At 67.8% G+C, this 54,300-nt stretch carries 62 protein-coding genes, 1 tRNA gene and 1 riboswitch (1 of these 64 only partly in view); of the genes, 14 read left to right on the forward strand and 49 right to left on the reverse strand.

The features are described from left to right. Positions 1–470: 470 nt before the first annotated feature. From arsH to U1872_RS10215, 9 genes are all read right to left on the reverse strand, one after another. A complete protein-coding gene (gene arsH / locus U1872_RS10175) occupies positions 471–1,211 on the reverse strand; it encodes an arsenical resistance protein ArsH (protein ID WP_332792794.1) in 741 nt (246 codons plus the stop codon). Further along, positions 1,211–2,497 carry an arsenic transporter gene (locus U1872_RS10180; protein ID WP_332792795.1) on the reverse strand — a complete coding sequence of 429 codons (1,287 nt, stop codon included), beginning with the start codon at positions 2,495–2,497 and terminating at the stop codon, positions 1,211–1,213. The genes arsH and U1872_RS10180 overlap by 1 nt, the downstream gene beginning before the upstream one ends. Beyond that, positions 2,497–2,922, reverse strand: coding sequence for an arsenate reductase (glutaredoxin) (gene arsC / locus U1872_RS10185; RefSeq protein WP_332792796.1), 426 nt, complete (start codon positions 2,920–2,922; stop codon positions 2,497–2,499). The genes U1872_RS10180 and arsC overlap by 1 nt, the downstream gene beginning before the upstream one ends. Beyond that, positions 2,919–3,446: an arsenate reductase ArsC gene (locus U1872_RS10190; protein ID WP_443025368.1), complete on the reverse strand. Its 528-nt coding sequence runs from the start codon at positions 3,444–3,446 to the stop codon at positions 2,919–2,921. The genes arsC and U1872_RS10190 overlap by 4 nt, the downstream gene beginning before the upstream one ends. Before the next feature lie 8 nt (positions 3,447–3,454). Beyond that, entirely contained in the window at positions 3,455–3,808 is a 354-nt protein-coding gene (locus U1872_RS10195) for an ArsR/SmtB family transcription factor (protein ID WP_332792798.1), read from the reverse strand. Positions 3,809–3,863: 55 nt separating this feature from the next. After that, a complete protein-coding gene (locus U1872_RS10200; protein WP_332792799.1) occupies positions 3,864–4,229 on the reverse strand; it encodes a hypothetical protein in 366 nt (121 codons plus the stop codon). Positions 4,230–4,335: 106 nt separating this feature from the next. After that, positions 4,336–5,061 carry a sulfite exporter TauE/SafE family protein gene (locus tag U1872_RS10205; protein ID WP_332792800.1) on the reverse strand — a complete coding sequence of 242 codons (726 nt, stop codon included), beginning with the start codon at positions 5,059–5,061 and terminating at the stop codon, positions 4,336–4,338. After that, on the reverse strand, positions 5,061–5,315 hold the full coding sequence (locus U1872_RS10210) for a putative PII-like signaling protein (RefSeq protein ID WP_332792801.1): 255 nt from the start codon (positions 5,313–5,315) through the stop codon (positions 5,061–5,063). The genes U1872_RS10205 and U1872_RS10210 overlap by 1 nt, the downstream gene beginning before the upstream one ends. A gap of 150 nt (positions 5,316–5,465) precedes the next feature. Further along, complete coding sequence (locus tag U1872_RS10215) at positions 5,466–6,821, reverse strand: voltage-gated chloride channel family protein (RefSeq protein WP_332792802.1); 1,356 nt, start codon at positions 6,819–6,821, stop codon at positions 5,466–5,468. Between the two features lie 23 nt (positions 6,822–6,844). Next, positions 6,845–6,921, reverse strand: a riboswitch (Fluoride riboswitch). A gap of 531 nt (positions 6,922–7,452) precedes the next feature. Between U1872_RS10215 and U1872_RS10220 the strand changes: the two genes are divergently transcribed. Continuing rightward, entirely contained in the window at positions 7,453–8,472 is a 1,020-nt protein-coding gene (locus tag U1872_RS10220) for a D-cysteine desulfhydrase family protein (RefSeq protein ID WP_332792803.1), read from the forward strand. A 330-nt stretch (positions 8,473–8,802) separates the two neighbouring features. Here U1872_RS10220 and U1872_RS10225 read toward each other — a convergent pair whose 3' ends face one another. Then, complete coding sequence (locus U1872_RS10225) at positions 8,803–10,131, reverse strand: tyrosine-type recombinase/integrase (RefSeq protein ID WP_332792804.1); 1,329 nt, start codon at positions 10,129–10,131, stop codon at positions 8,803–8,805. A gap of 164 nt (positions 10,132–10,295) precedes the next feature. Beyond that, positions 10,296–10,388, reverse strand: a tRNA-Ser gene (locus U1872_RS10230). 172 nt (positions 10,389–10,560) lie between these two features. On the opposite strand from U1872_RS10230, the gene U1872_RS10235 reads away from it, so the two are divergent. From U1872_RS10235 to U1872_RS10250, 4 genes are all read left to right on the forward strand, one after another. Next, positions 10,561–11,373 (forward strand): DUF1134 domain-containing protein, encoded by an 813-nt coding sequence (locus U1872_RS10235; protein ID WP_443025369.1) that lies wholly within the window; start codon positions 10,561–10,563, stop codon positions 11,371–11,373. 168 nt (positions 11,374–11,541) lie between these two features. Next, positions 11,542–11,958, forward strand: coding sequence for a DoxX family protein (locus U1872_RS10240; protein WP_332792806.1), 417 nt, complete (start codon positions 11,542–11,544; stop codon positions 11,956–11,958). After that, complete coding sequence (locus U1872_RS10245) at positions 11,955–12,104, forward strand: hypothetical protein (RefSeq protein ID WP_332792807.1); 150 nt, start codon at positions 11,955–11,957, stop codon at positions 12,102–12,104. The genes U1872_RS10240 and U1872_RS10245 overlap by 4 nt, the downstream gene beginning before the upstream one ends. An 87-nt stretch (positions 12,105–12,191) precedes the next feature. Next, positions 12,192–12,479: a CsbD family protein gene (locus tag U1872_RS10250; protein WP_332792808.1), complete on the forward strand. Its 288-nt coding sequence runs from the start codon at positions 12,192–12,194 to the stop codon at positions 12,477–12,479. 62 nt (positions 12,480–12,541) lie between these two features. Here the strand turns inward: U1872_RS10250 and pyrC are convergent, their stop codons facing one another. Beyond that, the gene (pyrC, locus tag U1872_RS10255) at positions 12,542–13,579 is read right to left on the reverse strand and encodes a dihydroorotase (protein WP_332792809.1); all 1,038 of its coding nucleotides are present in this window, start codon (positions 13,577–13,579) and stop codon (positions 12,542–12,544) included. A 78-nt stretch (positions 13,580–13,657) separates the two neighbouring features. Here pyrC and ygfZ point away from each other — a divergent pair, with 78 nt between their 5' ends. Beyond that, positions 13,658–14,383 (forward strand): CAF17-like 4Fe-4S cluster assembly/insertion protein YgfZ, encoded by a 726-nt coding sequence (gene ygfZ, locus U1872_RS10260; protein WP_332792810.1) that lies wholly within the window; start codon positions 13,658–13,660, stop codon positions 14,381–14,383. A 9-nt stretch (positions 14,384–14,392) separates the two neighbouring features. On the opposite strand, the gene U1872_RS10265 is transcribed toward ygfZ, so the two are convergent. From U1872_RS10265 to U1872_RS10365, 21 genes are all read right to left on the reverse strand, one after another. Next, the gene (locus U1872_RS10265; RefSeq protein ID WP_332792811.1) at positions 14,393–15,694 is read right to left on the reverse strand and encodes a UDP-glucose dehydrogenase family protein; all 1,302 of its coding nucleotides are present in this window, start codon (positions 15,692–15,694) and stop codon (positions 14,393–14,395) included. Between the two features lie 222 nt (positions 15,695–15,916). Beyond that, the gene (locus U1872_RS10270) at positions 15,917–17,044 is read right to left on the reverse strand and encodes an OmpA family protein (RefSeq protein WP_332792812.1); all 1,128 of its coding nucleotides are present in this window, start codon (positions 17,042–17,044) and stop codon (positions 15,917–15,919) included. Between the two features lie 163 nt (positions 17,045–17,207). Then, positions 17,208–17,708, reverse strand: a complete 501-nt coding sequence (locus U1872_RS10275) for a DUF2793 domain-containing protein (RefSeq protein ID WP_332792813.1) — start codon at positions 17,706–17,708, stop codon at positions 17,208–17,210. A gap of 16 nt (positions 17,709–17,724) precedes the next feature. Further along, positions 17,725–19,914, reverse strand: coding sequence for a phage tail protein (locus U1872_RS10280; protein ID WP_332792814.1), 2,190 nt, complete (start codon positions 19,912–19,914; stop codon positions 17,725–17,727). 2 nt (positions 19,915–19,916) lie between these two features. After that, positions 19,917–20,318 (reverse strand): peptidoglycan endopeptidase, encoded by a 402-nt coding sequence (locus U1872_RS10285; protein ID WP_332792815.1) that lies wholly within the window; start codon positions 20,316–20,318, stop codon positions 19,917–19,919. Then, positions 20,315–21,127, reverse strand: a complete 813-nt coding sequence (locus U1872_RS10290; RefSeq protein ID WP_332792816.1) for a phage/gene transfer agent baseplate hub protein — start codon at positions 21,125–21,127, stop codon at positions 20,315–20,317. The genes U1872_RS10285 and U1872_RS10290 overlap by 4 nt, the downstream gene beginning before the upstream one ends. Positions 21,128–21,147: 20 nt before the next feature. Continuing rightward, positions 21,148–23,454: a phage distal tail protein, Rcc01695 family gene (locus U1872_RS10295; protein ID WP_332792817.1), complete on the reverse strand. Its 2,307-nt coding sequence runs from the start codon at positions 23,452–23,454 to the stop codon at positions 21,148–21,150. 255 nt (positions 23,455–23,709) lie between these two features. Next, complete coding sequence (locus U1872_RS10300) at positions 23,710–24,279, reverse strand: tail tape measure protein (protein WP_332792818.1); 570 nt, start codon at positions 24,277–24,279, stop codon at positions 23,710–23,712. Next, positions 24,272–24,496 carry a phage tail assembly chaperone gene (locus U1872_RS10305; RefSeq protein ID WP_443025383.1) on the reverse strand — a complete coding sequence of 75 codons (225 nt, stop codon included), beginning with the start codon at positions 24,494–24,496 and terminating at the stop codon, positions 24,272–24,274. The genes U1872_RS10300 and U1872_RS10305 overlap by 8 nt, the downstream gene beginning before the upstream one ends. Before the next feature lie 35 nt (positions 24,497–24,531). Then, complete coding sequence (locus U1872_RS10310) at positions 24,532–24,852, reverse strand: gene transfer agent family protein (protein WP_332792819.1); 321 nt, start codon at positions 24,850–24,852, stop codon at positions 24,532–24,534. After that, a complete protein-coding gene (locus tag U1872_RS10315; RefSeq protein WP_332792820.1) occupies positions 24,849–25,256 on the reverse strand; it encodes a phage major tail protein, TP901-1 family in 408 nt (135 codons plus the stop codon). The genes U1872_RS10310 and U1872_RS10315 overlap by 4 nt, the downstream gene beginning before the upstream one ends. 230 nt (positions 25,257–25,486) lie before the next feature. After that, positions 25,487–25,870, reverse strand: a complete 384-nt coding sequence (gp17, locus tag U1872_RS10320) for a tail completion protein gp17 (protein ID WP_332792821.1) — start codon at positions 25,868–25,870, stop codon at positions 25,487–25,489. Further along, positions 25,867–26,064 carry a hypothetical protein gene (locus tag U1872_RS10325; protein WP_332792822.1) on the reverse strand — a complete coding sequence of 66 codons (198 nt, stop codon included), beginning with the start codon at positions 26,062–26,064 and terminating at the stop codon, positions 25,867–25,869. The genes gp17 and U1872_RS10325 overlap by 4 nt, the downstream gene beginning before the upstream one ends. Continuing rightward, positions 26,058–26,618, reverse strand: coding sequence for a head-tail connector protein (locus U1872_RS10330; RefSeq protein WP_332792823.1), 561 nt, complete (start codon positions 26,616–26,618; stop codon positions 26,058–26,060). The genes U1872_RS10325 and U1872_RS10330 overlap by 7 nt, the downstream gene beginning before the upstream one ends. Positions 26,619–26,746: 128 nt before the next feature. Further along, complete coding sequence (locus tag U1872_RS10335) at positions 26,747–27,817, reverse strand: phage major capsid protein (RefSeq protein ID WP_332792824.1); 1,071 nt, start codon at positions 27,815–27,817, stop codon at positions 26,747–26,749. Positions 27,818–27,952: 135 nt separating this feature from the next. Next, positions 27,953–28,150, reverse strand: a complete 198-nt coding sequence (locus U1872_RS10340; RefSeq protein WP_332792825.1) for a cold-shock protein — start codon at positions 28,148–28,150, stop codon at positions 27,953–27,955. Next, positions 28,123–28,593: an HK97 family phage prohead protease gene (locus U1872_RS10345; RefSeq protein ID WP_332792826.1), complete on the reverse strand. Its 471-nt coding sequence runs from the start codon at positions 28,591–28,593 to the stop codon at positions 28,123–28,125. The genes U1872_RS10340 and U1872_RS10345 overlap by 28 nt, the downstream gene beginning before the upstream one ends. Beyond that, positions 28,590–28,895, reverse strand: a complete 306-nt coding sequence (locus U1872_RS10350) for a DUF6127 family protein (RefSeq protein WP_332792827.1) — start codon at positions 28,893–28,895, stop codon at positions 28,590–28,592. Before U1872_RS10350 ends, U1872_RS10345 begins: the two co-directional genes overlap by 4 nt. After that, a complete protein-coding gene (locus U1872_RS10355; RefSeq protein ID WP_332792828.1) occupies positions 28,892–30,004 on the reverse strand; it encodes a phage portal protein in 1,113 nt (370 codons plus the stop codon). The genes U1872_RS10350 and U1872_RS10355 overlap by 4 nt, the downstream gene beginning before the upstream one ends. A gap of 132 nt (positions 30,005–30,136) precedes the next feature. After that, complete coding sequence (locus U1872_RS10360; protein WP_332792829.1) at positions 30,137–30,814, reverse strand: spermidine synthase family protein; 678 nt, start codon at positions 30,812–30,814, stop codon at positions 30,137–30,139. Positions 30,815–30,827: 13 nt separating this feature from the next. Then, positions 30,828–31,223, reverse strand: a complete 396-nt coding sequence (locus U1872_RS10365) for a hypothetical protein (RefSeq protein ID WP_332792830.1) — start codon at positions 31,221–31,223, stop codon at positions 30,828–30,830. 155 nt (positions 31,224–31,378) lie between these two features. On the opposite strand from U1872_RS10365, the gene U1872_RS10370 reads away from it, so the two are divergent. The 3 genes from U1872_RS10370 to U1872_RS10380 all read left to right on the forward strand — a co-directional run bounded on the left by U1872_RS10370 (position 31,379) and on the right by U1872_RS10380 (position 34,200). After that, positions 31,379–31,636, forward strand: a complete 258-nt coding sequence (locus U1872_RS10370; RefSeq protein ID WP_332792831.1) for a SemiSWEET family transporter — start codon at positions 31,379–31,381, stop codon at positions 31,634–31,636. Positions 31,637–31,734: 98 nt separating this feature from the next. Further along, positions 31,735–32,301 (forward strand): hypothetical protein, encoded by a 567-nt coding sequence (locus U1872_RS10375; protein WP_332792832.1) that lies wholly within the window; start codon positions 31,735–31,737, stop codon positions 32,299–32,301. A 1,320-nt stretch (positions 32,302–33,621) separates the two neighbouring features. After that, entirely contained in the window at positions 33,622–34,200 is a 579-nt protein-coding gene (locus U1872_RS10380) for a hypothetical protein (RefSeq protein WP_332792833.1), read from the forward strand. Positions 34,201–34,240: 40 nt separating this feature from the next. Here U1872_RS10380 and U1872_RS10385 read toward each other — a convergent pair whose 3' ends face one another. The 4 genes from U1872_RS10385 to dapF form a co-directional block, all read right to left on the reverse strand. Next, positions 34,241–35,638 carry a DNA-packaging protein gene (locus U1872_RS10385; protein ID WP_332792834.1) on the reverse strand — a complete coding sequence of 466 codons (1,398 nt, stop codon included), beginning with the start codon at positions 35,636–35,638 and terminating at the stop codon, positions 34,241–34,243. Continuing rightward, positions 35,638–36,135, reverse strand: a complete 498-nt coding sequence (locus U1872_RS10390) for a hypothetical protein (protein WP_332792835.1) — start codon at positions 36,133–36,135, stop codon at positions 35,638–35,640. The genes U1872_RS10385 and U1872_RS10390 overlap by 1 nt, the downstream gene beginning before the upstream one ends. Before the next feature lie 145 nt (positions 36,136–36,280). After that, positions 36,281–36,838 carry a glycine zipper 2TM domain-containing protein gene (locus tag U1872_RS10395; RefSeq protein WP_332792836.1) on the reverse strand — a complete coding sequence of 186 codons (558 nt, stop codon included), beginning with the start codon at positions 36,836–36,838 and terminating at the stop codon, positions 36,281–36,283. 89 nt (positions 36,839–36,927) lie between these two features. Continuing rightward, positions 36,928–37,872, reverse strand: a complete 945-nt coding sequence (gene dapF / locus U1872_RS10400; protein ID WP_332792837.1) for a diaminopimelate epimerase — start codon at positions 37,870–37,872, stop codon at positions 36,928–36,930. Between the two features lie 233 nt (positions 37,873–38,105). Between dapF and U1872_RS10405 the strand changes: the two genes are divergently transcribed. Next, entirely contained in the window at positions 38,106–38,276 is a 171-nt protein-coding gene (locus U1872_RS10405; protein WP_332792838.1) for a hypothetical protein, read from the forward strand. Between the two features lie 62 nt (positions 38,277–38,338). Further along, positions 38,339–38,632, forward strand: coding sequence for a hypothetical protein (locus U1872_RS10410; protein WP_332792839.1), 294 nt, complete (start codon positions 38,339–38,341; stop codon positions 38,630–38,632). Between the two features lie 699 nt (positions 38,633–39,331). On the opposite strand, the gene U1872_RS10415 is transcribed toward U1872_RS10410, so the two are convergent. Beyond that, a complete protein-coding gene (locus U1872_RS10415) occupies positions 39,332–39,673 on the reverse strand; it encodes a hypothetical protein (protein WP_332792840.1) in 342 nt (113 codons plus the stop codon). Between the two features lie 193 nt (positions 39,674–39,866). Between U1872_RS10415 and U1872_RS10420 the strand changes: the two genes are divergently transcribed. Continuing rightward, on the forward strand, positions 39,867–40,190 hold the full coding sequence (locus tag U1872_RS10420) for a hypothetical protein (protein ID WP_332792841.1): 324 nt from the start codon (positions 39,867–39,869) through the stop codon (positions 40,188–40,190). Positions 40,191–40,409: 219 nt separating this feature from the next. On the opposite strand, the gene U1872_RS10425 is transcribed toward U1872_RS10420, so the two are convergent. Further along, positions 40,410–41,546: a DUF2855 family protein gene (locus U1872_RS10425; protein ID WP_332792842.1), complete on the reverse strand. Its 1,137-nt coding sequence runs from the start codon at positions 41,544–41,546 to the stop codon at positions 40,410–40,412. 139 nt (positions 41,547–41,685) lie between these two features. Here U1872_RS10425 and U1872_RS10430 point away from each other — a divergent pair, with 139 nt between their 5' ends. Then, the gene (locus U1872_RS10430) at positions 41,686–42,483 is read left to right on the forward strand and encodes an SDR family NAD(P)-dependent oxidoreductase (RefSeq protein ID WP_332792843.1); all 798 of its coding nucleotides are present in this window, start codon (positions 41,686–41,688) and stop codon (positions 42,481–42,483) included. 13 nt (positions 42,484–42,496) lie between these two features. Here the strand turns inward: U1872_RS10430 and U1872_RS10435 are convergent, their stop codons facing one another. From U1872_RS10435 to U1872_RS10465, 7 genes are all read right to left on the reverse strand, one after another. Then, positions 42,497–44,113, reverse strand: a complete 1,617-nt coding sequence (locus tag U1872_RS10435) for a putative glycosyltransferase family protein (protein ID WP_332792844.1) — start codon at positions 44,111–44,113, stop codon at positions 42,497–42,499. A 1-nt stretch (position 44,114) separates the two neighbouring features. After that, positions 44,115–45,686, reverse strand: a complete 1,572-nt coding sequence (locus U1872_RS10440) for a hypothetical protein (protein WP_332792845.1) — start codon at positions 45,684–45,686, stop codon at positions 44,115–44,117. Between the two features lie 10 nt (positions 45,687–45,696). Then, entirely contained in the window at positions 45,697–47,394 is a 1,698-nt protein-coding gene (locus tag U1872_RS10445) for a hypothetical protein (RefSeq protein ID WP_332792846.1), read from the reverse strand. A gap of 126 nt (positions 47,395–47,520) precedes the next feature. Then, a complete protein-coding gene (locus U1872_RS10450; RefSeq protein ID WP_332792847.1) occupies positions 47,521–48,741 on the reverse strand; it encodes an argininosuccinate synthase in 1,221 nt (406 codons plus the stop codon). Between the two features lie 35 nt (positions 48,742–48,776). Then, positions 48,777–50,033: a class I SAM-dependent methyltransferase gene (locus U1872_RS10455; protein WP_332792848.1), complete on the reverse strand. Its 1,257-nt coding sequence runs from the start codon at positions 50,031–50,033 to the stop codon at positions 48,777–48,779. 19 nt (positions 50,034–50,052) lie between these two features. Continuing rightward, a complete protein-coding gene (locus U1872_RS10460) occupies positions 50,053–50,814 on the reverse strand; it encodes a molybdopterin-dependent oxidoreductase (protein ID WP_332792849.1) in 762 nt (253 codons plus the stop codon). Further along, positions 50,811–51,581, reverse strand: a complete 771-nt coding sequence (locus tag U1872_RS10465) for a cytochrome b/b6 domain-containing protein (RefSeq protein WP_332792850.1) — start codon at positions 51,579–51,581, stop codon at positions 50,811–50,813. Before U1872_RS10465 ends, U1872_RS10460 begins: the two co-directional genes overlap by 4 nt. A 108-nt stretch (positions 51,582–51,689) precedes the next feature. On the opposite strand from U1872_RS10465, the gene U1872_RS10470 reads away from it, so the two are divergent. Further along, positions 51,690–52,319 carry a flavin reductase family protein gene (locus tag U1872_RS10470; protein ID WP_332792851.1) on the forward strand — a complete coding sequence of 210 codons (630 nt, stop codon included), beginning with the start codon at positions 51,690–51,692 and terminating at the stop codon, positions 52,317–52,319. Positions 52,320–52,359: 40 nt separating this feature from the next. On the opposite strand, the gene U1872_RS10475 is transcribed toward U1872_RS10470, so the two are convergent. The 3 genes in view from U1872_RS10475 to egtB are tightly spaced (at most 60 nt apart) and all read right to left on the reverse strand, a layout consistent with a single transcriptional unit that may run on beyond the window. Further along, a complete protein-coding gene (locus U1872_RS10475) occupies positions 52,360–53,229 on the reverse strand; it encodes a 3-hydroxybutyryl-CoA dehydrogenase (protein ID WP_332792852.1) in 870 nt (289 codons plus the stop codon). Positions 53,230–53,289: 60 nt separating this feature from the next. Next, positions 53,290–54,267, reverse strand: coding sequence for an L-histidine N(alpha)-methyltransferase (gene egtD / locus U1872_RS10480; RefSeq protein ID WP_332792853.1), 978 nt, complete (start codon positions 54,265–54,267; stop codon positions 53,290–53,292). A 1-nt stretch (position 54,268) separates the two neighbouring features. Further along, on the reverse strand, positions 54,269–54,300 hold the end of the coding sequence (gene egtB, locus U1872_RS10485) for an ergothioneine biosynthesis protein EgtB (protein WP_332793610.1). It continues 1,228 nt past the right edge of the window; the window shows 32 of its 1,260 coding nt (coding positions 1,229–1,260); its start codon lies beyond the right edge, outside the window; the stop codon is at positions 54,269–54,271.

Consider the following 54,300-nt stretch of genomic DNA (forward strand, 5'->3'; position numbering starts at 1 on the left):
GCTCTCACTCCTTCCCTCGATGCACGAGGTCAGGCTCGACCCCGATCCAGGCATCGTATGTGAAGGGGCTGCAATCTCATCGCTGTCGAAATGCAGCCGCCGCGATACACCATCTTTTGGGTCCTAGCGGCCCTAACGCGGTCGGTCGGCTCTCGACCAACGCCGGTCGTTCAGTTGCGCTTCGATTAACTTCGGCTTCCGACGCAAGCCGCCGATCAGGTTGATCGAAACTGTCGATCTGGAATGGCCCAGTCTCGCCGTTGCATGGATTGTCTCGCGATCGCGAACCGGCCATTAAAACCGTTCGCTGCATTCCCATTACTCCAAGTCCAATAGCCCATTTCGACATTTCTCAATCGGGAACGGATTTTGGGAAAACTCGAAAGGCGCGAACCTGCATCATGCCTCGCAACCAGAATTGCCGATTCGACCTTCGTTTGCGGGAAGAGCGCGAATTATGATCGCGACGGTTAAGACGTGGTGGCGATGCTCGACAGATCGGTCGCAGCGTTGATCGGCACGCCGGCCTCTTTGCGTTCGGAATAGCGATCGACAAGCTCGGCGGTGTGCGGGCGCAGTATCACCGTAAAGCGCACCAGCTCCTCCATCACGTCCACGATCCGGTCATAGTAGCTCGACGGCTTCATGCGGCCGGCGTCGTCAAACTCGGCGAACGCCTTGGCGACGCTCGATTGGTTGGGGATTGTTACCATCCGCATCCACCGACCGAGGACGCGCAGCGTATTGACGCTGTTGAACGACTGCGATCCGGCCGATACCTGCATGACGGCGAGCGTGCGGCCCTGGGTCGGGCGCATCCCGCCCATCGACAGCGGCAGATGATCGATTTGCAGCTTCATGATGCCGGCGATCTGGCCGTGACGTTCGGGGCTGCACCACACATGCCCTTCCGACCACATCGACAGCTCGCGTAGTTCGTGAACGGCCGGATCGTCGTCGCCCGTTACTTGATCGGGCAGCGGCAGGGTGGAGGGGTCAAAAATGCGCGTTTCACAGCCGAAGAACTGGAGCAGACGCGCGGCTTCCTCGACGCAGAGTCGGGAAAACGACCGCTCCCGCAAGCTACCGTAGAGCAGCAGGATACGCGGAGCAGGATCGCCAGCGCCGAGACCGAGGGCAGGGCGTTCGATTGCATACCGTCGATCGAGTGCCGGCAGGTGGTTGGGTTCAGAAAGATTGCGAACAGGCATCAGGAAATCCCGATCCGCAGCGCTAAGGCCGCAAGCGTGATGAGCAGGATGGGTATTGTCAGCGTGACACCGACCCGGAAGTAATAGCCCCAGCCGATGCGGATGCCCTTTTGCCCGAGAACGTGCAGCCACAGCAGCGTTGCGAGCGAGCCGATCGGCGTGATCTTTGGACCGAGGTCGCAGCCGATGACGTTGGCGTAGATCATCGCTTCCTTGATCGCTCCCGTGGCGTGGGTCGCGTCGATCGACAGCGCACCCACCAACACGGTCGGCATGTTGTTCATGACCGACGAGAGCAGCGCGGCGAGGATGCCGGTGCCGAACGCCGCGCCCCACACGCCGCCTTGCGCCGTGCGATTGAGCAGGCCGGCAAGGTGGTCCGTCAGGCCGGCGTTCCGTAGACCATAGACGACCAGGTACATGCCAAGCGAGAAGATCACGACTTGCCAGGGCGCACCGCGCAGCACCTTGCCGGTCTGGATCACATGGCCTCGTTCGGCGATCACCAGCAGCAGGATCGCCCCAGCAGCGGCAACGGCGCTGACGGGCACGCCGAGCGGCTCGAGCAGGAAGAAGCCAGCGAGCAGGAGCACCAAGACGATCCAGCCGGCGCGGAAGGTCGCCACATCGCGGATCGCCTCGTCCGGCGCGCGGAGTTGCGCCACGTCGTAGCGGCCGGGAATGTCGCGCCGGAAAAACAGCAGCAGAGCACCCAGCGTCGCGGCGATCGCCGCCAGATCGACCGGGACCATGACCAATGCGTAGCGGGCGAAACCGAGGTGGAAGAAATCGGCCGAGACGATGTTGACGAGGTTGGAGACGACCAGCGGCAAACTGCCCATGTCGGCGATGAACCCGGCTGCCATGACGAAGGCGAGCGTTGCCTTTTCCTTGTATCCCAGCGCTCGCAGCATCGCGATCACGATGGGCGTCAGGATCAGCGCCGCGCCGTCATTAGCGAATAGCGACGACACCGCCGCGCCGAGCAACACGACCAGCGAAAACAGGAGCCGGCCATTACCCTTGCCCCAGCGGGCGACGTGGAGCGCCGCCCATTCAAAGAACCCGGCTTCATCGAGCAGCAGGCTGATGACGATGATCGCTACGAACGCCGCGGTCGCATTCCAGACGATTCCCCAGACCACCGGCACGTCATGGAGCGAGACCACGCCGAGCAGCAGCGCCACAATGGCACCGCCCATCGCGCTCCACCCAATGCCGAGGCCATTGGGCTGCCAGATGACGAGCGCGATCGTGGCGACGAAGATCAGGACGGCGAGAAGCATCAGGCGACGCGCTGGCCCGAGGCGTCCACGACCTTCTCCCCGTCTTCCTTGGCAAACGCGCCCCGTTGCGGCTCAGGCAGCAGATCGAGGACGGCTTCGGACGGGCGACAGAGCTTCACGCCGAGCGGCGAAACTACCAGCGGTCGATTGATAAGGATCGGATGCGCCATCATGGCGTCGACCAGCGCGTCGTCGGACAGCGACGTCTCGCCCAGACCGAACTCCGCGAAGGGCGTGCCCTTTTCGCGGAGCAGATCGCGGGGCGTCATGCCGGCGCGGTCGATCAGCTCGACCAATAGCGTGCGCGAGGGCGGCGTTTTCAGATACTCAATGACGTGCGGCTCGATGCCGGCGTTGCGGATCATCGCCAAGGTGTTGCGCGAGGTGCCGCACTCGGGGTTGTGGTAAATGATGATGTCGGTCACGCTTGGTTTCCCGAGTTGGTGTTTGCGTCTTCAACAAGATCGTGGTGGATCGCTTGGAGGCGCTGGCGAACGGCCAGTGCGGGCACTTCCCGGTCGATGATCGGCAGCTCGACCAGCTTCGCAAAGCGCTTGGTCAGGGCGTCATGGGCCGCCTCGAACGCCGCATCGACAGCGGCATCGTCGCCGGTGACGGCAGCAGGATCAGGCAGCCCCCAATGCGCCTTGATCGGGTGGCCCGGCCAGATCGGGCAAACCTCGCCCGCCGCGTTGTCGCATACGGTGACGACGACATCGATGTTCGGCCCGCCCGTGCCGGCGAACTCATCCCAGCTCTTCGAGCGCAGGCCCGTGGTAGGATAGCCGTGCCGCTCCAAGAGTCGCAACGCTCCCGGATGCACTTGCCCCTTGGGGAACGATCCGGCCGAGAAGCCGCGAAAGCGGCCGTTCCCGAGCTTGTTGATGATCGTTTCACCGAGGATCGAGCGGGCGCTGTTGCCGGTGCAAAGCACCAGGACGTTGGTCACGGGAGCGCTCATGCCGAGACCGGCACGTCGCAGCGGCTACGAAGGACGACGTCGACCAGTGACGCGCAGATTTCAGGCGAACCGCCGCAGCAGTCCTTCATCAGGTATTCGAGCAATTCGGTCATGTTCTCATACCTTGCGGTGTAGATCACCGACCGGCCTTCACGACGGCTATCGATCAGGCCGGCGTGCGACAGGATGGTAAGGTTCGCAGACAGCGTGTTGGGCGGCACTTCCATCTGCCGGGCGATTTCACCAGCAGCGATTCCAGTTGGACCCGCCTGCACGAGCATCCGGAAGACCGTAAGGCGTCCTTCGTGAGCCAAGGCAGAAAGCCCGGCGACCGCGTTCTTTATTTCCATGTTTCGACTTTAGCGGAAACAAACGCAAGAGCAACGCCACACGATAGAGCGCGGATCAGCTCCGCTTTTCCTTGGCCTCGAAAGAGCCAACCGCGCCCTTACGGAGCGTGATGGCGCAAGCGTCTGCGCTAGCGTCCTTGAACGGGCAGGCGAGCGTGGGCGAGTTGATCGTGATCGTGGATGGACCGCGGGCGCTGCCCTTATACTCGCATTCGAGCTTTCGGAGCGCGGGGGCTGACAGGCTGGTCCGTCCGCTATCTAGGAAGCGGACATACTCACCGTCGCTCTTGGGGTAGACGTGACACTGCATGCTGGCACCCAGCTCGCCGGTGATGGTCATGACCGTAAGTGTCGGCGCAGGGTCAGCCGCGAAAACGGGGGCGGCGACCAGTGACGCGGCTAGCAGCAGATGCGGCTTCATAAATCCTCCATTGTCCGATTCTACGTTTCCACGATATAGGAAATAAACGAATGAACAATGGCTATTCAGGTTTGGCTGCGTTTTGCAGCAGCCGCACTTCTGCCTGTCATCCCATCGCGATCATCTCAATCGCGATCAGCGCGAGCAGGACCATAACGACCTTACGGAAGCGCTCGACAGGCAGTTGCATGATAAGCGAACGCCCCACCCAGGTGCCGGCGATCATCGCCAGCCCCATCGCAATCGCCAGCGGCCAAAATGCTGGCCCTAGGTCGATTGTCGCGCCGTATACGATCGTCTTGGCACCGTGCATTGCGATGGCGGCGACTGCCTCGCTCGCCACATAGGCAATCGGCGGAAGGCCAAGGCTCAGGAACACGGCCGCGCCGAGCGGCCCGGCACTTCCGACTAGGCCCGACAACAACCCTGTGACGCCGCCCCCGATCACCAGCACGCGGCGTGACGGTTTGAACGTGAACATGCCCGTCGCCTTCAAGATAACGAACAGCAGGATCGCGATGCCCACGATCCGGGTGACGAGCGCGGTAGGGAGCGAGGCAAACGACAACGCGCCCAGCATAGAAAAGGGAATGGCGGCTGCCAGGAACAGTAATACAAACCGCCAGCGGATATGACGCCAGCCCATTCCGGCCCGCGCGGCATTGCCGATAATCTGGACTATCGTCAGTAGCGGAACCGCTTCGGTCACGCCGACGACCTGGTTGAGGAGAGGGAGCAACAGCAGCGCTCCGCCAAACCCGGCCGATCCCGAGATCGCGGCAGCTGCAAAGGCACCGACGATGAGAAGTACATATTCGATCAACGGTGTCATCAGGTGTCTCGGGGCGTGACCAACCAATGCTCCAGTTGCTTGTAGACGATCACCTTGTCGCCAAGCAGGTCGCCATGTCGCCGGCAGAACAGGTCGAGCTGGTCACGCTCGCCGAAGAGTTCAATGCATATCGTCAAATGCGGATCAGCCGCCTCCGATCCGTTCTCGCGGATCGGGCCGTGGTTGCTGAAGCCGTAATGCGTGTGTTGCGCGACGGCGTTGATGATGCCGTCCGCCTTCGCCGTTCGGATCAACTCGCGATAGAGAGGCTTGCACCCCACAGAGTGCGGAGGCTGCGCTGACCGACCCGGTCGGACGGCTTCATGTAAATGCGGAGCATTCCGATTTCGCGATGCTGGACGGTGAAACGATGGGGCATGGACAGACCTTCAATTGGTGCGGGATCAGGAACGTGGGCGACGCGCGGCACGGTGCGCCCGCGCCTCGCGTAGGGTCGCGTTTGGGATAAGGCCGGTCGCCGGCACCTTTGGCACGGCGACGCGCTGAGACAGGTAGATGCCGTTATGGCCGGAGCAGAGGTAGGCGACGAAGCAGGCGACCGCGATCGGTACCGCATACGCCGCGCCGAACAGCTCGATGCCCATGAAGGTGCAGGCGAGCGGCGTGTTTGCAGCGCCCGCGAACAGCGCGACGAATCCGAGCCCGGCGAACACGCCTGTCGGGACGCCGAATATGGGTGCGAGCGCGTTGCCGAGCGCCGCGCCGATGACGAACAGCGGCGTGACCTCGCCACCCTTGAAGCCAGTGCTGAGCGTGACGACGGTGAAAAGCAACTTCAGCGCCCAGCTCCACGGGTGGGTGTCCGGCCCGAAGAAGCTGGCAATGGTGAGGCCGTCGGGCGTTGCCGTTAGCGTGCCGAGGCCGAGATAGTCGCGCGTGCCAAACAGGTAGACGAGCGCAATGACCGCGACCCCGCCGATGAGGGGACGTAGCGGACCATAGGGGACGATCCGCTTGAGCCATCCGCCGAGCGCATGATTGGCTTCGGCGAAAGCGAGGCCGACCAGTCCGAACGCTACCCCGGCGATGCCGGCCTTTGCGACGAGCAAGGCATCGACCGGCACGACCGTATCAATCCGGTAAACGCCGTGGTGGATGCCCCAGGCAAGGCATGTCCAGGCGCCGACCAGCGCCGCGACGAGACACGGCACCAGCGCGCGGTATTCCACGCGCCCGATCGCCAGCACCTCCAGAGCGAACACCGCGCCCGCGATCGGCGTACCGAACACCGCACCGAACCCGGCGGCGATGCCCCCCATCAGTAGGATGCGGGTGCCGCCCGCATCGAGCTTGAGCGCGCGGCCGAAGCCGCTGGCCAAACTGCCCCCCAACTGGACGGCGGTGCCTTCGCGCCCCGCCGAACCGCCGAACAGATGGGTCACGACCGTGCCGAAGAAGATCAGCGGTGCCATCCGCAGTGGCACTCCGCCCCCCGGTTCGTGGATCTGCTCAACAATGAGGTTGTTGCCGCCCTCTACCGAGCGGCCGGTGAGCTCATACAGCAGCCCGACCACGAAGCCGCCCAGCGGCAGCAGATACAGCAACCGGGGCCAGGCGAAGCGCAGCCGTGTAACGGCATCGAGGCTCCACAGAAACGCCGCACAAAGCGTCCCGACCAGGGCCGCCATTGGCACCAGGATCAACGCCCAGCGCATAACCGACAGGGCATGATCGTGACGATTACGGACGAATGCCGCGACGTTCAGCTCGCCGATGAGATTACGAAAGGTAGCCCGCACGATTCCTCCTTGCTGCCTTTCGGCGCCAAGTAGGAATCATCAGCTCTTGCTAGAGCGGTTTGGCCAAATGACCCGGCGGAAATCCATCGCTGTTGGGCGTCATATGGAAGGCACTGCTTAAGCCGTCAACTCCGTCGTTCGGAATCATCGTTTCGCAAGCCGCAGACGTTCCTAACTGAGCACCCGTTTTGGGAAAGCTGGATATTGCGGGCTGATAGGAGCGAGCGTTATCGCGTTTTCTGAAACCTCCCGGGCCGCGGCCAGCCAATCTTCGCGGACCCTGGCAGTGATGGGACGCACCCAGGGATGACCGCTTCTGGCCGAAGTCGCCGTTTGCAAAGCCGGACTTGAACGACTGAAATGTCCCACATCTCGCCCTTCCGCATGAAAGATTTGGTCGCTGTGAGCACCGACCACCGACCGGATCACATTAACAAATGTCCGCTTCCGGGGAGCTAAGCTGGCAGTCTGAATGTCGCGTTCTGGGTCGACGCAGGCGCCGTGGTGACGCCATCGCCACCAAACAAGTCCCAATACGTAACTGGGGAATCGATCGCCTATGAGTTCTTGAGCGTGACCAGGTTGCCCAAAGCTGCCACGAGAAACCGCTACCGCGGGACCGGAACGATCGATGCTAGTTCAGCTTGAAAAACGACCTCGATTTAGCCTGCTGGAGGGACGCACGCCGATCCAGCGCTTGACCAGACTGGAACAGGCGCTCGGCTGCGGGGGCTGCCCTCCGATCTACGTCAAGCGCGACGACCTGATGGGCGTCGGTGGGGGGGGCAACAAGCTCCGGAAACTGGAGTTCCTGATCGGCGAGGCGCTGGACCAAGGGTGCGATACTTTCATCACCACAGGCGCGCGACAATCGAACCATGCCAGACTGAGCGCCGCCGCCGCGGCGCGAGCCGGGCTCTCTTGCGAGCTGGTCCTCACAGATAACGTCACGCGCGACGACGAAGCCTACCGGCGCAACGGCAATGTGCTGCTTGATGATCTGTTCGACGCAACTGTCCTTCGAAGACCAGCCGGTGTTGATTCTTTAGCCGTCGCTCAGGAGCGCGCTGTGCACCTGTTCGCCAAGGGGCATCGCGCTTATGTCGTCGTCTCTGGTGGCTCTTCGCCGCTCGGCTGCCTTGGCTACGCGGTGTGTGCAGCGGAGATAATCGCTCAAGAGCAGGACCTTGGGCTTCGCTTCAAACGGATCATCGTGCCGAACGGTAGTTCTGGCACGCATGCCGGTTTGGCGGCAGGGCTGAGGGCGGCCGGAGACGAGCCCGGCCGGATCGAATCGTTCACCGTCCTAGCCCCAATCGAAAAGGCGCAGGCAGTCACCACCGAACTTGCCGCGCGGACCCTGGCGCTCATCGATCCGGCTAGCGAGTTCATAGCAGGCGACATCGTCGTCACGGACGGCCAACTCGGCGAGGGCTACGGCGTGCCGACCGACGCGATGTTCGAAGCGGTACGGCTGGTTGCCCGGTCGGAAGGCCTGCTGCTCGATCCGGTCTATGGCGGAAAGGCCTTTGCGGGCCTCATCGCTGGGATCCGGGAAGGGAGGTGGCGCAATGCGGAACCGGTGTTGTTCGTAATGACCGGCGGCTTGCCGGGCCTATTCGCCTACGAGCCGGCCTTCCGGCGCGATTAGTCCCGCTGCCCCTTGGACAAAGTCGAGCGTCTCACATGAACCAATGTCTGAACTTCGGCAGCGGTGAGCGCCTGCTGAACGTCCAGTTTGGGTCATAACTGCAGAAGTCGGAGTGATGCTCGACCGATAATCGCGGCCAGCAGCTAAAAAATAGGGCAAGCCGAGCGTCCCGCACCGCCCTTGCTCCTCTAGCGAGTTACCACCCTCGAAAGACGTATTCGGTCTCACCGTCGCAGATTACCCAAATTTGTTGTTATTTTTCGGACCAAGTGAGCGTGCCACATGACTTCGCGCGGACCGGGATGACACGCTCAAACGCAAAGCCGGCTTCTATCGTACAACCTGAAGCTTCGGCTGCTCCCGCTTGGCGACGCGCGTACTACCCTTGAACGGGCTTTCTTTGCTCGGAAGCGATATCAGCGTCGCAGGCTCGGCGAGCCCCGGCATTAACATTCCTGCCCATAATGCGGCCAACTCGCGCCTCCGCGGCATATAAGCCGCGCGGTTATACGCTCCCTCCACCTTATTCGTTGGAATATGGGCAAGCATCAGATCGATAACCGCGCGATCATCGGAACGGCCCTGCGATTTCGCCCACTCGTTCATAATGGTCGAGAAGGCCGCCCGAAAACCGTGGGGCACGTGGCGTCCATGATATCCCGCGCGATTGAGCAGATATCCAAGTGCGTTTTCGCTCATCGGCCGATGAACATGGCGATCGCTCGGAAACACGAGTTTGCCTCGGCCTGTCACCTTCCAGGCCGCTTTCAATACAGCCACGCTTTCCGGTGCGAGGGGAACAAGGTGATCACCGTCCGTCTCGTCTTTGCGATCCCGGTCCCCCTTCATACGGCTGGCAGGAATTCGCCAAAGAGGCGCCTTCCCCTCCAAATCTTCAAATTCCTCCCACAGCGCCCCGCGCAACTCGCCTGGCCGAACCGCCGTCAGCGCGATCAACCTCAGCGCCAACCGGGTGACCGGCCTTGCGAAATCGGCATCCACGGTCGCCAGCATTTTGCGCAATTCGCCTATGTCGGTAATGGCTGGCTGGCGCCCCTTCTTTGGTAGCGGCTTTAACGCAGCCCCGACCTTCTCGGCGGGGTCTGATGTGGCGAGCCCGCTGGCGATGGCGTAGGTATAGATCGCAGAGATCCGCTGGCTCAGGCGCTTGGCCGTTTCGATCGCTGAGCGAGATTCGGTCAGACGCAGGCACTCAAGGATCTTGGGTGGAGTGAGCGCGCCAATTGGGAGCGCGCCGATTACCGGAAACACGTCGCGCTCGAGGGTGCGGATGACCTCGGCGGCATGTACCTTTGCCCATTGCGGCGCATTCGCCTGATGCCATTCGCGGGCAATCTTTTCGAACGTGTTGCGGCTGGCCTCGATATTCGCCTGGATCTTGAGCTTTTTCGCGACGGCGGGGTCTGTGCCTTCGGCCAAAAGCTTTCGCGCCTCATCGCGCTTCTCGCGTGCTGCGGCGAGATTGACGAGGGGATAGGGGCCGAAGGACAGGCTCTTGCTCTTCCCGTCATATTGGTAATTCATGCGCCAGAGCTTTCCGCCCTTTGGAGACACGAACAGAAAAAGCTGGTGTGCATCAAACAGCTTGTACGGCTTTTCCCGTGCCTGCGCTGCGCGCAGTTTCGCATCGTTCAGCATGACAATCCCGATACCTCATTTTCACTGCCCGATACCCCATTCTCTGCCCACGAAGGTTGTGGAGGCATGCGAACGGATAGGATCGAGCCGACGCGATAAACGAGGGTTTTCCGGGGCTTTTGTCAATATATGTGGACTGCTGCGGCGGGCTCCGAACGAGCCCCTGGCGGAGACGGAGGGATTCGAACCCTCGGTACCAGTAAACCCGGTACGGCGGTTTAGCAAACCGCTGGTTTCAGCCACTCACCCACGTCTCCGGATCACAGCGAAGGCGGGCTATAACCGGGCTTTGCGGCTTCGGCAACAGGCTCAATGCAGGGCGCTCGACGTGAAATCGATTCGGCTGGCCGTGGCGCTCGCGCTCGTTCATTGCCGGGACAGCCAGGTAGGCGCTATCGTCGCGCCACTGCACACCGGGGGAGATTGACGATGCACATGCGCTGGACCACCGTTCCGAGGATCGGCGCGCTGGTGGTGCTCGCGCTGGCGACCGTTGCGGCCCCGCTCACGGCACAGGTTCGCACGATCGATCCGAACCAGGCGATCGATTCGGATCTGCGCCAGCCCGCCCCTGCCCCGACCGCGCGACCGTCGGTCCCTGTCGACCAGCCCGCACCGCGCCGCTACCCCGATGCCCCCGGTTCGACCGATCCGGTCGATGCCGGCCCGGCCCCGCAAGCGCCCGCTGGCGCGCCGGGCGGATCGGACCAGCCGCAGGACGTCGCACGCGACGGCGCCGAGGTCGAATCGGCCAACGCGCAGACCTTCCAGAAACAGGAGTTGCTGCGTGCGGCCGAGGGCACCTTCGGCAAGGGCGCGGCCGGGCTTGCCGGCATTCTCGAGCGCACGCTCAAGGAGCAAGGCTATCCCAACGCCTATATCGCCGGCCGCGAGGCGTCGGGCGCGGTCGTCGTCGGCCTGCGCTACGGCAAGGGCGAGCTGTTCCACAAGGTCGAGGGCAAGCAGCCGGTCTATTGGACCGGCCCGTCGGTCGGCTTCGATCTGGGCGGCGACGCCAACAAGGTGTTCGTGCTGGTCTACAATCTCTACGACACCGCCGAGCTGTTCAAGCGCTTCCCGGCGGCCGAGGGGCGGGTCTATTTCGTCGGCGGTTTCGCCGCCACCTATTTGCGGCGCGGCAACACCGTGCTGATCCCGATCCGGCTCGGTGTCGGCTGGCGGCAGGGGATCAACCTGGGCTACATGAAGTTCAGCCAGACCTCGAAGTGGTTCCCGTTCTAAGCGCAGCGCGGCAGGCGGCAAAGCCCGCCTGACTCGCGCAAGCGCGGCCGGCGGGGCTCGCCCCGACCGACGGCATGGGCTTTGCCCAGGCCCAACCCGAGCCCGAGCCCCAGTCCAAGCGCAGCCACGCCTTTGCCCCGGCCCGCGCAATCGCCTAGGCTCCCCCGCGTGATCGACCCCGCCCCCCGCACCCGCCAGATCCTGCGCGCGCTGCTCGCCGCCGCCTATCTCGCGGCAGGGGTGCTCCACGTCTTCGTCCCCGCGCCGTTCCTCGGCATCACCCCCGCCTGGGTGCCATTCGCAACACAGGTGATCCTCGCAACCGGCCTGTGCGAGATCGCCGGCGCGCTCGGGCTGTTCGTCCCGCGGCTGCGGTGGTGGGCGGGGGTCGGCCTCGCGGCATATGCAGTGTGCGTCTATCCCGCCAATGTGAAGCATGCGATCGACTATATCGACTATGGCCGTGGCGGATTGGGCCTGGGCTACCATATCCCGCGTTTGCTGTTTCAGCCGGTGATCGTGTGGTGGGCGCTGTTCGCCGGCCGCGTGGTCGACTGGCCCTTCAAGCCCCGGAGCATGGCATGAGCGACATTGACGACACGATCATCGACACCCCCGAAGGCCCGATGACCTGGGCCGCGTGGAAGAAGAAGAACCCGGTGCAGATCCCGTCGCGTCGCACCAAGGGCAAGGACCTGCCGGTGAAGGTCAAGCGCTTCACCGAAAAATAGCGCATCGGTCGTGGCACCTTGGCGCGTGTCGGCCGTTCTGCACCCGGAACGGCCCCATCCCGGGCGGCCGAGCAAAGGATAGCGACGATGAACGAGACCAGCCTGAAGGGTGAAGCGCAGAATATCGGCGGATCGCTCAAGGAAGCCGCAGGCAACGTCACCGGCAATTCGCGCCTTCAGGGCGAGGGCGTGATCGACCAGGTTACCGGCGGCGTCAACAAGGCGATCGGCGCGGCGCAGGACGCGCTCGCGGGTGGCCCGGCACCGATGATCGACCAGGCCCGCGATTTCGCGCGTCGCCGCCCTTGGGCGACCGCAGCGCTCGTCGGCACGCTCGGCCTCGCGTTGATCAATACGCTGCGCGGCAAGCAGTAAGCGATCGGGGCCGGGCGACCGGCCCCGACCTTCCGCGGCGGATCGAGCGGTACGCCGCTCGATCAGTCGACCAGCGTCCACTCCAGCGTCGCCCCGGCGTGGAACGGGACCAGCGTCCCGTCCGCCCCCTCGATGCGGTCGGGCACGGCGACCGGACGGCGTTCGAGCGTCACCGATCCTGTGTTGAGCGGCAGTCCGTAGAAGCGTGGGCCATGTTCCGACGCGAAGCCCTCGAAATGGTCGAGCGCGCCCTCCTCGGCAAACACCTGGACATAGCTTTCGAGCGCGAACGGCGCGTTGAAGATTCCCGCGCAGCCGCACGCCGCTTCCTTGCGCCCGCGCTCGTGCGGCGCACTGTCGGTTCCGAGGAAGAAGCTCGGCGATCCCGAGACCGCCGCGGCGCGCACCGCGAGGCGATGCCGCTCGCGCTTGATCACCGGCAGGCAATAGGCATGCGGCTGCAGTCCGCCGTCGAACAGCGCGTTGCGGTTGAGGTGGAGATGCTGCGGGGTGATCGTCGCCGCAACGTTCGGCCCGGCGTCGGCCACGAAGGCCGCGGCTTCGGCGGTGGTGATATGCTCGAGCACGATCTTGAGCGCCGGATAGTCGCGCACCAGCGGCGCGAGCGTGCGCTCGACGAACACCGCCTCGCGATCGAAGATGTCGATCGCGCGGTCGGTCACCTCGCCGTGGATCAGCAGCGGCATGCCGATCCGCTGCAGCGTCTCGAGCACTGGGGCGAGCGCGCGAATGTCGCTGACGCCGTGCGCCGAGTTGGTCGTCGCATGCGCGGGGTAGAGCTTGCACGCCGCCCACACGCCCGTCTCATAGCCGCGCGCGATCTCGGCGGCATCTGCCGCGTCGGTCAGGTAGCAGGTCATCAGCGGGGTGAAATCGATGCCCGCGGGCACTGCGGCGAGGATCCGCTCGCGATAGGCGGTTGCGGCGATGATGGTCGTCACCGGCGGCGACAGGTTGGGCATCACGATCGCGCGGGCGAACTGGCGCGCGGTATAGGGCACCACCGCGCGCAGCATGGCATCGTCGCGGAGGTGGACATGCCAGTCATCGGGGCGGCGGATCGTCAGGCGCTCGGTCATGGGCGTCGCCTAGCGCGCGCCCCGGCAAATCGCCAGCCGCATATTGCCGCTGCCGGCATGGCCCCCTACTTCGGGGCCATGAACGCCACTATGCTCGCCGATCGTTCGCTGCTGCGCCTGTCGGGAGACGATGTACGCGGCTTCCTGCAGGGGCTCGTCACCGCCGACCTGAGCGGCCCGCTGCCGGCGTGGTCGGCGCTGCTGTCGCCGCAGGGCAAGGTGCTGTTCGATTTCATCGTCTGGCCCGATGGCGCCGACCTGCTGCTCGATTGCGCGGCGAGCGCGGCCGAGGGGCTCGCGCGGCGCCTGTCGATCTACCGCCTGCGCCGCGCGATCACGATCGCGCCCGCGCCCGAACTGGCGGTCCACTGGTCGATCGCACCCGACGCCGGGCCGCACGCGCCCGATCCGCGGCTGGCGGCGCTCGGCCATCGCTGGCTCGCCCCGCCCGCCGAGCCCGCGACGGGCTGGCTAGAGCATCGCCTGTCGCTCGGCGTGACCGAGGGCGCGGACGAACTCGGCTCCGACAAGACGCTGTGGCTCGAAGCCAATGCGCGCGAGCTGAACGGCGTCAGCTTCACCAAGGGCTGCTATGTCGGGCAGGAAAATACCGCTCGGATGCACCACCGGAGCAAGGTCAACCGCCGGCTGGTGGTCGCCCCGCTCGGCGAGCCCGGCGAACGCACCCGCGCGACCTATCCCGAGCTCGCCCTGATGGTCGAGCTGCGCCGCGTCGAGGCGCTCGGCGATGCACGGGTGCCGGCCTGGCTCGCCGCAGCGCTGGCGCCCGACGCGCTCGCCTGAGCCGCTCGGTTACCGACCGATCGAGCTGTAGGCGAAGCCGGCCTTCTCGGCATCGCTTGGCGGGTAGACGTTGCGCAGGTCGACCATCGCGTTGCCCGCCATCGTCGCGGCCAGCCGCTTGAGGTCGAGCGCGCGATAGATATCCCACTCGGTGACGATCACCACCGCATCGGCCCCTTGCGCCGCCTCATAGGCATCGCGGCAATAGCCGACGTCGGGCATCATCGCCTTGGCGACCGCCATCCCCTCGGGGTCGTGCGCGCGCACCTTGGCGCCGGCGTCGAGCAGGCTCTGCACGATCGCCAGGCTCGGCGCGTCGCGCATGTCGTCGGTGTTGGGCTTGAAGGTCAGCCCGAGCACCGCGACGGTCTTGCCCTTGGCGTCACCGCCGAGCGCGGTGATCACCTTGCGCCCCATCGCGCGCTTGCGCGTGTCGTTGACCTGCACGACCGCCTCGACGATCCGCACCGGGCTCTCGTAATCCTCGGCGGTCTTGAGCAGAGCGAGCGTGTCCTTGGGGAAGCACGAGCCGCCGTAGCCAGGGCCGGCGTGGAGGAATTTCGAACCGATCCGGTTATCGAGGCCAATCCCGCGCGCGACGTCCTGCACGTTCGCGCCGACCGCTTCGCACAGGTCGGCAATCTCGTTAATGAAGGTAATCTTGGTCGCCAGGAAGGCATTGGCGGCATATTTGATCAGTTCCGAGGTCCGCCGCCCGGTGAACAGGATCGGGCTCTCGTTGAGATAGAGCGGCCGATAGATGTCGCGCATCACCTGCTTCGCGCGCTCGTCCTCGGTGCCGATGACGATTCGGTCGGGGCGCTTGAAATCGCCGATCGCGGCGCCCTCGCGCAGGAATTCGGGGTTGGAGACGACCGCGACCGGGAAGGTGCCGGCGACTTCGCGGAGCAGCTCCTCGACCTTGTCGCCGGTGCCGACCGGAACGGTCGACTTGGTGACGACGACGACCGGACCATCGATCGCTTCGGCGATCTCGCGCGTCGCGGCGAACACATAGCTGAGGTCGGCATGGCCATCGCCGCGCCGCGACGGTGTGCCGACCGCGATGAACACCGCATCGGCGCCGGCCACGGCGGCCTTGAGGTCGGTGGTGAAGGTGAGGCGACCCGCGGCGACGTTGGTCGCGACGAGCGTATCGAGCCCGGGCTCGAAGATCGGCATCTTGCCCGCCTCGAGCGCGGCGATCTTGGCGGCATCCTTGTCGACGCAGATCACGTCATGTCCGAAATCCGAAAAGCACGCTCCGGAGACCAGGCCGACATAGCCCGAGCCGATCATCGTAATCCGCATGATGTTCCCTCAAAGTCCCGCGTCGTGACCAAGCGTCGCGCCGTCCCGCAGGACGTCGCAGCCGCACGCCCTGCCGTAGCGGATCGATCCGCTTTTACCAGCCAAACCGTGTCCCACGACGACGCGCGCGGACCCTTGGTCCGCCCGGCGCCGACGCACAAAAAAAGGGGAGACCGGCCAAGGCCGATCTCCCCGATTTTTTCGACCAAGGTCGGATTGGGCTTAGTTGCCCGAACCCGGACCGTAGGACACTTCCACGCGACGGTTCTGCACTTCGCGAACGCCATCGGCGGTCTGAACGCGCAGACGCGAGGGATCTTCACCGAACGCGTCGGTCGTGATCACACCATCCGGGATCGAGTGCGCGGTCATGTAGGCACGAACCGCGTCGTTACGGCGCTGCGAGAGACCGATGTTGTACTTCGGCGTACCCGAGCGATCGGTGAAGCCGGCCAGCATGACCTTGGCGTTACCGCAATTCTGGTACTGCGCGACTGCGCCGTCCAGGATCGAAGCCGCTTCAGGCGTAACGTCCGACTTGTCCCACTCGAAGAACACGATGAACGGTCCTGGCGAGCACGGCGTCGCAACCGGAGCCGGAGCTTCGGGCGGCGGCGGGGGGGGAGGCGGCGGCGGGGGCGGCGGCGGCGGCGGCGGTGCAGCCGGCTCGCCGAAGTTGTACGTCAGACCTGCGAGCAGGCTGTGCGTACGGAACTTGCTCTCGAACTGACGGCCCGAGACGTCGACCAGCTTGACCTTGTCGGCGGTGAAGAAGCGATACTTCAGCGAGGCATCGACATGCTTCGTCAGCGGCGCGCGAACGCCGGCGAGGCCCTGGTAAGCGAACACGGTGTCGCTGTCGTTGAGCTGGGTCAGCAGCGAGATCCGGTCACGCTCCTTGACGCGAGCAACACCGACACCACCGCCGACGAAGCCCTGGATGCCATCGTCATCGCCGAAATCGACGAGGCCGTTGACCATGAAGCTGAGCGCGGTCGAGCGACCCGACGCCGGGTAGTTGCCGGCAGGCGCGTTGAACGGCGTGCCGAGCGAGTTGATCGCAGGCGTCGTCACCGACGAGCGATACTGCTTGACCGACGCGTTCTTGTAGCCAACTTCGGCTTCAAGGCGGAACATGCCGAGATCGTAACCGATCACGCCATCGACGTCGTAGCCATAACGATGATCGTTGGTGGCAGCGCCCTTTGCGCCATTGATGTCGAACTTGATGTCTTCGACGATCATCCCGCCGCCATCAACGCCAACGTACCAAGACTTGTCACGAGCAAGTGCTGGAGTGGCTACGAGTGCAGTGGAGGCAAGTGCCATGATAACGGCAAGCTTCCGCATAAAAATCCCCTTCTTCTGGATGTCACTAGGACAGCGCCAACTCCCTACCCAATGGAAGGTTTCCACGCAAGCGCACAAATAGGCGGAACTGTGGCGCAATAGACACAGGTTTGGAGGGAACCGCAGCCCCCCGTTCACGCCTTGGATGCGCGGTGGGCCGGTCTCAGGGCTCGATCAGACGATGCAACCGCAGCGCCGCCAAAACCGCCGCCAGCGTGCCCCGCGCCTCGGCATCGATCGTGGTTCCGTTCGCAGGTGCAGCAATCGCCGATTGGCGTGCGCCCAGCATCGCCACCCCGCCGAGCAGCAGCTGCGTGCCGGCTAGCGTTCCGACGCGCCACGCCGCCCCGATGAAGCGCGCCTCGGTCGCATCGGCACGGCTCCACACCACCATGCCTTCGCGCGCGCCGACGAAGCGCCAGCCGCCGTCGCTCCAGCCGGCGAGCGCCTGGGCGTGTCCGGTCCAGGCCCCGGTCGGCGCCGCGCCGACGATCCAGCAGGCGCCCGCCACCGGATCGCTCGGCGGCGTATTGCGCGCGACCGCCTCGACCACCGGCTGCACCGCCATGTCGAGTAGCGTCAGCGCCTCGTTGTGCGACCATTCCTTCTGCGCCTGTCCCGCCTGCAGCAGCGGCAGGCCCAGTCGCGTGCTCGTGTCGGTCATTGCCGTCTCCCTCGTCTCATCCCGTCCAGTCGGGGATCATTGTCTCCGCCTCGGCCGATTGGCCGAGCGCGCCGACCTGCGCGACGCGCAGCGTGAGCCCGCCGACCCGATCGGCCCGCGCGATCGCCAGCGCAGCGACCGTCGTCTCGATCACGCGCAGCACGGCGCCGCCGCGCAGCAGCGTCACGCGATACGCCTCGCGCTCCTCGCCCAGCGGCGCATCGACCCGGTCGATCCAGCGCCAGCCGTTTCTGCTGCGACGCACCCATTGCACCGCGACACCGCCGTCGCCTTGCTCGCGCCACGCGAGGTGGACCGGCGCCGGCGGCAGCACCGAACCGCCGGCCAGCGCGACGCGCAGCTCGACCGGCCCGTCGGTATCGCCGATCCCCGACGCGAGCAGGCGCAGCTCGCCGCCGAGCGCTGCGACCGGCACATCGAGTATGAGAAACGACTCGGGCTCGATCAGCACGAAACGATCGCCGACCTGCTGCGTGCCGATCGCGGACCCGGTCGCGCGCCGCCCGCGCAGCAACCCCGACAGCCGCCAGCGCGTCGCCGAAAGCGGCTCGGCGGTCGCGAATTGCAGCAGTTCCGCGCCGACCCGCGCCAGATTGGCCCCGCCGTCGAGCGCCGCCGCGTCGGCATTGGTCAACGCCATCGCACCATGCAGCAGGTCGACCTCGAAACTGTGCACCAGATCGGCGATCGCGCCCGACGCGGTGCCCGGCGTCGTCACCAGCTGCCCGATCGTCCCCGCCGTCGCGGTCGCGCCGAGCGCGGTCCAGCGCGCGCCGCCGTCGATGCTGTAGAGCAAGGCCGCGCGCCGCCAGCCGGGCTGCGTCCCCGCCGCCACGATCGTCACGCGCGGCGCGGCGAGGAGGTCGTCGTCGAGTGGGAGCGTCTCGAACGCGGCGAGCACGGTCGCCCCCGCCGCCAAGTCGGGCGCGGCGAGCACGCGCCCCGGGCTCGCGCGTGCTGGCAGCGTCCCGCCGGCGAGCCGGACGCAGTCGAGCGTCAGCACCATCTGCTCGAGCGACCAGGCGGCGACGCGCCATACCCCGGCCACGCCGTCGATGCGGATGCACGCGCCGGGCCGGATCGCCAGCGCGTCCCACCCCAGCGTCACCGTGCGCCGTTCGCGCTCCGCCTCGGCGCGCGCCAGCATCGCCTGCGCGAGCGTCTTGGCGGTCCCCGCCGCGATCGCGGCGGGCAGGTCAACGCGATTGTCGCGCCGCCCCGCACCGGGGCGCCGCGCCTGCTGCACGCCGATCTGATAGTCGCGCGCCGGGTCGTAATGCGACAGCGTGATCTGCCGCGGCACGCCGTCGATCGCGGCGACCGATCGGGTCGGTTTGCTGCCGCTCGACCCGGGCGCATGCCACGCCCCGTCGGGCACCACCTGCGCGGGCGTCTCGCCGGCGCACAGCTGCAGCCCGGCGGCGTCGGGCGCAAACCACGCGCCGCCCGCCTGTGCCAGCGCCGCGAGCACGCTCGTCACGCTGTCGCCATAGGCCGCGTATCCGGCGAGCGGCGCGCCCGCCGCATCCGCCCCCGGCCCGCGCGTCACCATCCCGTCCGACAGCGCGGTGGCGATCGCGGCGATGCCGACCGGCGCGGCGTCGCCGATCACCTCGAAGGTCAGCGACGGGATGCGATTGCCATAGTCGCCGAGCTGGAAATTCTCGAACACGGCATAAGCGATCCCGCGATGCGCCGGTGCCAGCGCGATTCCTTCCGCTGCGGCGATCAGCGGGTCGACCGGCTGGTCCTCGCCGCCGCGATACAATCGGAAGCCCGTCGCGCTCTTGAAGTCGCCGCCGCTCCCGCGCAGCAGCGTGCCGTCGGCCCAGATCCGCCCGACCCCGACGATCGGACGCCCCGACAGCGCGACCGCGAACGACGCGGCATAGCTGTAGCTCGTCGTGTTCGGCTGGCCCTTGCCGCCGCTGCTCCGGGTCCGGCTCTCGATCAGGTCGGTCGACCAGATCACGCAGCCGCCGATCCGCATCGTGCCGAACACCTGCTGCAGCGGCGTCGCATAGCTCGACGTCTGCACCTGCAGCGCGCTCAGCCGCGGCCCCTCGCGGTCGGCCGGGCGGAACAGCACGTCACGGTCGATCGCGTTGCCGACCACTGCGCCGATCGCGCCGCCGATCGGCCCGCCGAGATAGCGCCCGACCGCGGTCAGCACCAAAGTCGCCATCGTCACTCTCCTCCCACGCGCCAGCAGCCGAGCAGCGGCCAGGGCAAGGCTCCCGGTCGCTCGACCACGCGGCGCAGCATCGCATCGGCATGGACGAACCCGCCGGGCACCAGCACGACGAGATGGAATTGCGCCGGCCCGGCCGCGACCAAGGCGATATCGCCCGGCGCGGGAGCGTCGCTCGCCACCAGCCCGCCGCCGACGAAGCGCGCCGCCAGCCGCGCCGCATCGCCGCCGCGCAGCGGGTAATCGCCCGGCACCGCGCCCGAAAAGCCACCCGCGCGCGCCGCCAGCGCGGCGAGCCCGACGCAATCGAGCCCGAGCGCCGGGTCGCGCCCGTGCAGCCGGAAGCGCGCGCCGACCGCCGCGCGGGCCGCCGCCACCGCGGCGTCGCGCGCGCTCATGCGCCGGGATAGCGCGTCAACAGGTCGATCCCCGGCAGATACGGCTCGCCGCGGAAGTTGACGGCATTGCCGAAGCGCGCGGCACAGGTCGCCAGGCTCTTGTCGCAGCCCTCGATCAGCTCGACCAGATCCCCCGCCGCAACCGCCAGCACCGGTTCGCCGCGCAACGTCAGCTGCGCACCGTCCGAGCGCGCGATCGCGCTCTCGAGCCCCGAATTGGCCCCGCCGATCCAGCGCAGCACCCCGCCGCCATAGCCGTCGGCGACAGGCTCGGCGGTGTCGACCGTCACCACCCGCGCGGCGCACGCCACCACCCGCGCAAAATGGCGCCGCCCCGCCATCGCCACGCGACAGCGCCGGTCGCCGAGCTCGGCGCGGCATTCGGGCGAGGTCGCCTCGACCACCGGCCGGTCGAGCGCCGCGCTGCCGCCGCGCAGTTCGGCGGTGAAGCCCCCCGCATGCGTCTCGATCGCGCCGATCGTCCCCGCGCCGAGCGCCACCTGCGCCGGATCGCGCCCGCTCCAGTCGACCGCGAACAGCCGCACCTGCGCCCCGTCCCACCGCCCGGCGAGGAGATCGGTCTCGCCGATCGCGGCACTGCTGAGCGCCCCGCTGATGTCCATCGTGTCGGCGTCGAGCCCGGCGCTGCGCTTGATCGCCGAGGGCGTCATCCCCGGCGCCGCGCGGTGCACCAGCCCGCCGACGACGAGATCGCGGTCATGGTCGGTCAGCCCGATCGTCACGCCGTCGCGCCGGTCGATCCGCCAGCACAAGGCGAGCGTTGTCAGCGGTCCTTCGAGCAATGCCATCGCCCCCTCCCCAACCCCGCTCATTCGCGCAGCTCGATCAACGGCACGCTCGCCGCCGCCCCCGCCAGGAAGGTCGCGCGCGTCACCCGCAACGAATCCTCGGCGAACCGTACTGGTACATCGAACAGGAAACCGGCGGTCACCGCGACGCCCGCCGCCGGGGCGCTGTCGAGCACGACATAGCCCCCCGCCGCGACCGCGAAGCCGCTCGTCTCGACCCCGCCGACCGCGACCCGCACGCTCCCTGCGACCGGCCGGGTGATCCGCCGCAACGCCGCGCCATAGCGTTTGACGAGCGCGAAGCGGACGCTCATCCCGTCGCCGCTGCCGAGCTGTTGGTCGCTCGCGCCGAAGCTCGGCCCGACCGCAGACGTCGACTCGAACGGATCGCGCAGCCGGAAGCCGCGCGCCGGCCCCATCCGCGCGCGGAAGAAGGCGAGCAGCGTCGCGATATCCGCCTCCGATCGCACGCCGGGCCCGACATCGTAGTGCGTCCGCGCCTCGGCCCAGCTCGCATTGCGCAGTTCCTGCCCGCCCGCGCTCGTCACGATCGCGGTCGAGAAGCCCGGCGCCACCTCCGCATCGCGCCCCAGCGCAATCGGAAACAGCACGTCATCGAAAGCATCCACCGCATCGTCTCCCGCTGGTTCCCCGAAATGGACGAAGCCGTCGCGCAGCACCTGCGGCAACGCCCAGACGAACGCGCGCGCCACCCCGCGCGCCTGCGCCGCCACCGCCGCCGCGGCGATCTCGCGCCATTGCCCGGCCTGGTCCGGCCGCAGCACGAAACCGGCGAAATAGTGCGTCTCCCGCGTCGCATAGCCGAGCCGCGCCTGCGCCGCGGTCACCGCGCGGGCCGTCCCCGCGACATTGCCCGCGACGACGAAATCATAATCCTCGAGCTGCAGCACGTCGAACGCCGGCCGCGCCCAGCCCGTCGGCACGTTCGCGCGCTTCAATTCGGGCGCCTCGGGCGCGAGCACGCTCGGCAGATAGACCAGCAGATGCGTCTCGACCGCCGGCGCCGCCCCCCGCGCCGCCGCCACCAGCCCCGCGGTCGACGCCGCCAGCAGCACCCCCGCCGCATCGAGCAAAGCGCGCTGGTCGGCACGCGTCACCGCGGCGACATTCGCGATCTCGACCGACCCGCTCCCCAGCGCCGCGCGTGCCGCCGCGTCGTACAGGCACGGCCGCCCGTCGGGCGTCACCCACCACCACGGCTCGCCGACCTGGAATTTCGGCGCGAGCCCCGCCGCCACCGCCAGCGCCATCACTGCCGCTGTGACCTGCCGCAAATAGCCCATCGCCCCCGGCGAGGCCGGCGACAGCAAGGTCGACGGCGGCGCCCATCCGGTCAGCGCCGGGCTGCCGTCCCACGCGCGCTGCTTCCAGTCGCCCCAGCAATGCGCGTCGAACAGTTCGTAGCTGAGCGACCAGATCACGTCATAGCCGAGCGCCCGCGCCCGCACCGCGAAATCGCGCTGCCACGCCGCCGCCGCAACGTTGAGCACCCCACCCGCCAGGCTCGCGTAAAAGCCGCCCGACACCGCCTCGAGCCGCATGTAATGGCTCATCCCGAGATAATGGACGATCGCCCCGCGATAGCCGAGCAGCAGCGCGTTGCGCAGCAACCGCGCGGGCGTCAGATGATAGCTGTCGTCATAGCCGCTCGCGATCTCGAGACCGTGCTCGGGCACCACGACATCGCCGATCGCGAGCACCGCCCCCGGCCCGTCGCACACGATGCCGCTGAGCTCGACCCACGCCTCGACCGCCGCGGGCAAGGCGACCGCGCTCCCCGCGCCATAGGCCGGCGGCACCAGCGACACGAACATCCGGTCGACATCGCCCGCCCACACCGGGTCGGCCTCGCCCGGCAGCACGAACCCGCCGTCGAGCGCCGCAAAATCGAGCGTCACCACCGCATCGTGCGGATCGCCCACCGCATAGTTCCACAGCCGCACGTACCAGGCGCGCGCCTGCCCCGCCGCATCGCGCCCCTCGATCGTCAGCACCGGCCCATTGACCGCATCGAGCCCCAGCAGCCCACTGCCCCGCCAGCAAAACGCCAGCCGACACTCGCGAAAGTCGCGCCCAGTCGCATAGCGCAGCAGCGGATGATCATGGACGTCTTCCGCCTCCCAGATCAGCCCCGCCAGGTCGCCCTGCGTATAGAAGACCGCATCGACGCGCAGCGCATCGGCCGCCAGCGTCGTCACCGCCGCCATCATGGGGCGCGGGAAATTGACCGTCCAGAAGCGCGGATCGAAGCGCGTGATCACGCTCTCGCTCTGCACCGTCCGCTCGGCCGCCAACCAATAGGCCATGATCCTGCTCTCCTGTGTCGGTCTCCCATCGGGAAAGGGAAGGGGTCCTTCCCCGCCGACCCCCTCCCGCTTCCCCGGCGAAGGGCGGGGCCCAGGCGCGATGGCCAAGATGACGCAGCGCAGTCTCCCGCATTCGCCTGCCCTGCGACTGGACCCCGGCCTTCGCCGGGGAAGCGATTCAGCGCGACGTCAGTCCGCCAAAGCACTCCCGCCTCACTCACCCCGCCTCACTCACCCCGCCTCACTCACCCCGCCTCACTCCAACGCCGCCTTCACCGCCCGCGCGATCTGCCGGCTCGACGCCGCCAGCAGCTGCGGCGCCGTGCCCGCGCCCTGCACGACGATCGACACGCGCACGTCGCGCGCGCCGCCGCCGCCCGCCGCGACGACGCTCCCGCTCGTCGTCGGCACGAACAGTTCGGGCCCGCGCTCGCCGACCAGGTAGGGCCGCGCCGGCGAGACCGGCCCGCCTGTCGCGCGCCCCGGCGCGCCGCCGAGCAGCCCGCCCAGCGCCGACAGCAGACCGCCACCGCCGCCACCCGTGCCCCCGCCTCCGCCCCCGCCGAACAGCGCGTTCAACCCGCTGCTGAGCGCCGCCGCGGCGATGTCGCCGAGCACCGACAGCGCCACCTTGCGCAGATCCTCGAAGCCGAGATTGCCGGTGCGCAGCGCCTTGCCGAGCGCGGTCTCGATCGCGCGCCCGGCGCGATCGACCCCGCTCGTCAGCGGCCCGTCGAGCGTCGCGCGGATCGCATCGATATCCTTGGCAAAGCCCGCCGTATCGGCGCGCACGCCGACCACCAGCCGTTCGATTTCCTCATCCATCGGGAAACGCCTCCTGCAACCGCGCGCGCGTCGCGGCATCGGGCGGGTCGATCCCGTCCCCGCCGCCGCCGTCCCCGCCGCCATCGCCGCGCAGAACCGCCACCACCGCGCCGAGCTCGGCCGGCGTCGCGCGCCAGAAGGCGTCGGGGCTCCACCCCAGCACCGCCCCGGCAAACCCCGCCAGCCGCCGCGCCGCCGCGCCGAACCCGCTCTGCATCGCCCCGCCCGGCGCCCCGCCCATCGCCCCGCCCATCATCGTCCTGCCAGGATCTGGCCGAGCAGCACGCGCAGCACCGGTGTCGCGCGCGCCAGCCCGCCCGCCACCACCGCCTCGCCCAATTGCTCGCGCGTGATCGTGTCGGGCGCAGCGAAGCGGCAGTGCCAGAACAGCGCCACCAGCTCGCCCAGCGCCAGCCCGCCCGCCGCCGCGCGCTCGACCAGCGCGAACAACGGCCCCAGCTCGCCCTCCGCCGCGACCAGCGCCGCAAAGCTCGGCCGCAGCACGACCGTCTCGCCCGCCACGCGGATCGCTGCCTCGCCCCGCTCGGGGTTGGCGACCGGCGCGCCGCTCACGCCGACACCACCGGGCCCGAGCTCTCGAGGCTCAGCGTGTACGATCGCTCGCCATTGTAATCGCCGGCATAGTCGAGCCGCGTCACCAGGAACTGCCCCGACAGCGTCTCGCCGCTCTCGAAGCTCAGCCGATAGTCGTCGATCGTCCCCGCCAGCGCGCTGGCCTTGATGCGCAGCTCGGCCGCCGATCCGGTGAAGATCCCGGCGCCCGACACGCTGACGCTGCGCACCCCCGCGCCCGACAGCAAGGCCCGCCATCCGCCCGAATCCTTCGAGGTGACCTGCACCATCTCGCCATTGACGCTCAACTGCGTCGTCCGCAGCCCCGCCACCGTCGCATAGACGAGCGGCGCCGCGCCGTTCCCGACCTTCAGCAAGAAGGCGCTCCCACGTTCCACACTCATGTCGCTCTCCTAAAGAAATCTCCCGCTCCCCCCGGGAGAGGGAAGGGGCCCGCCGCCAAAGGCGGTGAAAAGGGTGAGGGTCACCGACCTCCCCGGAGGAAGGCGCCGAAGCAGGTTCGCGCAGAGGCGCAGAGGCGCTGAGCCCAAGCCCAACCGCCCCGCGAAATCGCCGAAAGCCCCCGCCCCCACACGGCGCTCGCGCCGCTCGCGCTTCTGCAAACAAAATCGAGCTAAGCCGCCAGCACGCGCACGCGATACTCGACGCTGGCATTCCACCGCCCCGCCGCCGCGGCCGCGCAACGCGATCGCACCAGCACCACGCTCGCCACGCGCCACCCCGCGAGATCGCGCGGCACCGCCTCGATCGCCGCGCCGACCGCGCCCGCCAGGGCTTGCGCGCGCGTCGCGCTCTCGCCCGCATCGCGCACCGTGACGATCAGCCGCAGCTCGCGCCCGGCGCGATCCTTGACGCTCCAGTCGCCGCCGAGCAGTTCGCCCAGCTCGGCATAAGGCGGCGTCGCCTTGGTCGGCGGCCCGAGATAGACCCCGTTCACCCCCGCCACCGCGCGCACGGCCGTGAGGATCGCCGCCTGCACCACGCTCTCCGCGCTCATGCCAGCAAGCTCCCGATCCAGCGCAACCGCGCGTCATCCGCCGCGATCGGCCCGCGCAGCACGATCGCCTCGCCCTCGATCGTCACGCTTGCCTCCGGCACCGCCGCAGCCAAGGCAGCGGCGATCCGCTCCCGCGCGCGCTCCGCCGCCACCATACCCGCGGCGCGCCCGCTTGCCTCGAGCATGCTCAACATGCGCGCCTCCCCGCACCCAGCGTGATCCGCCGGAACGGCCGCCACAACGCCGTCACCGCCAGCGGCGGCGGCCCGCCCGCATCGCGCGCGTCGAACAGATAGGCGGCGAGCAGCACCACGCCCTGCCGCAGCGGCATCGGCAGCTGCGCCCAGCCGACCGCGAGCCCCGCGGTGAACGGCACCGCCACGCGCGTCGCCCCGGCGGCATCGCTCACCCGCACCCAGCCGTCGCCCGCCGCATCGAGATCGATCGCATAGCCGCCCGCCGCGAGCGCCACCCCCGCCACCGTCTCGACGCCGCTGATCGCCCGCACCGGCGCCGCGCCGAGCCGCTGCCACGCCGACGACACCGCCACCGTCTCGCGCAGCGACCGCGCGATCAGCACCTGTCCAATAAACTGCTCGGCCAGCCCGAGCGCGCTCTCGACGAACGCCGCGATCAGCGCGTCCTCGTCGATCGCGGCGACGCGCAGCACCGCCTTGACCGCCGCCACCGCCAGCGCGCGATCGTCCACGCCGAGCGTCACCACGCCCGGGCCATTAGTGTCGATCATGATCGATTTCCTCCTTACTCCCTCTCCCACCGGGAGAGGGAAGGGGCCCGCTCGGCGGAGCCGAGTGGGAAGGGTGAGGACAGGAGGCGCGTCCGCCCGCCTGCGCTGCCCTCACCCGGCCAAGCGCCTCAGCTCACCGCGAACTTGAGCAGCTTGATCGCCTCGCTGTTCGACACGCACCCGCCGATCCGCTTGGTCGCGTAGAAATTGACGAACGGCTTGTTGCTGTACGGGTCGCGCAGAATCACCGTCTCGGAGCGTTCGGCGATCAGATAGCCCGCCTTGAAGTTGCCGAACGCGATCGACAGGCTGTTGGCGGCGATGTCGGGCATGTCGGCCGCCTCGATCACCGGATAGCCGAGCAGCGTCGCCGGCGTCCCCGCGACCAGGCTCGGCGCCCACAGGAACGCGCCGTCGCTCGTCTTGAACTTGCGGATCCGCGCCAGCGTGCTGGCATTCATCACGAACACCGCATTCTGGCGATACGGCGCGCGCAGGCTCTGCACCAGGTCGACCAGCCGGTCCTGCGGGTTCGCCGCGAAATCGCCCGCCACCCCGCTCGCCAGATATTGCAGCGTGCCAAAGGCGCGCGCGCCGTCGGCGGTCGCCGCGGTCGGCGCCTGCAGGAAGCCCTTGGGCCGGCTCACCCCGTTCCCGCCGACGAAGGCCGCGCCCTCGGCCTTGGCGAATTCGGTCGCGATCTCGTCGGCCAGCCACGCCTCGACATCGAACGCGGCGTCGTCGAGCATCGCTTGGCTCGCACTCGGATTGGCGTAGAGCTCGCCCATCGGCGGCGCGAGCTCGACGAAGGTCGGCGTCGCCGTGCCCGGCCGCGCATCGGTCTCGGCCGCCCAGCCCGACGGCGTGCCGCCGGTGGTGACGAGCTTGCGATACCCCGCGCTGCCGACGCGGACGACATTGGCGATGCTGCGGATCGGCGAGATCGACGCCAGCGTCTCGTCGATCACCGCGTCGATCTCGCGCGGCACGGCATAGCCGCCGGCGTCGCCGGTCGCGCCGGTGAACGCCTTCAATTCGACGGTCGTGCCCGCGCGCAGGAAGCCGCCGAAGCCGCTTCCCCCCGCCCCCGCCCCCGCCCGCGCCCGCCCGCCGGCCAGCAGCGGTCGCTGCACCGCGCCCGCCTCGCCCGGATCCTGCGCTGCAAAGCTCGCCTCGAGCGCATCGTGCATATCGGTCATGTCTTTCTCCTCGCTGCAAAAAGAGGCGCGCGGTCCTAAGCCGCGCGCACGACGAAAAAGGGCGCCGCAATCGCGACGCCCTTTCGGTATTTCGAACGGCGGGGCCGACAGCCCCGCCGCGATGGTTCGTTCGGCTTACGCCTGCGCGACGTTCTCGGCGCGCGGGCCCTTGGGGCCCTGGCCTACGTCGAACGTGACCTTCTCGCCTTCGCGCAGATCCTCGTAGCGCACGCCCTGGACGCTCGACATGTGGAAGAACATGTCGTTGCCCGACGCGTCGGCGATGAAGCCGAAGCCCTTGTCGGTCAGCCGCTTGATGGTGCCTTCAGCCATGGTGATTCTCCTGATCCGCGCAACGGCTGCCGGGGATCGGGAACCTTGTCTGGAAACCCCCTCGTAGCATGCCCCGCGACCAGATGCACCCGCGCGCCGGGCTGCATCGGCGCCGCGACCAGGCTGACCTCGACCAGCTCGAGCGCGAGCAGCTGCCGCACCCGCCCGGTGACCGCGGCGCGCACGCGATAGCCGATCGACAATCCGGCGAGCGCGCCGGCCTCCACCAGCGCCGCGACGCGCGCATCCTCGACCCGCGCGATCACGCGCAGCCCGCGCGAATCGGTCGCCAGCCGCTCGACCGTCCCGACCGGCGCGCCGCGATGCTGCCACAGCAGCGGCACGCCCCCCGGCAACGCGCCGAACGCGCCCGCCCGGATCACGTCGCCGCCGCGGTCGACCCGGTCGAACAGCGCGGCATAGCCGGCAAAGCGCAGGCTCACTTGACCCAGTCCCAGAAGCCGAACTTCGCCGCCAGCCCGGTCAGCAGCAGCGCGCCGGCGATCCGCACCACCCAGCCGAGCACCGCCTTCCACACCGAGCGCTTGGCGTCGCGCCACGCGTCGAGCAACGCGCGCAGCTCGGCCATGTCCTTCGCCGCCGCCGCATCGTCGAGCCCGAGCCGCGCCATCGCCCGCGCCGCGGCGAGCTCGCCGGCTTCCTCGGCGATCGCGCGCAGCGTCGTCAGGTCGGCCCCCTCGCCCGCGCCCTGCGCCATCAGCTGCGCCAGCACCGCGCCGCTCATGCCACCGGCTCCGCGATGCCGATCATCGCGCGCTTCTCCGCGCGCGTCAGGAAGTCGGCGGCGGTCACCTGCGACCACAGCCGCGCGCGATCCTCGGACAGCGCGGTCACGCGGTCGAGATCGACGCGCAGCCCGCTGGTGTCGAACGCCCACGCCAGCCCCTGCGCGATCCCCGTCAGGATCGTCCCCGCCAGCGGCAGGATCGCCTGGCGCCACAAGGCGCGATTGGCCTCCTTGTAATTGGCATAGGTCGCGTCGCCGGGGAGCCCGAGCAGCATCGGCGGCACCCCGAAGCTGCACGCGATCTCGCGCGCCGCGCCCGCCTTCATCGCCGCGAAATCCATGTCGGCGGGCGTCAGGCTCAGCGCCTGCCAGCGTAAGCCGCCCTCGAGCAGCATCGGCCGCCCGGCATTGCGCGCGCCGGCAAAGCTCGCCGCCATCTCCTCCTGCAACCGCGCATATTGCTCGCGCGACAGCGTCGATCCGTCGCCCGGCTCGTAGACCAGCGCGCCCGACGGCCGCGCCGCATTGTCGAGCAGCGCGGCGTTCCACGCCCCCGCCGCATTGTGCAGCGCGATCGCACCCGCCGCCGCGCCGAGGCAGCCCAGCCCATAATGGTCGTCGAGCGGATGGAACGTCTTGATATGGAGGATCTGCGGCTGCGGATCGTCGGCGAGCAACCGCACCGACTCCGCCCCGACGGTATAGCGATACGCCACCGGCCACCCGCCCGCATCGGGCTCGACCGTCACGCGCTCGGGCCGCAGCGCGAACAGCTCGAGCGCCCCGCCCGGCTGGCGCAGCAACTGGACATAGGCATTGCCGTGGAGCAGCAACTGCGTCGCCAGCGTCGCGCACAGCGCCTGCCCGCCCGATCGCGCCGCCACCAACGCGACCAGCGCCGCGTCGCCGCTCAGCGGCGCATCCCCCACCGCCTCCGAAATCAGCCGCACCGCGCGCTGCGCGATCGGATTGCGCAGATAGAGCGCGCGCATCTGCTCCTGATAGGTGGCCGGCACCACGCCCACCCCCTCAGCAAAGCGCGTCCGCCGATAGTCGAGCGCCGGACGCGACTCATCGCGCCCGGCCTTGCGACCGAACAATTTCATGGCTGATCTCCTGAAGTTGGATGGCGTCGAACGCCCGCTTGCTGCCTACCCCCCTCCCGCTTGCGGGAGGGGCTGGGGGAGGGAACCCGACCTAAATCATCCAAGACGCCGCCACGCGCAGCGCCGCCCCCACTACCCCCGCGTCGCGAACCAGATCACGTGCCGCGGCCCCTTGCCATTCTGCCGCGCCTTGACGACGACCTCCTCGACACGGAACCCAGCACCCTTCAACCGCGTCACGAAACGCGGATCGGGCCCCGCCGACCACACCGCGAGCACCCCGCCCGGCCGCAGCGCGTCGCGCGCAACGGCCAGCCCGCGCGGCGCATAAAGCCGGTTGTTCTCGGCGCGCACCAGCCCGTCGGGCCCATTGTCGACATCGAGCAGGATCGCGTCATAGCCCCCCGCAGTCGCCCCCGCCGCGATCGCCTCCGCCACATCGCCCGCGATCACCGAAACGCGCGGATCGTCGAGACACCCGCCGGTCAGCGCCGCCATCGGCCCGCGCGCCCAGGCGAGGATCTGCGGCACCAGCTCGGCGACATGCACCGCCGCCTTCGGCCCGACCCGCCCAAGCACCGCGCGCAGCGTGAACCCCATGCCATACCCCCCGATCAGCACGCGCGGCGCCGCCACCCCGGCGATCCGGTCGAGCGCCAGCGTCCCCAGCGCCTCCTCCGAGCCGTTCATCCGCGTGCTCATCAATTCGTTGCGGTCGACCACGATCATGAAATCGTCGCCGCGCCGGTACAGCGTCATCGCGTCGCCGCCCGGCACCTCGGCCTTGTCGATATACTCGCGCGGCACCATCGCTTGGTCCTTCTCAGATGCCCGCAGGCAGCGGGGCGGTGTCGCACCCGCCCATATCGAGCCAGCCGGTCGCCGCCTCGATCGTGTCGAACACCCGCAGCCGCGGATGCTGCAGCGTGCGCTCGGCCTGCAGCTTGTTGAGCTGGCTGCCGACCACCACCGCCGCGCGCCCCTGCGTCAGCAGCATGCCGCGCTGCATGATCCGGCCGAGCTGGTCGGCAACGTCATTGGCCTGCACCGGGAAACCGAGCGAGATCACCAGTACGTCGAAATCCGCGCGCTGCGCCCGCGCCGCCTGCGCCCCCGCCAGCACCGCCTGGCCCAGCGCCACCGCATCGGCGGGCGCAAGGAAGCCGCGCACGCTGATCCGCAGCACGCCCGGCTGCGACTGGTGGTCGACATGAAACATCCGCGTCTCTTTCCCGGGTCTCTTCCCTGACCGCCGCGCCACCGTCCGCCGCGCACGCCCCGCGCTTATCGTCCGCGCCAGCGCAGCGCAACGCCGCACCCCGCGCGCCCACCCGCCGGGGGGATCGTTCGCCACCCGCGAGACGTTGCCGCGCGATGACCGACCGCCACCTCCGCCTGCTCGGCTGGATCGCCACCGCGACCGCCATCACGATGTACCTCTCCTATATCGACCAGATCCGCCTCAACCTCGCCGGCGAGAAGGGCTCGGTGATCCAGCCGATCGCGACCGTGGTCAATTGCGCCTTGTGGGTCAGCTACGGTTTCCTGCGCGAGAAGCGCGACTGGCCGATCGTCCTCGCCAACGCGCCCGGCGTGCTGCTCGGCCTGGGCGTCCTGCTGACCGCGCTGTAGCGCCCCTTTCACGGCGAGCACCCGATGCTCTTGCAAACGCAGGAGAATGGCAGGCTTCCATCGCGACGACAGTGATCCTCGCTGCATATGTTCTTATTATGTTCTGGCCGAATCGCCCGCCGTCATGCTTCAACGCCGCGATGGTCGGCCCCATCAAGACCCTCCCGGACCTGCGCCGGATCGAAGCCGCAGTGCGCGTGACGTGCCGCGCCTGCGGGCACGTCCGGCTGTGCGACCGCGAGGCGCTGATCCACCAGTGCATGCTCCAGCGCAGCAGCCTCGAGTGGGCCGCGGTGCGCGCGAGCCTGCCGTGCTGGAACCCGAACTGCGGCAGCCGCGACACGCAGGTCGAGGCGCTGCCGTTCAGCCAGGACCGCGTCGCGCTGCGCCGCAAGCGCGGCGAGACGATCCTGCTCAACCTCGCGCTCGCCGTGCTCCACGCCGCCGCCTATCGCCCGCACGGCACCGCGATCGCCACCCCCGACGTCCGCCTCGCGCTGCGCGTGCTCTACCCCTATCTGCGCGACGACGCGCCGCTGCGCGCCTATTGGGCCGCCGCCGAGGCCCCGCGCGACACCGCCTGGGACAGCTGCCACCGCCCCTACGCCATCATCGTCGCCGCGTTGCTCGACCGCGGCTGCGCGGTCGAGGCGGAGTTGCGCTAGGGGGGGGGGTGCGGACCGGCAGATAACGCCCACTTGCAGACATTCCAGAGGTGCATCATCATCATTGAATGAATCGCATCAAAGTTACGGCGCTGTCCTTCTCCGTAATGATCGCAACGGCCGGGCCCTGCTATGCGAAAACTGCGAAATCAAGCCCGCACGTAATAACCCCGGCTGAACTTAATGCAGCTTGCGAGGCCTATATGGCGACGGGCCTGAAAGCATCGATAACTGTAGATTCGGTAAAGCGTTCAAGGCCAACGGATGCGCAAACCTGTTTCGTCGTTGCGCGCGTCGCAATGGAGCGGTCCGGCATAAAAGATGGCTCCGATACCCGCTACCGATTTTGCATAATGAGAGAATTTTTCAGCTTCGGTGATCAAGTACGAGCGATAGCAGCGGCATACGTCGAGAAATATCGGCGCGGGGTTTTCGTCAGCGGGTCAGGCTTGGCCACGTTTGAGGCAGCAATGGTCCTTACCTGGCCTTGCTAGTCAATCATGGCGACGGCAGCTTCCCACCACCTATTGCCGTTCCAAGCTCTGTCCCGAGTCAGCATCGCCCGAAAGCGGACCGGCGGCTGCCGGGCGGAAAAGCAGTCAGGCAGAAATAGACTAATCTGCGACATGCGCCGATCTTCACGCGGTAACTGGTTGCAGTCGTTCATCTACCAGACCAATGTCATCGGGGAAAAGGTGGGCGATTTTCTGATGTCAGGCACAATCATGCTGGCGATATTTTCGGTTGTTTCGGCCCATGTCGAAACTTCCTCGAAAAGCGGAGCCCAATCTCGAGCAGCACAGGCTACGCCCGCAGCCGAGGTGCCAATTCCGACACCCCCCATCTATATCGTGCCGATTAGACCGAGGGATGAACGCACCCCGAAGCAGCGATGCTGGGACAGTGAATCAGCAAAACTCGGAGGAACCCTCAGGGACCTTGACCGCCGGACAATCGATTTGAAGTGCAGCCAACGCTAGCCGGTAAACCTTAGATCTCTGGCTCCTTCTAGGGTGCAGGGTTAGCGGCGGTCTCGCGCTTCCATCCACAGCAGACCATCCATATTCCACCGCCATCGCACGCCTAAAGCTGCCCAACCGCTGCGCACGAGATTCCGACATTCACGTGTCTGAACGAAGATCGTCGATCTCTAAAGCGGGTCTATTGGGCGGAAAAGCTGCCGGGACGAAATCGACTAATTCTAGACATTCAGATCCGCCTAAATGCTACCTGTTTCAGGGGTGGGCGACGCTTCGCTGTATGCGCTTCATTGCGCCTGATGGTAGACATCGGTTGGGCTCGGCATGGAAAGGGGAATTGGTGAAGGCTGTCAGCAAGTTTCTGACGGGTAAACCGAAGGCGGCTACGAAAGGCGATCTGGCAAGCTTCGACGCTGGGCTGGTCGGATTGGCGGCAGTTGCGGCAGTTGCGGCAGTTGCGGCCTACGTTTTTCAGCCCGCCCAGCGCTTCGTAGCACTCGAGCACCTCTTTCTGGGCGGCATGCTCCTGATCATGGGCCTGTTACCCGCCACCGTTTTCAGGCGGCGCGACCCGCCCCGAGTGTACCTTTGGATGGTTGCCGGAGTTATCGCGTCTGGAGCGGTCGTCTTGTTCTTCGCTGCCAACGACGCTGTTGATCAGAGCGAGTGGAACGACCAGCGCTGCATCCGTGTCCAGTCGGCGATGCTGCATCCGACAGGCCGCACCCGTACGGACCTCCCTAACCTCTTCACAGCGCTGGGTTGTCAGCCGCAGGGATCGGCGCCGCGCGATCCTACTTGGACAGGAGTTCGCGCTGGCGGCCCGCCCCCAACCCGAAAGGCCGTCGCCGCGCATGAGCGCTTCATGCGACAGGCCGCAGATGCCGAGGTAGAGTTGAACAGCGTCAGTGGGCGGTAATGAATGTGTCTGCCAACGCCCGTTCCCACCACCGCCCCTCTCACAACGGCCGCACCCGCGCCGCCCGCCGCTTCGCGATCATCAGCTCGGTCAGCGCCCACACCAAAGCATCCGCGCGGTCGGGCGATCGGCCCGGCCCGCGATACGCGCCGCCCGCCGTCAGCGCGCACAATTCCGCCTCGAGCGCGGGGAAGGCGCCGACATGCGCCACCTTGCCGCGTTCGTAGAGCGTCGCGACCGGCTCGGCGCGGACGCCCTTGCCGTGCCGCGCATGGACCAGCGCCAGCGGCAGCGTCGCGTCGGCGGCGAGCAGCACGCTGCGCACCATCTCGCCGCCCTGGTTGCGTTCGGCGATGACGCGGTCGGCGCGGTGGCGCGCGGCGCAGGCGGCGACCGCGCGCGCCCAGCCCTCGGGCGACGCCCCCTCGACGCTGGCATCCTCGAGCACATAGCCGCGCTCGTCGCGGCCGAGCGCGACCGCGACGATCCCGCAGGCGTCGCCCTCGCCGCTCTCGCTCCCCGCCGGCGGGTCGACCGCGACGACGGTGCGGACGCATTCCGGCGCCACCGCGACGCGGCAATCGTCGAGCAGCGCGCGGCTCCACAGCGCGCCGTCGAGATCCTCGATCAGCTCGCCGTCAATCTCCTGCCGGCCGAGCCGCGTGCCGCCATATTGCGCCTCGATCGCGGCGAGGAAGGCGTCGGGCAGATGCGGGTTGTCGTGGCTGCGGCCATGCGTCTGCACCGTGCCGCGATCGGCCATCACGCGCATCAGCAGCGGCACCGCGCGCGGCGTCGTCGTCACCAGCACGCGCGGGTCGGCGCCGAGCCGCATGCCGAGCAGCAGATTGTCCCACGCCGCCTCGCCGAAGCGCCATTTGGCGAGTTCGTCGCACCAGGCGGCATGATGTTCGGGCCCGCGCAGCCCCTCGGGCGCGGCGGCCGAGAAGATCGCGGCGCGCGCGCCCGATCCGAATTCGACCTCGCCGGCGGTGCGGTGATAGGTCACCCGTTCGCCCGCGCGCGCGACGCTGAGCAGCCCGGCCTCGCCCTCGATCATCACGCGCCGCACGTCGTCGACGGTCGCGCCGACCAGGGCGATCCGTCCGCCGGGCAGCTGCCGCGCGATCTCGCTGACCCATTCGGCGCCCGCGCGCGTCTTGCCGAAGCCGCGGCCGGCGCGGATCAGCCACACGCGCCACGCGCCTTCGGGGGCGAACTGGCCGGGATGCGCCCACAGCCACCACGCCTCGTCGAGGCTGCGCAGCACCGGCTGCGGCAGCCGCGCGAGCAGCCGCGCGCGGTCGACCGGGTCGATCGCGGCGAGGCGTTCGACCTGCCCGCGCAGCGCGGCCTGCGCGGCGGCGGTTTTCGCGGGCGTGGTTTTCGGGGGCGCGGTCTTTGCCGGCGCGGTCTTTGGGGGGGTGCGGCGCGCCATCAGCCGCGCCCCAGCCGCTTGGCCAGCGCGTCGAGCTTGCGTTTGAGCGCGGCGGTGACCTGTTCGATCGGCACGCGCTTGACGCTCGCCGGTCCGCGCGGCTGCCCGCTGCCCGCCCCGCCCTTGCGCGCGGCGAGCATGCGCAGCGCGAGCTCGATATCGACCGGGCGGGCTTCGGGGTCGCCGCTGCGCTCGGGGTCGGCCTGCTGGCCGATCGCCTGCGCGAGCACCGCGGCTTCGAGATGGGCGTAGCCGTCGTCGAGCGCCTTTTGCCACGCCTCGGCGAACCCGGCGTCGCGGCGCCGCAGCGTATGCGCGGCGACGGTCGACATGCCGACGCTCTGCGCGGCGTGCGTGACGTTGCTCGTCACGGCGAGATGGTCGAGGAAGGCGTTGCGCTTGGCTGCGGTCCAGCCGCGCGGGTTTTCGCGGCGCAGCTGCACCCGCCGGTTGAGCGCCGCGCCGACCTGCAGCCCGTGCGTGTCCGTCTCCGTCATCTCGCCGCTCCTCCCCCGCTATGGATCTGCCGCGCCTACGAAAAGGGCCGGAAGCGTTGCCGCCCCGGCCCGACTCGCATTTCTGCAGCGTTCCTGTTATGTACCGGAAGAGCGTGACGATGTCAAGCGCTTTGTACCAGGCAGGTTAGCGGCAGCGCACCTGCGCATTGTTCTGGTCGACGCTCTTGCCGACCAGCCCGCCGGCGATCGCGCCGAGCACGGTGCCCACGCCGCGCGAATGCCCGCCGTCGATCACGTTGCCGAGCACGCCGCCGCCGACCGCGCCGACGATCAGGCCCGTCGTCCCGTCGTTGCGCTTGCAGTAGAAGCGATCGTCGCTCCCGCGATAGATCCGGTCGTCGCTCGTCAGCACGCGCTCCTGATAGGTCGGGCCTGTGCGATAATAGCGCGTCGGGTCGTAATTGCCCTCGTCGCGATCGTCGTAGCTCGGGTCGGCGTAGCGCGGATCGTTGTAACGCGGGTCATAGCTTGGCCGCGGATCGCCATAGCCGCGCGCCCGTGCCGCCTGATAACGATCGAATTCGCCGCGGAAGATGTTGAGCTCGTTGTTGAAGCGCTGCTGCGCCGCCTGGAAGCGCTGGTCGTCGGCACGCGTCTGCGCGAGCACCGGCGTGGTGGCGACCAGGCTCGAACCCGCGATCAGCAGCGCGAGCGCGGGGGCAAGTTTCGGGAAACGACGCATCGGGACCTCCATTCGTTACGGGGCACCAACGACCATCAGCGGCGTTGGTTGCGACCGGACCGGACCGATCTAGCGCGCGTGGCTGAACCTCAGCTGATCGTATCGACCAGCGCGCGCCACGCCGCGCTCTCCGCGTCATACTGCTGCGTCACGCGCACCGGCCCGGCGGTCCGCGCGGCGAGATCGACCGCGACCGAGCCGGCAAACTCGACCGTCGCATTGCCCGACAGCCGCACCATCCCGTCCTCGCCCGCCTTGGCGCGGACCAGCCCGCCGCGGTTGAGCACGGTGATCTCGGTGCCGAAGCCGCAGCGCCGCGTCAGGCAGGCGGCATAGGTCGACGCCGCCATCGCGCTGCCGCAGCTGTCGGTCAGCCCGACGCCGCGCTCGAAGGTCCGCACGAACAGCATGTTCGAGCCGCGCACCTCGACGAACGAGACGTTGGCGCGGTTGGGCAGCCAGGCGGGCGCCGCCTCGCACTGCTCGCCCAGCGCGACCAGCTCGGCCTCGTCGACCGCCTCCACGAAACTGACGAGATGCGGGTTGGGGATCGCCACCGCGGTGAACAGCCGGTCGCTGCCGAGCTGCGGCACCGCCGCCTCGACGATCCGCTCGGCCGCGCCGCGCAGCGGCCAGTGCGCCACCGTAAGATCGACCGGCCCGGCGACCTCGCGGATCGTCACCACCCCCGGCGCCAGCTCGGGGTCGCGCGCCACCGCGGCGTCCGACGTCTTGAGCCGCACCCGCGCCGCGTCGAGCCCGAGCGCCTCGAACCCCGCACGCGCGACGCAGCGCAGGCCGTTGAGGCAGGTCTCGGCCTCGCTCCCGTCCGAATTGAACATCCGCATCCCGAAATCGTGCGTCGCATCGCCCGCAGTCAGCAGCAGGATGCCGTCGCCCCCGACGCTCCCGCCGCGATCGGCCAGCGCCACCGCGATCCGCGCCCAATCGGCATCGGCGAGCGTCAGCGCGCGCGCATCGATCAGCGGAAAGTCGTTGCCCGACCCGTGCGTCTTGAGAAAGTCGATCTGCATGCCCGGCGCCTTAGCGGCAGCGCCCCCCGCGCGACAAGGCACGCAGCGACGGGGCGGGGCGTCGGGGGGACGACCGCCGACCGCACCGCCGCACCGGTCGCCGCACGGGCACGCGACTCAACTGGTCGCGCCGGCAATGGATTTGGCCGCACCACCCCAAAAAATTAACGAAAAATTAACTATAATTAACGCTTTATCAATCAAGTCAGACGGGGGTCAATGCGGAGTTATACGTGTCACGGGATATCTATATCGAGATCGAGCGGGCGCGCGCGCAGCGTATTATCGAAAGCGTCAATGATGACGTCTCGCGTCGCCTGCTAACCGAATACGTCCGGGAACTCGATCGCGAGCAAATCTCGTCTTCGGTCGGACATCGGCGACATCAGGGCGAAGCGATGTGATCGCAATTCTGAAGCAACGCGCGGTCAGGATCGGGCGAAGTCTTACGACGGGGAAGATCGACTTGACGAGCTCGGACATTTTCATCCCGTGCGAGGCGTACGACCGCCCCCGCCCGCTCGCCCGGGCCTGCGAGACGATGGCGTACGCACCGGCCGATCCGCGCGGCACGCTGCTGGAATGGAGCAACCAGCCGACCGAGGACGGCGTCATCATCAACGCGCGGATCGCCGGCGGCGCATTCCCCTTCGAGCCCGAGGCCAGCTCGCGGATCCGCATGATCCTGAACGATCAGCAATTGCGCGCGCTGGCGATCGATCTGGTGAAAACGTCGATGATGCGCGGCATCCAGTTCTGACGGTTGCGGAGCCAGCGGCACCGGAGCCGGCGCCGACGGCCCCGGCCGGCGCCCGCAGACACCCCGTTCGAGTTTCGGACAGGAACCTCGCCTTTGCCGGTAACCGACTCGATCCGCTTTCAGCCCTCAGGCCGGGTCCTGCCGTAGGCGCCGTACGGCACGGATCGGCTACGCACGTCCGCTCCGCGCCCCTCTAGGAGCCATACGCTTAACTGCGACGGGAACGCCTTCGAACCTGCTCGGCCTGATCTGCATCGCTACGAGCACATTCCACTTTGGCCTTCATGCGATAGTTGGCTCGCGCGCAGCGCGCGGCGACACTCTCTGGCGAAAGTGTCTTCGTTTCGCCGCCTTCAGCGATGCTTCCGGGCTGATCCAGTCGCTGCGCGAAGGTGGGGCTGGCAACGGCTCCGATAAGGACAGCCAACACATGCTGATACCGCTGCGCATCTTCCTCTCCTCCAGTCTCGTCCGGCTTGGTTCGCCTGAGGTCAACCACATTGGCCTCCGCTCCCGCGCCAGAGACGCGCTGATGTTAGGGGCGGATTGGGCAACGTGCAAACACCAGCTTTCGTCCGCAATCAGTCGATTTCGACCCGACCGCTTGCCCGCCCGATAGCTGCAGGACCGCATTCGGGAATGGCGATCGCCCTGGCGGCGGTCGAATGGCAAGAAGTGGTGGGAAGCGGACGTAGCCAATCAGGGCTTTGCCCGCCTGAGAACTGGCAGCTTCGAGCAGTTTTCCTTGCTCATCCCATCGAACATCGTGTCCGAAATCGACGCACCAATCCAAGTGTTCGCCGTCATGTCTGGGCTTGATAGTGGATCGCCCCTTCCTGACACGCGCGTGACCCTCGCGATGTCGCTCGCGACGGACGAAGAGCTTCGGACGATGACTGCTTCATACCGATTGATCACCATGCCCTGACGATCAAGGCCACTGAGGCGGCGAAAGCATACGCCGGTCGTATCGACGGTCTTCGCGAACAATGCCGAACCGATGGTTGAACAGGCGGCAATCAGGAAGATGGTCATGCGCATTTGAGAGATCATAGCTTCGTATGCAATGTCCGCAATTGGTCGATTTGAGACCGGCTGCTTTTACGCCCGTTAGCTGTCGGTCGGCTTTGGGGCGTCGTTTACGCGCGCGCGGCCATCGAAAGGCGATAGTTGGTGGAAAGCGGACGTTGCGGATCGCGCCGTGTCGGGGCACTACCTGCGCCGAGAGGCACCCATGACGATCGACAAAATCGCTCTGTTTGAAACCACCAAGGCGCTTTGGCCCGTAATGGTTGATGTCTCCGATCCGAATGCGGCCAATAATATATACCGGACCCATGAGAACGCGTTTCCGCAGGATGACGATTGGCAACAACTGGCGCTCTGGTCCTTCCACCAAGCGCTTGCGGCTCATGAAAAGCGTTCTCTCGCAAGAGGGCTACCGAGCATTCATCCGCACCAAGTTACGTTCGCCGAGTTCGATACTTGGATGCGGTCCAACCTGAACGGTGACGACTGTTGGTTGGAGCGGCGAGCGGAATACGAGACAGCAGAGTAGCGCTGAATGGCCGATTATGGTCGGCTGCCGACCTTCAAAGCGTGTAGCGGCGAAGTAGGTTTCGAACCTACCAAATCTTCCGGTTGGCATCGGCAAGGGCCGCTTTCCGGACAATTCCCACCACCGCGTTTCCCTTGTCACGGTGCGCTTCGCCACGAGCGGTCTACCTCATTTACGGAACGACGGCTATTGGGCGCAAGCCGTCACTAACCGCCCCCCTCACATCCGCACGACATACCCCCGGTCCGGCCGCGCCGTCCCCGCGACTTGCGCGCGCCAGACGCGTTGCAGCGCGTCCATCCCCGTCTCCTGCTCGACGCCGACCAGCCCGCCGGCAAGCGCGACGAAGCCGCGCCACGCCTCCGCCACCGCGGCGTTGAAGCCGTCCTGGCCGATCTCGCCGATCAGCGCGGTCGCCGCGTCGGGCGCGAAGAACCACACCGGCCGGGGGCCGGCGAGCAGGCCCGTCTCGCCGCCCGCGTCATGATGCGTCGCGCCCACGCGCAGGCAGTGCCGCAACCGGCCCGGCATGCCGGCATAAAGCGACCGCAGCAGCGCGGCATCGCCAGCCATGTCGATCACCACCACGCCGCCGCCCGTGTCGGCGCCCATTCCGACCCCCATGTCGGCCCCCATCTCGACTGCCGCCCCGCCCCCGGCAAGCGCGCCGAGCGCGTCATAGGCGATCACCTGGTCGTACAGCCCGGTCGCGGTGACGAACCCCACATTGGCCGCGCTGGTCAGCCCGATCCGGCGGATGCCCGGGCTGTTCCGGCGCAGCACATATGCCGTGCCGAGCGCGGTCTTGCTCGATGCGCTGGTCAGCACCGCGCTCCCCGCGCCGTGGAAGGCGTCGCGCCGCAGCGTGTCCTCGATCAGGAAGCTCGTCAGGAACAGCGGCTCGAACAGCATCCGCAAATCCTCGTGCGCCGCGTCATGCGCCGGATCGGCCGACAGCCGGCGATACTGGTTGTAGATCGCGCTCATCGGCTGGCGGTGCGGCGCCATGTCGCGGAACAGCCCTGCGGAAATCCTGCCGGGCCGGACGATCAGGTGCGTCGCCATCGGCATGAAGCCATAGACCCGCTCGCCGACCGCGATCTCGGCGACGCGCGAGTCGATCACCGTGGCATAGCCCCATGCCGGAACGATCCCCCAGCCCTCGGCCGCGGGGAAGAAATCCCAATAGCGCAGCTGCTCGCCGACCACCGCATAGGTCACGGTGTTGGCGGTCACCGCGAAGGCCGTGATCTGCAGCAGCAGCTCGCCCTCGCCCGCTTCGGACGCGAGCGTGTCGTTGATCGCCAATTGGTCGAGCGCCCCGCGCCGCACCAGCATTTCGCGCTTGATCGGCATGCCCGTCTCCCTTGCTGTCGTGCCGCATCATGGCGTGCGCCGCGGCGCGAGGCCAGCCCCGCTAGGCAGGTCGCGCGCGGCGGTTGATGAAACATTTGTTAGTTGAACCTTATGTTTAGGGACCATATCGGACCTATCCATGGACTATCACGGCGGGTCGACCCTGATCATCACCGGCGGGGAGACCGCCATCGGCATTGCCTGCGCGCGGCGCCTGGCCCGGATGTTCGGCGCGATCACGCTCTCCTATCGATCGGATCATGCCGCTGCCGAGCGGCTGTGCGCCGCGATCCGCGCGAGCGGCGCCCGCGCGCTCGCGGTGGCCGGCGACGTCGGCGAGCCGGACGCGGTCGAAGCGCTGTTCGCGGCGAGCGAGGCGCGCTTCGGCGTGACGCGCGCGCTCGTCAACGCCGCCAGCACCGACCTGCGCGGGCCGCAGATCGCCGATCTCTCGATCGCGCATTTCGTGCGGACGGTCCGCGCCGACCTCTATGCGCCGTTCCTGACGTGCCGCCGCTTTGCCCGCGCGCTGGCGCCGTGTGGCGCGCTCGGCGCGGTGGGCGCCGGCGCGCGCGGCGGCATCGTCAACGTCTCGGCGCTGCACGAGATTTCGGTCGAGCGCGGCAGCGCGTCGCAGCTGAACGCCACGCTCGCGCGCGAGCTGGCGCCGCTCGGTATCGCGCTCCACGGTATCGCGCTCGGCCGCATCGGCGCGCCGACGCCCGCGGCGCTGTTCGGCGGCGGCGTCGTGCTGCCGGGCCGCGGCGACCCGCCGGTCGCGGTCGGGCAGGAGACGCCTGCCGACATTGCCGAGCGGATTGCCGTACTGCTGGCGCCACAGGTCGTCGGTCCGGCCATGGCGCAGCGCGCTGCGATCGCAGCCCCGCCCGCCGCTGCGATCGCCGCCGAAACGGCGGACGCCGGGCTCGCCGGCTAGTCCGCCGAGCGGCTCAAAACGGCGTCGGGCGCGGCCGGGCGGTGCGCAGGTCGGCGTCGCTGATCGCGATCCCGCTCTGGCTGTGGTCGACGCGGAACAGCACGCTCGACCCGTCGCGCCAGATTTCGACCAGCCCCTGGTTGAACTTGGCGTCATAGGCCGGCGGGCGGATCAGCCAGACATAGTCGAACGCGTTGCGCGGGAAGCGCGCCATCGCCTTGTTGATCGGGCGCCACCATTCGCGCGGGCATTGCACGCTGGTGACGATCTCGGACGGGTCGTGCGCGAAGCGCTGCGCGCGCTGATATCGGACCGTCAGCAGCTGCGCGCCGGCCATCGACCATTGGTCGTTGGCATAGGCCGCGCGGCGTTCGAGCGCGATCGCCGGGAGATGCTCGAGCCGCGTCATCGTCCACGGCGCGCCGCATTGCGCGCCGACGAAGGTGACCAGCTTGGCGCCGACCGGCAGATGGTCGAGCGCCTTCAGCTCGCGGTCGTAATCCTGCGCGAACATCCAGAAGCTCGCCGTGCCGGCCGCGATGCGGATCAGCACGAAGGCGAGCCCGGCGGCGGCGAGCGCCGCGCTGCCGCGGATCGACAGCCCCTTCTTGGGCCGCACCGCGATCACCGCGATCGCGAGCATGAACGGCGCGAGCCGCATGTCGGCATAGGCCGATCCGAACACGATCCGCGGCAGCAGGATGAACACCGCGAGCAGGAACAGCGCCGACAGGCCGAGGTTGCGCGAATATTCGACGCTCGGGTCGCGGAAGCCGCGGAACAGGATCAGCAGCAGGATCGCCATGCCGCCGATGTCGAACGCGACCCAGCGGTCGCGCAGCGCCATCGTCATGTAGCCGATCTTGGCGCGCCAGTTGAACCAGTCGCCGGTCTGCCCGCCGACATGCTCGCCGCTGCGCCACAGCACCATCAGCACCAGCGGCAGCGCGAGCGGGATGCAGCCGAGCCCGGCGCGCAGCCACGCCTTGATCCAGCTGAGCGGGCCGCGGTCGACGCGCGCATCGTGCTGGCGGACCATCTCGGCCGAGCATGCGAGCACGCCGAGCACGCCCCAGCCGAAGGTGTGGCACAGCCAGATCACGCACGACAGCGGCACGAAGATCGCCGCGCGCAATCGGTAGCGCTGGTGCCGCGCGAGCCGCAGCCACAAAGCGAAGGCGTTGAGTGCGAGCGCCATCGACAGCGCGAAGTTCACGAAGCCGAACTGGAAGGCGTAGCTATAGGCGAGCGGCAGCGCGAACAGCGCCGTCGGCGGGATCCGCCCATGCACCTCGCGCGAGATCCACAGCAGGCCGGTGACCGTCAGCGCGGGGATCATGATGACGATCAGCTTGACCGCCGGCTCGAGCCCGAACAGCTTGGCCAGCGGGATGATCAAAATGTCGATCCCGAGATTGCCGATCAGTTGCCAGCTGAAATTATACCAATCCGACAACCACGGAAATTCATCCCGCGAAAGCTGGACGCGATAGCGCCCCATATGCCCGGGCAGATCGACCAGCGGCGGAATCTCCGGGCGCAGCAGCGGGAGCATCGCGATCAGGGCCATCGCCGCCACGAACCAACGCGTCTGCCACCAATGAAGCTCGTCTGAACCGTCGTACGCCATGCTAGCGCCTTACCGGCGAAACGGGCGACGCGACAAGGGTTGCGGGCCGCGCCGACGGTGAGCCGCGCGGGTCGACGCGGTAAACCGCCGAGACTGCGTCCGACCAGATCGGCGTCAGGTCGCGCGCATGCGCCCGCCCTACCGGAAAGCCGATCGTCCAGACATAACCGAAGGTTCCGCGGTCGAACGACGCGATCGCCTGGTCGAAATCGGTCTGCTCGGGCACCGGTCGATAGACCAGTTGCGATGGATCGCGGTCGAGCGGGGCCGCGCTCGGGTGCAGCGGACGGATCAGTTGCTGGCCGCGCAACGCCCATTGCTCGTTTGTGAAGATCCGTCGCCGCGCGATCGCAATACCGGCGATATGGGTGAAGCGGCGATTGGACCATTGCCCGCTGGACGGCTCGTCGACCAACGTCAGCACCGCCGATCCGACCGGGAGTGCCGGCAGCGCTCGCAGCGCCGCCGCCTGGCCCGAGGCGAACAGAGCGAAGGCCGCGGTCGTCCCGAGCGTCCGCATCGCGAAGAACAGACCGCCGCCGAGCGCAAAACGTCCCGCCAGCGGGCCCGCGGGCGGCAGCCGGATCGCGGCCAGCCCGAGCGCAAGCGCGTAGGGCAGCAGACGCATGTCGACATAGGCTCCGCCGGCATAGAGACGCGGCAATAGAATGAAGGCCATCAGGCCGAGCACCGCCGGCACCGCCACCGTCTTCGCAAATCCCAGCCGCGGCGAGCGGATCGCCAACCACACAAGGGACAGGAGCAGGATCAGGCTGATGAGATCATAGCTCTCCCACCGCTCGCGCAGCACTGAAACCGTCCATTGCAGCTTGGCAGTCCAATGGAACCAGTCACCCGTGTCGCCCGAAAGCGGCTGGTGCGCGAACGCCATCGCCGCAGCCTGCGGCAATGCGAGCGGCGCGCAGACGCAGCCGGCGAGCAGCGCCGCACGGATCCAGCCCTGCCCCGCATCGCGCCGCATCGCCCATTCGGCGCCGAACACGAACAGACCGAGCATCGCCCACCCGAAACTGTGGCACAGCCACACCAGGCAGGCGATCGGCACGAACAGGACGATCCGCCACCACAGCGGCGCGGTCCGCGCCAAGCGGATCCAAAGCGCCAGCCCGCCGATCGCCAGCGCCGCGGCCAACGCGAAATTGACGAAACCGAGCTGGAAAGGGAAACTGTATGCGAGCGGCAGCGCGAACAGTGCGCTCGGCGGCATGCGCCCATGCGCCTCGCGCCCGACCCATAGCAAGGCCGCGACGGTTAGTGGCGGTATTAGCATCACCGTCAGCTTGGCGGCAGGCTCGATCCCCAACAGCGGTGCGAGCAGCAGAACCAGCCCGTCGACCCCGAGATTGCCGATCGGCGCCCAGTCGACCGCATAATGCAGCGCGAGCGGCCCGCGCCCGGCTTCGGCCATGATGCGATAGCGTCCGATATGACCCGGCATGTCGCTGAGCGGGGCGAATGCCGGCCACAAGAGCGGCACGGCGGACGTGAGGATTGCGGCGACGACGAACCAGCGTGTCTCCCACCAGCGCGGCGTGTCGGTGTTCCCCTGCATTGGCCGGGTCTTACCGCGAGCGTCGCTCCGGAAACAAGCCGGGTTCGACGCGGTACAGCGCAAGCTGCTGATTTTGGGTAGCGATCGGCCGGAGCCACGGCGGCGGTGCGCCGCGGCGCAGCGCCTGCGCCATCGAGCCGCTGCCGGCATCGCCGAAGCCGTCGGCGCACAGCGCGACATACCGGACCTGCCAGATCTGCGCGACCCGCGCCGCCTGCACCGGGTTGCCGAGAAAGAAGTGGTAAACCGCCAGGTTGCCCGCGGTGTTGCGATGATAAGGCGCGCCGACCACCTGCAAGGTCGTGGCGCCGATCGCAAAGCCACCCAGGTCAAGCGGCGCGAGCAGCCGCCCTTGCGGCAGCCTTGCGAGGTCCGCCAACGCCGCCGGCCCGCTGCAGCCGTCTCCGGGCAGATCGCGACCGGGTGTCCCCGCAGGTACGATCGCCTGCGCTGCGATCGGATAGAGCATCCCAGCCGAGGCCAGCCACGCTCCCGCCATCGCCACTGCCCCGCGCCGCCGTGCCGCCGCGATCACCGCCGCGAGACCTGGCGCCGCGAGAATTGCCCCGGCATAGGCACCGCGCAACTGCACGCAGGTCAGCACCAAGGCGGCGAGTTGCAGCAGCAACAGGCAAGACCAGCGCAGGTCGCGCGTCACGCGCAGCTGCCACGCGCTCGCCAGCACCCCCGCGCCCATCACCCCGGCATAGCCGAAGGCGGTCGGCAGCGATGCCGCGAACAGCGGTTGCGCCTCGCCGACGTTGCTCAGCCACAGCCGCGCCAGAAGCGGGTCGACCATCCCATAAGGCGACAGGCACTGCGGCGCGACCAGCACAATCCCCGCACCGATCAGGCAGAGAATGATCGCACCAAGCACAGCGCGCGTCGCCGGGCTGGCGATGTCGCGCGCGGCGAGCGCCATTCCCATCGGCGCGAAGGCGGCGATCACCCCGGCGCGCCACGCCGTCATCGTGAAGCCGTCGCACGCCGAAAAATCCCACAAGGTCGGCCGGAACAGGATCGACGCGGCCAGCAGACCGGCGCCGATCCCGATCCCGAATCCCATCATCCGGTCGTCGGCCCCCGGTCGCGCCTGCAACCATCCGATCGCGAGCGCCACCCCTGCCGCAGCGAGCAGCGGCGCCGTCTCCATACCGATCACGAAACTCGCCGCCGCAGCGAGCCCGGCCACGAGACCCGGCTCGATCGCCGGTCGGGCGACCAACCCACGGGCCACGATCAACAACAAGACGACCTGCAGCCCGTGATGATCGATCCGCCCGGGCAGGAAGATCGTCGTTGTCGGAAAGGCAATCGCCGCGACGACCACGGCTGTGCGCGCGATTGCGCTGCCGCCGAGCAAGCGCGCGATCCGCGCTATAAGAAGCAGCGCGCCCGCAAACAGCAGCGTCGGCCAGACGATCACCGCCACCAGCTCGGCGCCGTGCGCGCCGAGCAGCGGGGTGAGCAGGGCGATCATCGCACCGGGAACGAGATCTGGCAGCCGCGACCAGTGCATCGCCAACCCCGGGGCCGCACCGAGCCGGTGCTGGCTGAGATCGGCAAACGCCTGCCCAGCCAACCAGTCGCGGATCTGCTGCAAGCGCAGCATGTCGTCGGTATCGGGCAAGCGCAGCGCCGAAAGCGCCGGCCAGTCGCGCCACGCCCACACCGCGCACAACAGCGCCGCAAGCGCGGTGGCGCACAACGCGTCACTCCACGCTGACCGACGAAGATCGAGACCACCCATTCCCCCGCTCTAGCCGCAGGGGGTTAAAGCCGCGTTAGACCGGGCGCCTTCCTATCGCGCTCCGGGCAAACGGCGGCTTCGGCATCAATCGCGGTCGCGCCGGCCGAGCAGCCGCAGCCGCAGTGCCTGCAGCTTGATGAAACCGGCCGCATCGCGCTGGTCGTACGCACCCTGATCGTCCTCGAACGTCACGACCTTCTCCGAATAGAGCGAGAAAGGCGACTTGCGCCCGGTGACCGAAACGTTGCCCTTGTAGAGCTTCAGGCGAACGGTACCCGTTACCGCGGTCTGGCTATGGTCGATCGCCGCCTGCAGCATCTCGCGCTCGGGGCTGAACCAGAAACCGTTGTAGATCAGCTCGGCATAGCGCGGCGCGAGCTCGTCCTTGAGGTGCGCGGCACCCCGGTCGAGCGTCAGCTGTTCGATCCCGCGATGCGCGAGGTGATAGATCGTCCCGCCCGGCGTCTCGTACATGCCCCGCGACTTCATGCCGACGAAGCGATTCTCGACCAGGTCGAGCCGGCCGATGCCGTGGCGCCGGCCCATCTCGTTGAGCGTCTCGAGCAAGGTCGCGGGCGACATGCCGACGCCGTTGATCGCCACGCCGTCGCCACCCTCGAAATCGATCGTGATCGTCTCGGGCTCGTTCGGCGCGTCCTCGGGATTGACCGTGCGCGAATAGACATAGTCGGGGACCTCGTCCCACGGATCCTCGAGCACTTTGCCTTCCGACGAGGTGTGCAGCATGTTGGCGTCGGTCGAAAACGGCGCTTCGCCGCGCTTGTCCTTGCTCACCGGGATCTGGTGCTGTTCGGCGAATTCGATCAGCTTGGTGCGGCTGGTGAGGTCCCACTCGCGCCACGGCGCGATCACCTTAATGTCGGGCGCGAGCGCATAATAGCCGAGCTCGAAGCGCACCTGATCGTTACCCTTGCCGGTCGCACCATGGCTGACCGCATCGGCACCCAGCATCCGCGCGATCTCGATCTGGCGCTTGGCGATCAGCGGCCGCGCGATCGAGGTGCCGAGCAGATACAGCCCTTCGTAGAGCGCATTGGCGCGCATCATCGGGAAGACGTAGTCCTTGACGAATTCCTCGCGCAGATCGTCGATGAAGATATGCTCGGGCTTGACCCCCGCCATCTCGGCCTTCTTACGCGCGGGCTCGAGCTCCTCGCCCTGCCCGAGATCGGCGGTGAAGGTGACGACCTCGCACTTGTAGGTCTGCTGCAGCCATTTCAGGATCACGCTGGTATCGAGCCCGCCCGAATAGGCGAGGACGACGCGGTTGATCTGGTCAGTCATGCGAGCGAATCCTTCGGTTTTGGCGCGGGTGCGCCCTATGCGACCCGCGCGGCATGCGCAACCGCGAGCGCCCGCATCGCGCGTTCGCCCTCGATCATGTAATCGCGCGTGATCGGCAGGACATGGCGGTTCTTGGCGAACTGGATCTGGTAATTGACCATCCCGCCATTGTGGAACGCCTGCCCTGCCCCGGCGAGGTAGAATTGCCACATTCGATAGAAGCGCTCGTCATACAGAGCGACGATCTGCTCGCGCGCGGCGACCACCCGGTCGTACCAGTCGTCGAGCGTATAGGCATAATGCAGCCGCAGCACCTCGACGTCGGTGATCATGAAGCGCAGCCCCTCATTCGCCGCGACGATCTCCGACAGCGCCGGATTGTAGCCGCCGGGGAAGATATATTTCGCGGTCCACGCATCGGTGACGCCGGGGCCACCCGCGCGCCCGATCGTGTGCAGCAGCATCACGCCGTCCTCGTTCAGCAGGTCGCGGCACTGCCGGAAGAAGGTCGCGTAGTTCGCCGGGCCGACATGCTCGAACATCCCGACCGAGACGATCCGGTCGAACTTGCCGGTGACATGGCGATAGTCGATCAGCTCGAAGCGCACCTTGTCGGCCACGCCCGCCGCGACCGCGCGCTCGCGGGCGACCTTCAGCTGCTCCTCGCTCAGCGTCACGCCCAGCACGTCGGCACCGGTGTGCTGGTGCAGATACAGCGCCATCCCGCCCCAGCCGCAGCCAATGTCGAGCACCGTCATCCCCGGCTTGAGCGCGAGCTTGGCGGCGATATGCGCCTTCTTGTCGTCCTGCGCCTGCTCAAGGCTGTTGTCGGGGTCGGTGTAGTAAGCGCAGCTATATTGCCGGTCGGCATCGAGGAACAGATCGTAGAGTCGGTCCGACAGGTCGTAATGGTGCGCGACGTTGCGCTTCGACTGGCGCGCCATGTTGATCCGGCCGAAGCGGTGCGTCACCGCCTGGATCGCGCGGCGCAGCGGCGAGGCAGCAAGGCCGTTATTGCCCGCTTCCCACGGGTCGTTCGCGGTCAGCAGCGAGATGAGATCGCGCGCGTCGCCCTGCTCGATCACCAGCCGCCCGTTCATATAGGCTTCGCCCGCGCCGATCCCGGGATCGCGCAGGATCGCCTTCACCGCGCCGGGGTCGGTGAAGCGGATCGTGACATCGGGAAAGCCGGCATGCGCTGTGCCGAACTGCCGGGTCTTGCCATCGGCATGGTGGACGGTGAGGGTACCGCGCTGGACGCGCTTGGCGAGAAACAAGTCGATAAGAGCCATATCCGGGCGCATTTAGCGACTAGATGCCGGCATACCAATCGTAATCGATCGCATCCTCCCAATAGCCGCCCTTGCCCTTGCCGATTCCGGCGAGCGATGCGACCGCGTCGATCCGCATGATATATTTCGCCTGCTTGTAGCCGAGCTGCCGCTCGACGCGCAGCCGCACCGGGGCACCGTGGCCGACATCGAGCAGATGCCCGTTCATCCCCCAGGCGAGGATCGTTTGCGGATGGAAGGCATCGATCAGGTCGATCGATTCGTAATAATGCTGGCCGGAAAAGAGGTCGGCGCAGGTGAACACGATGTAGCGCGCGGTCGTGCGGATGTCGGCCGCCTTGAGCACCGTGCCGAGCAGCGGCCCGTGCCACTGCCCGATCGCGCTCCACCCCTCGACGCAATCGTGCCGCGTGATCTGCGTCCGCGCCGGCATCGCCAGCAACTGCGCATGCGACAGCGCAAGCGGCCGATTGACCAGCCCGCCGACCTCGAGCCGCCAGTGCGCGAAGCGATCGGCGACCATCGCGCCATATTCGGGCGTGTTGGGGTTGTTGGTGCCGTTGGTGCGGAAGAAGGGCGACATCTGGTCGGGGCGATATTCCTTCGCCAGGCTGCCGCGGTTCGACAGCGCGCGCTGCAGCCCCTCGTTGATCTTCTCGCCCGAGAACAGGATTTTGCGCAACGCCGGGTTGTTGGCCGCGCTGTCGCAGCCGGTCAGCAACGCACCGGCACCGAGTACGCCACTGGTCAGCAGCGCACGCCGCGTCAGGATCGCGCTCATGCCACTTCCTCCGGCCGCCCATCGTCGGGAACGCGCCACCAGCCCGTCACCATCGACTTCACCTCGGGCCAGGCGCCCGCGAGGATCACCAGGACGAGATGCACGATGATGAACAGCACCAGCCCCGATCCGGCGATGAAATGCACCGAGCGCGCCGACGCGCGCCCGCCGACCACCGCGAGCAGCCACGGCCACGCCGCGGTCATTGCCGGCGACAGTGCCAGCCCCGACACGATCATCGCCGGGATCAGCCCGAAGATCGTCAGCGCGTAGGACAGCTTCTGGAAGATGTTGAACGCGCCCGGATGCTTGGGATCATGGAAGCGCAGCGCGAGATGTTCCTTGAAATCGAACCACAGATGCGCCGGCGCGAGCTCCTTCAGTCGGATCCGCAGATCCTTTTGAAAATGGCGGTTGATCAGGCTCGCCACCATGAAGGCGAGCAGGCCGAAGCCGAACACCAAGGCGAACAGCAGATGCCAGCGCCGCGCGATCGCCAGATTGTAGCCCGCCGGGATCGTCAGATAGGACGGCATGTGCGGCGGATTGAACCACGGATGATCCGAATTCGCGCCATATTCGCCCCAATAGAGGTGCGGATGCGCGTTGAGGATCGTCAGCCCGCTGCCGATCATGATGACGATCGTCACCGCATTGACCCAGTGCCAGATCCGCGTCGCAAGACGATGGCGATAGACCGGAGTCCCCGCGGGAACGGCCTGGGATGCGGCGGGTTGTCCCGCAGGCGGCTGGGGTTCGTCGGTCATGCAAATCCCTGTTCGCGCCACGCGGCGGCTTGGTTACACCCTAGTCGCAGCCACGCGCCGGCGAAACCGCAAACACGACCGCACCTATGAGCCAAGGGCCGCCCGATCATGTCTGACCTGCATTTCTACGAACCGCGCAACGGCCATGCCGGCGTGCCCGGCCTCGCGCACGATCCGCTCAATGCGATCGTCGCGCCGCGCCCGATCGGCTGGATCAGCTCGCTCGCCGCCGACGGCACGCGCAATCTCGCGCCGTACAGCTTCTTCACCTTGCTCAACTATCGCCCGCCGATCGTCGGCTTCGCCTCGATCGGCTGGAAGGACAGCGTCGCCAACATCACCGCGACCGGCGAGTTCGTCTGGAACCTCGCGACGCGCGCGCTCGCCGAACCGATGAATGCGAGCGCGGCGATGGTCGCGGCGGGGGTCGACGAATTCGATCTCGCTGGCCTTGAGCCGGCGCCCTCGCGGATCGTCGCCCCGCCGCGCGTCGCAGCCAGCCCTGTCGCGTTCGAGTGCCGCCACACCCAGACGCTGCGCCTGCAGGGCGCCGATGGCGCCGAGATCGACACCTGGCTGATCCTCGGCGAGGTCGTCGGCATCCACATCGCGCCGCATCTGATCGCGGACGGCGCGTACCGCACCGCCGCGGCGCACCCGATCCTGCGCGGTGGCGGCCCGGCCGATTATTTCGAGATCGGCGAGGACACCCGCTTCGAGATGCGCCGGCCAGCGTAACGCGCAAGCCCCTCCCCTTCAGGGGAGGGGCTTGCGTGATTCACCGGGTCGGCACCGGCTCCGGCCCCGAATAGTCATAGAAACCGCGCCCGGTCTTGCGCCCGAACCACCCCGCCTCGACATATTTCACGAGCACCGGCGCCGGACGGAACTTGGGATCGCCGGTCCCCTCGAACAGCACGCGCGTAATCTCCAGACACGTGTCGAGCCCGATGAAATCGGCGAGCGTCAGCGGCCCCATCGGATGGTTGAGCCCCAGCTGGCACGCCAGGTCGATATCGCGGATCGTCGCCACGCCCTCGCCCAGCGCGAAGCACGCCTCGTTGAGCATCGGCATCAGCACGCGATTGACGATGAACCCCGGCGCGTCGTTGGCGCGGACCACCTGCTTGCCGAGCCGCGCGGCATAGGCTTCGACCAGCGCGACCGTCGCGTCCGAGGTGGCGAGCCCGCGGATCAGCTCGATCAGCCCCATCACCGGCACCGGATTGAAGAAATGCACCCCGACGAAGCGCCCGGCATCGGGTGCCGCCTGCGCGAGCCGCGTGATCGGGATCGACGAGGTGTTCGACGCCAGCACAGCGTCCGGTCCCATCACCTTGCCGACTTCGGCGAAGATCGCGCGCTTGATCTCCTCGCGCTCGGTCGCCGCCTCGATCACGAGGAACGCCGGACCCATCGCCGCGACGCTCTCGACCGGCTCGATCAGCGCCAGCGCGGCGTCGCGCGCCGCGGCCGTGATCTTTTCCTTGGTGACCGCGCGGTCGAGCTGCTTGGCGATTCCCGCCTTGCCCGCCTCGGCGCGCGCGAGGTTCATGTCCGAGAGCAAGACGCGGTATCCGGCCTGCGCCGAAACCTGCGCGATCCCCGCGCCCATCTGCCCTGCCCCGATGACTCCGACCGTATCCATGCGTCCGCTCCTATGCGTGTTTGACGGGTCGATAGCGGATTTGGCGCGGCGGGGAAGGTCTTACGGTGCGTGCCGCGCCGCCTGCGCTTCGGCGAGGATCACCGCGAACTTCCCCTCGGGATCGGTCCATTCGGCGATCGGCGTCCAGCCGCCCGCGCGCAGCAGGATACGCGCGTCGCGCGGGCCATATTTGTGGCTGTTCTCGGTGTGGATCGTCTCGCCGGCCGCCATTTCGAACGGCCGCCCCTCGATCGTGAAGGCGATGTCGGCGGTCGCCTCGAGATGCATCTCGACGCGCGCGCGATCGTCGTTCCAGATCGCCCGATGGCGAAACTGATCGACCGGAATGGTCCCCGCCAGCTCGCGATTGATCCGCGTGAGCAGGTTGAGGTTGAACGCAGCGGTCACGCCCTGCGCATCGTCATACGCCGCTTCGAGAGTCGCCTTGTCCTTGATCCGGTCCATCCCGATCACCAGCATCGCGCCCTCGCCGAGCGATTCCTTCATCGCGCGCAGCAGGTCGACGCTCGAATGCGGGATCATGTTGCCGATCGTCGATCCCGGGAAAAAACCGAGCTTGGGCGTGTCCGCGACCTGCATCGGCAGCGCGATCGGATGCATGAAGTCGGCCTCGACGGGCAATACCGTCAGCCGGGGAAACGCCGAGGCGAGCCCCGCCGACGATTCGCGCAGGAAATCCCCCGAAATGTCGATCGGGACATAGGCCGCCGGCGCCACCGCCTGCAGCAGAATCGGCGTCTTGGTCGACGATCCCGATCCGAACTCGACCACCGCGCGGCCCTCGCCGGCGCGCGCCGCGATGTCGGGCGCACAGGCGCGGAGGATCGCCGTCTCGGTCCGCGTCGGATAATATTCGGGCAGGTCGGTGATCGCCTCGAACAGCTCGGACCCGGCGCGGTCGTAGAACCAGCGCGCCGGAATCGCCCGCGGCCGCGCGTCGAAGCCGCGCAGCACGTCCTGGCGAAATGCCGGATCGGCGAGCGATGCCTGGCCGTCCTCGATTTCCTGCTTCAACATCTCAAAGGTCTTTCGCAAGGCGCACGCCGGTGA

Origin of the sequence: Parasphingomonas frigoris (genome assembly GCF_036663815.1) — a bacterium.
Taxonomy (GTDB): domain Bacteria; phylum Pseudomonadota; class Alphaproteobacteria; order Sphingomonadales; family Sphingomonadaceae; genus Sphingomonas.

What these genes read in the sequence shown, in the direction of transcription:
- U1872_RS10340 (WP_332792825.1), bottom strand. Translation starts at nt 28,150, where the DNA reads ATGGCTGAAGGCACCATCAAGCGGCTGACCGACAAGGGCTTCGGCTTC.
- U1872_RS10280 (WP_332792814.1), bottom strand. Translation starts at nt 19,914, where the DNA reads ATGGCGACTTTGGTGCTGACCGCGGTCGGGCGCTATCTCGGCGGGCCG.
- arsH (WP_332792794.1), bottom strand. Translation starts at nt 1,211, where the DNA reads ATGCCTGTTCGCAATCTTTCTGAACCCAACCACCTGCCGGCACTCGAT.
- U1872_RS10335 (WP_332792824.1), bottom strand. Translation starts at nt 27,817, where the DNA reads ATGACCGATATGCACGATGCGCTCGAGGCGAGCTTTGCAGCGCAGGAT.
- U1872_RS10330 (WP_332792823.1), bottom strand. Translation starts at nt 26,618, where the DNA reads ATGATCGACACTAATGGCCCGGGCGTGGTGACGCTCGGCGTGGACGAT.
- U1872_RS10290 (WP_332792816.1), bottom strand. Translation starts at nt 21,127, where the DNA reads ATGGCATTGCTCGAAGGACCGCTGACAACGCTCGCCTTGTGCTGGCGG.
- U1872_RS10200 (WP_332792799.1), bottom strand. Translation starts at nt 4,229, where the DNA reads ATGAAGCCGCATCTGCTGCTAGCCGCGTCACTGGTCGCCGCCCCCGTT.
- U1872_RS10430 (WP_332792843.1), top strand. Translation starts at nt 41,686, where the DNA reads ATGGACTATCACGGCGGGTCGACCCTGATCATCACCGGCGGGGAGACC.
- U1872_RS10435 (WP_332792844.1), bottom strand. Translation starts at nt 44,113, where the DNA reads ATGGCGTACGACGGTTCAGACGAGCTTCATTGGTGGCAGACGCGTTGG.
- U1872_RS10245 (WP_332792807.1), top strand. Translation starts at nt 11,955, where the DNA reads ATGAGCGACATTGACGACACGATCATCGACACCCCCGAAGGCCCGATG.
- ygfZ (WP_332792810.1), top strand. Translation starts at nt 13,658, where the DNA reads ATGAACGCCACTATGCTCGCCGATCGTTCGCTGCTGCGCCTGTCGGGA.
- U1872_RS10350 (WP_332792827.1), bottom strand. Translation starts at nt 28,895, where the DNA reads ATGAGCGGCGCGGTGCTGGCGCAGCTGATGGCGCAGGGCGCGGGCGAG.
- egtD (WP_332792853.1), bottom strand. Translation starts at nt 54,267, where the DNA reads ATGTTGAAGCAGGAAATCGAGGACGGCCAGGCATCGCTCGCCGATCCG.
- U1872_RS10315 (WP_332792820.1), bottom strand. Translation starts at nt 25,256, where the DNA reads ATGAGTGTGGAACGTGGGAGCGCCTTCTTGCTGAAGGTCGGGAACGGC.
- U1872_RS10180 (WP_332792795.1), bottom strand. Translation starts at nt 2,497, where the DNA reads ATGCTTCTCGCCGTCCTGATCTTCGTCGCCACGATCGCGCTCGTCATC.
- U1872_RS10295 (WP_332792817.1), bottom strand. Translation starts at nt 23,454, where the DNA reads ATGGCCTATTGGTTGGCGGCCGAGCGGACGGTGCAGAGCGAGAGCGTG.
- U1872_RS10360 (WP_332792829.1), bottom strand. Translation starts at nt 30,814, where the DNA reads ATGGTGCCGCGCGAGTATATCGACAAGGCCGAGGTGCCGGGCGGCGAC.
- U1872_RS10250 (WP_332792808.1), top strand. Translation starts at nt 12,192, where the DNA reads ATGAACGAGACCAGCCTGAAGGGTGAAGCGCAGAATATCGGCGGATCG.
- U1872_RS10390 (WP_332792835.1), bottom strand. Translation starts at nt 36,135, where the DNA reads ATGACGGAGACGGACACGCACGGGCTGCAGGTCGGCGCGGCGCTCAAC.
- U1872_RS10395 (WP_332792836.1), bottom strand. Translation starts at nt 36,838, where the DNA reads ATGCGTCGTTTCCCGAAACTTGCCCCCGCGCTCGCGCTGCTGATCGCG.
- U1872_RS10420 (WP_332792841.1), top strand. Translation starts at nt 39,867, where the DNA reads ATGACGATCGACAAAATCGCTCTGTTTGAAACCACCAAGGCGCTTTGG.
- U1872_RS10460 (WP_332792849.1), bottom strand. Translation starts at nt 50,814, where the DNA reads ATGAGCGCGATCCTGACGCGGCGTGCGCTGCTGACCAGTGGCGTACTC.
- pyrC (WP_332792809.1), bottom strand. Translation starts at nt 13,579, where the DNA reads ATGACCGAGCGCCTGACGATCCGCCGCCCCGATGACTGGCATGTCCAC.
- U1872_RS10365 (WP_332792830.1), bottom strand. Translation starts at nt 31,223, where the DNA reads ATGTTTCATGTCGACCACCAGTCGCAGCCGGGCGTGCTGCGGATCAGC.
- U1872_RS10265 (WP_332792811.1), bottom strand. Translation starts at nt 15,694, where the DNA reads ATGCGGATTACGATGATCGGCTCGGGCTATGTCGGCCTGGTCTCCGGA.
- U1872_RS10425 (WP_332792842.1), bottom strand. Translation starts at nt 41,546, where the DNA reads ATGCCGATCAAGCGCGAAATGCTGGTGCGGCGCGGGGCGCTCGACCAA.
- U1872_RS10285 (WP_332792815.1), bottom strand. Translation starts at nt 20,318, where the DNA reads ATGAGCGCGCGCGACGCCGCGGTGGCGGCGGCCCGCGCGGCGGTCGGC.
- U1872_RS10470 (WP_332792851.1), top strand. Translation starts at nt 51,690, where the DNA reads ATGTCTGACCTGCATTTCTACGAACCGCGCAACGGCCATGCCGGCGTG.
- U1872_RS10270 (WP_332792812.1), bottom strand. Translation starts at nt 17,044, where the DNA reads ATGCGGAAGCTTGCCGTTATCATGGCACTTGCCTCCACTGCACTCGTA.
- U1872_RS10465 (WP_332792850.1), bottom strand. Translation starts at nt 51,581, where the DNA reads ATGACCGACGAACCCCAGCCGCCTGCGGGACAACCCGCCGCATCCCAG.
- U1872_RS10355 (WP_332792828.1), bottom strand. Translation starts at nt 30,004, where the DNA reads ATGAAATTGTTCGGTCGCAAGGCCGGGCGCGATGAGTCGCGTCCGGCG.
- U1872_RS10225 (WP_332792804.1), bottom strand. Translation starts at nt 10,131, where the DNA reads ATGCTGAACGATGCGAAACTGCGCGCAGCGCAGGCACGGGAAAAGCCG.
- U1872_RS10440 (WP_332792845.1), bottom strand. Translation starts at nt 45,686, where the DNA reads ATGCAGGGGAACACCGACACGCCGCGCTGGTGGGAGACACGCTGGTTC.
- U1872_RS10235 (WP_443025369.1), top strand. Translation starts at nt 10,561, where the DNA reads ATGCACATGCGCTGGACCACCGTTCCGAGGATCGGCGCGCTGGTGGTG.
- gp17 (WP_332792821.1), bottom strand. Translation starts at nt 25,870, where the DNA reads ATGAGCGCGGAGAGCGTGGTGCAGGCGGCGATCCTCACGGCCGTGCGC.
- U1872_RS10305 (WP_443025383.1), bottom strand. Translation starts at nt 24,496, where the DNA reads ATGCAGAGCGGGTTCGGCGCGGCGGCGCGGCGGCTGGCGGGGTTTGCC.
- U1872_RS10370 (WP_332792831.1), top strand. Translation starts at nt 31,379, where the DNA reads ATGACCGACCGCCACCTCCGCCTGCTCGGCTGGATCGCCACCGCGACC.
- U1872_RS10220 (WP_332792803.1), top strand. Translation starts at nt 7,453, where the DNA reads ATGCTAGTTCAGCTTGAAAAACGACCTCGATTTAGCCTGCTGGAGGGA.
- dapF (WP_332792837.1), bottom strand. Translation starts at nt 37,872, where the DNA reads ATGCAGATCGACTTTCTCAAGACGCACGGGTCGGGCAACGACTTTCCG.
- U1872_RS10415 (WP_332792840.1), bottom strand. Translation starts at nt 39,673, where the DNA reads ATGCGCATGACCATCTTCCTGATTGCCGCCTGTTCAACCATCGGTTCG.
- U1872_RS10450 (WP_332792847.1), bottom strand. Translation starts at nt 48,741, where the DNA reads ATGACTGACCAGATCAACCGCGTCGTCCTCGCCTATTCGGGCGGGCTC.
- U1872_RS10195 (WP_332792798.1), bottom strand. Translation starts at nt 3,808, where the DNA reads ATGGAAATAAAGAACGCGGTCGCCGGGCTTTCTGCCTTGGCTCACGAA.
- U1872_RS10275 (WP_332792813.1), bottom strand. Translation starts at nt 17,708, where the DNA reads ATGACCGACACGAGCACGCGACTGGGCCTGCCGCTGCTGCAGGCGGGA.
- U1872_RS10375 (WP_332792832.1), top strand. Translation starts at nt 31,735, where the DNA reads ATGTTCTGGCCGAATCGCCCGCCGTCATGCTTCAACGCCGCGATGGTC.
- U1872_RS10475 (WP_332792852.1), bottom strand. Translation starts at nt 53,229, where the DNA reads ATGGATACGGTCGGAGTCATCGGGGCAGGGCAGATGGGCGCGGGGATC.
- U1872_RS10385 (WP_332792834.1), bottom strand. Translation starts at nt 35,638, where the DNA reads ATGGCGCGCCGCACCCCCCCAAAGACCGCGCCGGCAAAGACCGCGCCC.
- U1872_RS10205 (WP_332792800.1), bottom strand. Translation starts at nt 5,061, where the DNA reads ATGACACCGTTGATCGAATATGTACTTCTCATCGTCGGTGCCTTTGCA.
- U1872_RS10325 (WP_332792822.1), bottom strand. Translation starts at nt 26,064, where the DNA reads ATGTTGAGCATGCTCGAGGCAAGCGGGCGCGCCGCGGGTATGGTGGCG.
- U1872_RS10300 (WP_332792818.1), bottom strand. Translation starts at nt 24,279, where the DNA reads ATGGATGAGGAAATCGAACGGCTGGTGGTCGGCGTGCGCGCCGATACG.
- U1872_RS10455 (WP_332792848.1), bottom strand. Translation starts at nt 50,033, where the DNA reads ATGGCTCTTATCGACTTGTTTCTCGCCAAGCGCGTCCAGCGCGGTACC.